A 55,640-nucleotide genomic window follows, 5' to 3' on the forward strand; every position below is an offset into this window, starting at 1 on the left:
TACCCAAGCACTGGTCGCACTAGCCCGCAAGCTTGCCCGGGTGGTATTTGCTCTGTTGAAAAACCAGAGCGAATACTCACCTAAAGCGGTTTAGGGGCTAGGCATGAACCATAGAATCTCCCACAGGGGGCGGTGTGGCTTTATTCGATGAAGGTTACAACGCCGTCCTTCAGCGATTTAACGCGAGCCAGCGACTCAACGCGATAGCCCTGCGAATCCAGCTCGGCACGGCCGCCCTGGAACGACTTCTCGATGACGATGCCCAGGCCGGCGACGGTGGCGCCTGCCTGCTTGATGATCGAGATCAGCGCTTGCGACGCCTTACCGTTGGCCAAAAAGTCGTCGATGATCAGCACGCGGTCGCTGCTGGTCAGGTGACGCGGGGAGATGGCCACGGTGCTTTCGGTCTTTTTGGTGAACGAGTAAACGGTCGCCGACAGCAGGTTTTCGGTCAGGGTCAGGGACTGTTGCTTGCGGGCGAAGATCACCGGCACGCCGAGGTTCAGACCGGTCATGATCGCCGGGGCAATGCCCGAGGCTTCGATGGTGACGATTTTGGTGATGCCCGAATCCTTGAACAGCGTGGCGAACTCGTCGCCAATCAGCTTCATCAGGGCCGGGTCGATCTGGTGGTTCAGGAAGGCGTCGACCTTCAGGACCTGGTCGGAAAGCACGATGCCTTGTTCGCGGATTTTCTGGTGCAATGCTTCCATGAAGCTGTCCTCATTTGGCGTTTTGTGCGCCGAAGGTCTAGTAAAAAAAGTGGTCAATTCTAGCGCTTTAGCATCGCGCGTATATCGGCCAATGCGTTGTTGCCCCGCACGGCTTTGACTTCGGTCGGTGTGTCGTCGTTGCCTTCCCACGCCAGATCGTCCGGTGGCAGCTCATCGAGGAAGCGGCTGGGCGCACAATCGATGATTTCGCCGTACTGCTTGCGCTTGGCGGCGAAGGTGAAGGCCAGGGTCTGACGAGCACGAGTGATACCCACGTAGGCCAGACGGCGTTCTTCTTCGATGGTGTCGGCTTCGATGCTGGAGCGGTGCGGGAGGATTTCCTCTTCCATGCCCATGATGAACACGTAAGGGAATTCCAGACCCTTGGACGCATGCAGCGTCATCATCTGCACGCCTTCGGCGCCATCCTCCTCTTCCTGCTGACGTTCGAGCATGTCGCGCAGGACCAGTTTGCCGATGGCGTCCTCGACGGTCATTTCGCCTTCTTCGTCCTTCTCGAGGGTGTTTTTCAACGCCTCGATCAGGAACCAGACGTTGCCCATCCGGTAGTCGGCCGCCTTGTCGCTGGAGCTGTTGGTGCGCAGCCAGTTCTCGTAGTCGATGTCCATGACCATGCTGCGCAGGGCTGAGATCGGGTCTTCGCCGGCGCACTGCTCGCGCACCTTGTCCATGAAACGCTTGAAACGCGACAGGCGATCGGTGAAGCGGCTGTCGAGATGTTCGCCCAGACCGATTTCGTCGGTGGCCGCGTACATCGAGATCTTGCGTTCGGTGGCGTAGTTGCCGAGTTTTTCCAGGGTGGTCGAGCCGATTTCGCGGCGCGGCACGTTGATCACCCTCAGGAAGGCGTTGTCGTCATCCGGGTTCACGATCAGCCGGAAGTAGGCCATCAGGTCTTTCACTTCCTGGCGGCCGAAGAAGCTGTTGCCGCCGCTCAAGCGGTAAGGCACCTGATGGTGCTGCAACTTCAGTTCGATCAGTTTGGCCTGATAGTTACCGCGATAGAGGATCGCGAAATCGCTGTAGGGCCGGTCGGTGCGCAAGTGCAGGCTGAGGATTTCCATGGCCACGCGCTCGGCCTCGGCGTCCTCGTTGCGGCAGCGGATTACGCGGATCTCGTCGCCGTGGCCCATCTCACTCCACAGTTGTTTTTCGAATTCGTGCGGGTTGTTCGAGATCAGCACGTTGGCGCAACGCAGAATGCGGCTGGTGGAGCGGTAGTTCTGCTCCAGCATCACCACTTTCAGGGACGGATAGTCGTCCTTGAGCAGCATCAGGTTTTCCGGGCGCGCACCGCGCCAGGCGTAGATCGACTGGTCGTCGTCGCCCACCACGGTGAACTGGTTACGCTTGCCGATGAGCATTTTCACCAGCAGGTACTGGCTGGCGTTGGTGTCCTGGTATTCGTCGACCAGCAGGTAACGCACCTTGTTCTGCCACTTTTCGAGAATGTCGGCGTGCTCTTCGAAGAGCTTCACCGGCAGCAGAATCAGGTCGTCGAAGTCCACCGCGTTGAACGCCTTGAGCGTGCGCTGATAGTGGGTGTAGACGATGGCGGCGGTCTGCTCCTTGGGATTACGTGCGTTCTCCAGCGCCTGGGGCGGCAGGATCAGGTCGTTTTTCCAGGCGCCGATCATGTTCTTGATCTCGTCGACGCCGTCGTCGCCTGCGTATTCCTTCTGCATGATGTCGGTCATCAGGGCTTTGACGTCGGTCTCGTCGAAAATCGAGAAACCGGGTTTGTAGCCCAGCCGCGCATGTTCCTTGCGGATGATATTCAGGCCCAGGTTGTGGAAGGTGCAGACCGTCAGGCCGCGACCTTCACCGGCACGCAGCAGGGTGCCGACCCGTTCCTTCATCTCGCGCGCGGCCTTGTTGGTAAAGGTCATGGCGACGATGTACTGGGCGCGGATGCCGCAGTTCTGGATCAGGTGCGCAATTTTGCGCGTGATCACGCTGGTCTTGCCGGAGCCAGCACCGGCGAGCACCAATAGAGGGCCGCCGACGTAGTTCACGGCTTCTTGCTGCCGGGGATTGAGTCGGGACATACGAAAATTCGGGAGTCGTTGACGAAATGGGCCGGCATTTTAACAGGCTCAGCGATTTGTGCTGCTCTGTCCGACTTGTGACGCACCACGCGATTCGAATTTGCCGGTTTTGTTACTTTCACGCAGGATGCGCGGAGATTTTGCGGCTAATGTTCTCATTCGTGACAAAAAATAACGTTCTGATAACCGTTGTCATTTGGTCATTGAACGGCGCAACGGCATAATGCCCCGCCCACATCATTGCAGAGTCTAGGGAGCTAGCTTGTCTACGCCTGTCGAACCCTTGCGTTTGCTGCTACTGGCCGAAGAGCCAGCGTGGACAGCGTTATTGCGTGAGTGTCTGGCTCCGATGGGGAGCGCGGCGGTGCTGATCAGCGCGCCGAGCTGGGAGTCGGTCCGCCGTTTGTTCGAAGACAACCGCCACGCGGTGCTGTTGACCGTTCCCGCGTTGCAACCGCTCCCCGGTCGTTGCTGCCTGCCGACGGTATTGTTGCTGGACCAAGAGCCAGCCACCGCGCCCGTTGGCGTCAGCGACTGGCTGGTGTTCGATGCCCTTGACGCCGGCATGCTGCGTCGTTGCCTGCGCCATGTGCGCGAACGCGGCCTGCTGGAAAACACCCTGCAACGCCTCGCCGAACAGGATCCGCTGACCGGTATCGCCAATCGTCAGGGTTTTCAGACCTTGCTCGCGGCGCGCCTCGCGGAAAACGACGGCCGTGGTCTGGCGCTCGGGCATCTCGATCTCGACAACTTCCGCCACGCCAACGACGCCCTCGGCCATCAGGCCGGCGACCGCTTGATCCTGCAAGTGGTGTCGCGGCTGAAGAATCAGCTGGAGGCCGGCGATCAGTTGGCGCGGTTGGGCAGCGACGAATTTGCCTTATTGATCGACACCCGCCGGGCCCCGCAACGCGCCGAGTGGATGGCCGAACGGATCACCGAAGCCTTGGCCGAACCGTATTGGGTCGATGGCGAAAGCCTGCTGATCGGCTCCAGCCTTGGTATTGCACATGCCCGCGCCCAGGGCGGCGCCGATCCGCTAATGTGGCACGCGCACATCGCCATGCAGCAAGCCAAGAGTACCCAGGGCTGCACCTTTCATATCTTCAACGAGCGCATCAACCGCAACGCGCGAAGCATGGCTGACCTGGAAAGCGAGTTGCGCCGGGCTTTGCGCCGCGATGAACTGGAGCTGCATTACCAGCCACGTTTGAATCTTGCAGACGGGCAGATCGTCGGCCTCGAAGCTCTGGTGCGCTGGCGTCATGGCGAGCGTGGTCTGTTGCCGCCCAGCGAATTCGTGCCGCTGGCTGAGCAGAGCGGTCTGATCGTGCCGCTCGGTTACTGGGTGATTTCCCGGGCGCTGCGGGACATGCAGGCGCTGCGCGAGCGCGGACTGCCAGCGCTGCACATGGCGATCAATCTGTCGTTCCGGCAGTTTCAGGACAGTCAGTTGCTGCCGACCCTCAGCCGTTTGATCGCCGAACGTGGTGTCGAGGCGCAGTGGCTGGAATTCGAACTCACCGAAACGGCCGTCATGCGCCGCAGCGATCTGGTCAAACAGACCATGGACGCCCTCGGTCGCCTCGGCGTGCGCTTCTCGCTGGATGATTTCGGCACCGGTTTTTCGTCGTTTGTGCACCTCAACAGCCTGCCGATCACCTTGCTGAAGATCGATAAAAGTTTTGTCGGCGGCATGGAGCAGCGCGAAGAGAACCGCAAACTGGTGCACGCAATGATCAACCTCGCGCACAACCTGCATCTGGAAGTGGTGGCCGAAGGGGTGGAAACTCCGGAACAGCTGGAGTTGCTGCGCGGCTTTGCTTGCGATCAGGTGCAGGGTTATCTGATCAGCCGGCCGCTGCCGTTGGCGGAGTTGGTTGAGTACCTGACGTTCGGTTCCAGCCAACAGCCAGTAATGGAAATCGTGAGCTGAACACAAAACCCAATGTGGGAGCGAGCAAGCCCGCTCCCACAGGGGAATTTTATTCAGCCTGAGCGATATTGAAGCCTTGCGATTGAGGCTCGCGCCGAATCATCCGCTTCATCTTCCACTCAAACGCCAGTGTCAGGCTCACTGCCGCGCACGCCAAGCCCAGCGCCAGGCCCCACCAGACGCCCGTCGGTCCCCAATTCAGGTGAAACGCCATCCACCACGCGGCCGGCGCACCGATCAACCAATAGCAACCGAGCCCGACCAGAAATGTAGTCTTCGCGTCCTTCAAGCCGCGAATGCAGCCCATGGCAATCGTCTGGGTGCCGTCGAACAGCTCGAACCACGCCGCCACTGCCAGCAGGCTCACCGCCAGTCTGATCACCTCGGCGAACGCCGGATCATTGTGATCCAGGAACAGGCCCACCAACTGATTTGGCAGCAGCCAGAAGACCATCGCAAACCCGAGCATGGCCACCGCGCCGAACACGATCCCGACCCGCCCGGACATCCGCGCATCGTTCAGTTGCCCGGCGCCGTAATGCTGGCCGATGCGCATGGTGATCGCGTATGACAATCCCGCCGGCACCATGAACGCCACCGAAACGATCTGCAGGGCGATCTGATGCGCGCCCAATTGCGTACTGCCCATGGTGCCCATGCACAGCGCTGCGAAGGCGAACAACCCGACTTCCACCGCATAGGTGCCGCCAATCGGCAGGCCGAGGCGCCACAGCTCTTTGAGGTATTGGCGGTTAGGCCGCGACAGGCCGGCGCGCAACGGATAAGCGTCATAGGCCGGGTGCCGACGAATGTGCCAGGCCAGTGCCAGCGCCATGCAGTTGGCAACAATCGCCGTGACCAGACCGATGCCCATCAGCCCGAGTTTCGGCAGGCCGAACATGCCAGTGATCAGTGCGTAATTGAGCAGGAAGTTGGCCACAGTGCCGGCCAGACTGATGACCATGACCGGGGTCGCCCGGCCAATCGCGCTGGTGAAGCCGCGCAGGGCCATGAAACTCAAATAGCCGGGCAGGGCGAATGGCAGCGCAATCAGGAACTGGCCCGCAGCGTTGACGTTGGTTTCGGTCTGGCCGAACAGCAGCAGCACCGGTTTGAGGTTCCAGAGCAGCAGCCCGGCGCCCAGTGCCATCAGCCACGCCAGCCATAACCCGGCCTGGGTCAGGCGTGCGGCACCGATGATGTCGCCCGCGCCCTTGCGGATCGCCACCAGCGTACCGACCGCAGCGATAACGCCGATGCAGAAAATCGACACGAACGAGTAAGTCGCCGCGCCGAGACCGCCGCCAGCCAGAGCCTCGGGACTCAAGCGCGCCATCATCAAGGTGTCGGTCAGCACCATCAGCATGTGTGCCAACTGTGAAGCAATCAGCGGCCCTGCCAGCCGCAGGATGGCCCAGAGTTCGGTACGCACAGGATGCTGCATGGTCATCACCACTCGATTGACAGAGGGAACTGGAGACCGTCGATTCTCGGCGCATGCACGCGATTGCACAAAGGGATAAAAAGGATGGGTGGCATGATTAAAACTCATCCTGAGCGGATTCTGCTAAGTTGCTCTCGTCCCGCTATAGGAGCTTTCTGAATGTCTCGTCGTCTTCCTCCTTTGTATGCCCTGCGCGCATTTGAAGCGGCGGCGCGGCATAGCTCGTTTACGCGCGCCGCTGAAGAGCTGTCGATCACCCAAAGTGCAGTGAGTCGGCACATTCGCACGCTTGAGGATCATTTTGCCTGCCGCTTGTTTCACCGCAGCGGGCGCCACCTGCAACTCACCGAGTCGGCGCGCATGTTGTTGCCGGGCATCCGTGAAGGTTTTACCGCCCTTGAGCGGGCCTGCAACACCTTGCGCGCCGAGGACGACATCCTGCGCATGAAAGCCCCGTCAACACTGACCATGCGCTGGCTGCTGGCACGGCTCAGTCGCTTCCGCCATTTGCAACCGGGCAACGAGGTGCAACTGACCAGTGCCTGGATGGATGTGGATTCGGTGGATTTCAACGATGAGCCCTTTGACTGTGCCGTGCTGCTGAGCGACGGCCATTTCCCGCCGGACTGGGAAGCCAGCCTGCTGTTTCCCGAAGAGCTGATCCCGGTGGGCGCCCCCAATCTTCTCAACGACCAGCCGTGGGACGTCGCGCGACTGGCGTCCACCGAGTTATTGCACCCGACCCCGGATCGACGCGATTGGCGCAGTTGGCTGGAGTGCATGGGGCTGTCCGATCAGGTGTCGCTCAAGGGCGGGCAGGTGTTCGATACGCTGGAGCTTGGCATGATCGCGGCGGCTCGGGGTTATGGCGTGTCGATGGGGGATCTGCTGATGGTCGCCGAAGATGTCGCGCAAGGTCGCTTGAGTTTGCCGTGGCCGACCGCGGTTGCCAGTGGACTCAACTATTACCTGGTCTGGCCCAAAACCCGTCCGGGAGGTGAACGTTTGCGCCGTCTGAGTGATTTTCTGCAAGGTGAAGTCCGCGCCATGGAATTGCCGACCGTCGTTCGCTTGAGCTGAAACGTTCGAGCCCTCACAATGCCGGCCTTGTGCCATAACCTTGCTAATTGCTCAAGTATTGGGTTTTTCCGCCGAATACGTGCTTGTGGAACCGTCGTGCCGGTGTCCGCGATTCACCCCATTCTTAGAATTTTCCGAGCAAGTGCTGCGATCAAGGAGGATCCGGTGGCTCGGCCAGGAGCTATCCATGTCTCAACCTCGCGCCCGGATCGCCTCACAACTGGGCCTCGCGCTCGCTGTGATATTGGCGATTGTCATCAGCGGCAGTACGGTTTTCGCCCTGCGTTCGCTGGATACCGCCAACCTCGCCACTCGTGAAGAGCATCTGGCCAGTGAGGCCCGCCTGCTGGCTGACCAACTGAGCACTTTCCACGGCACCTTGCGTGAAAGCACGCAGCGCCTGAGCGGGTTGTTCGAAAAGCGATTCAGCACAGGTTTGAGCATTCACCCGAGTGAGCCGGTGACCGTTGCCGGCACCCAGACGCCGGGCCTGCACCTGGGCGGCGAAGTGATGAACAACAACTTCAAGGAAGTTGACGAATTCCAGCAGATGACCGCCGGCGTCGCCACGCTGTTTGTGCGCAGCGGCGAAGATTTCGTGCGGGTCAGCACCTCGTTGACCAAACAGGACGGCACGCGCGCCATCGGTACTTTGCTTGATCACACTCACCCGGCCTATGCGAAGTTGATGGCAGGGCAGGGCTACGTGGGTCGTGCCGTGCTGTTCGATCGCTCCTATATGACCCAATACACCCCGGTGCGCGACGGCAGCGGCAAGGTGATTGCGGTGCTGTTCGTCGGTTTCGACTACACCGACGCGCAAAACGCCCAATTTGAAAACCTCAAGCGCTTCCGCATCGGTCAGACGGGCTCGCTGGCATTGCTGGATGAGCATAACAAATGGCTGGTTCCGCCAGCCGGCGTGCAGGCGCAGGATCAAGCGATTGCAGTGATCAGCGGTTTGGCCAAGACGCCGGGCAAGGGCCAGTTCTGGAGCGACAAGGCTGAAGACTTCTACAGCGTATCGGTGCCGTTCGACGGCGGGCCGTGGTCGGTGGTGGCAAGCATGCCGAAAGCCGAGATTCGCGCGGTGACCTGGAGCGTCGGCACCCAACTGGCAATCGGCAGCCTGCTGGCGATGTTGTTGGCGGTCGGTTCCGTGGTCTGGTTGCTGCGCAGCAAACTCGCGCCATTGAGCGACCTGGTACATCAGGCTGAAGCCCTGGGCGCCGGTGATCTGAGCGTGCGTTTGAATGTGTCCAGCAATGATGAAATCGGTCAGCTGTCTCGCGCGTTCAACCAGATGAGCCAGGCGCTGTCGACCATGGTCGAGCACATCCGCCGTGCCTCGGAAGAGGTCAACAGCCGTGCGCAGGCACTTTCCGGCCTGTCCGGTGGCGCATACGACGGCATGGAACAGCAGTCCGGCGAAATCACCAGCATGGCCGGCGCGGTTGAAGAGTTCAGCGCAACCTCGCTGGACATCGCCGACAACATGGGTGCCACTCAGCGTCTGGCTCAGGAAAATGCCCAGCAAACGCAGATTGGTCGCAGCTCGATGGAAGAGGCTTCGTCGTCGCTTGAGCAAATCGCGGGCGCCCTGAACAGCACCGCCACGGTGATCAACACCCTCGGCCAGCGCTCCCAGGAAATCGGTGGCATTGTCGGCGTGATTACCTCGATTGCCGAACAGACCAACCTGCTGGCGCTCAACGCGGCGATTGAAGCTGCCCGCGCCGGTGAACAAGGTCGCGGCTTTGCCGTGGTGGCTGATGAAGTGCGTAGCCTGGCCTCGCGCACGCGTCAGGCCACCGATGAAATTTCCAGCATGATCCACAGCATTCAGCAGGAAACCGGTAATGCGATCAGCACGATGGAACAAGGCAATGTGCTGATGCAGGAAGGTTTGTCGCGCAACGCCAATGTCGCTTCGGCACTGGCGCGGATCGATGAGCAGAGTCGCTCGGCCGGGCAACAGTTTGCCGCGATTACCACCGCAACCCAGGAGCAGAGCAGCACGGCGACCTTGCTGAGCAGCAACTTGCAGAGCATCGCGTTGGCCAACAGTGAACAGCGTGAGGTTGTTTCCAACCTTGCGGTGACGGCTAAAGAGCTTGAGAAATTGGCGGCGGACTTGCGTTCCGAGGTTGATCGTTTTCGTTGATGCGGCTTTGAAACAGCCATCGCGGGCAAGCCCGCTCCCACAGGTATATCGGTTGTGCGCAAAAATTGCGCTCGCCGTTGAACCGTGCGGGAGCGGGCTTGCCCGCAATTGCTTGCGCGGATCAATCGCAGCTCTACTTCCGTCATTACACTTGCTGAATCGTTTCCGCAGCGCTATAAAAATGGCACAACTCCAATAAAGGCTGCTGCCATGACCCTGCTCAAACTCGTTGCCGCACTCGGCGCGCTGTCCGCTGCTTCCCACGCCATGGCTTGGGATTACGTGCTCCTCGATACCAATAAGCCCGCGCAAAACTGGAGCATCACCAGTGAACAGCTCGGTGTGAAAACCGACAAACCCTTCTCCGTCAGCTTGCGTACCCTCCATGGCGGGCGGCAGGAAGGTGTCAGCATCGTTGATATCGACAATGGCACGATGAAACTCTCGGTGGTGCCGACCCGTGGCATGAATGTCCTGCACGCCTCCGTTGGCAACGTGCGCATGGGGTGGGACTCGCCGGTCAAGGAGGTGGTCAACCCGGCATTCATCGAACTCAATGGCCGCGGCGGATTGGGCTGGCTGGAAGGTTTCAATGAACTGGTGACCCGCTGCGGCTACGAATGGGTCGGCCATCCCGGCATGGACAAGGGTGAGTTGCTGACCCTGCACGGACGCGCTGCCAACATTCCGGCCAGTACCGTTACGCTGCACATCGACGAAAAACCGCCTTACGCCATCAGCCTGCGTGGCGAGTTGAAAGAGCAGGCGTTCAAGAAAGTCGATTTCTCTGTAGCCACCGAACTGGTCACCGAGCCCGGCAGCGTGCGTTTCGCACTCAACGATACGCTGACCAACAACGGCGATTATCCGAAGGAATACCAGGCGCTGTATCACAGCAACTTCAGCACGCCGTTCCTCGAACAGGGCGCACGTTTTGCTGCGCCGGTAAAACAGGTGTCGCCGTTCAACGACAAGGCCAAGGATGAATTGGCGAGTTGGCAGACGTATCGCGCACCAACCAAGGACTACGACGAAACCGTCTACAATGTCGTGCCCTATGCCGACGCCAAAGGCGAGACCCTGGCCGTTTTGCACAACAAGGCCGGCAGCCTTGGTGTCTCCGTCGGCTTCAATACCCAGCAATTGCCGGTGTTTTCCCTGTGGAAAAACACTGACACCCAAGGGCAGGGCTATGTCACGGGGCTGGAGCCAGGCACCAGTTTCTCCTACAACCGCCGCTATCAGCGCCCGCTGAGTCTGGTGCCGACCATTGCGCCGAAGGAACACAAACAGTTCCAGATCAGCTACAGCCTGCTGGCGGACAAAGGGGCTGTGGATAGCGCCTTGAAACGCGTGACCGAGATTCAGGCCGGGCGTGCAACCGAAGTACGGCAGACACCGCTGGTTGATCTGACCGAGCATTAAGGCGTCGCCGGCCGGTATTGCAGCGCTTCGGCGAGGTGTTCACGCCTGATTGCATCGACTTGCTCAAGGTCAGCCAGGGTTCTGGCGACCTTGAGTAACCGATGGGCCGAGCGCAGCGATAGCGTCAGCCGTTCACAAGCTGATTCCAGCCAGGATTCGTCGGCTGTGGATAACGTGCAGTGCCTCTTCAGGCCCGGAAGATCAAGAAATGCATTGGCGCAGCCTTGACGCTTTTGCTGTCGTTCACGCGCCTCGGCCACCAACGCCGCTGCGCTGGCACTGTCCTCTCCCGGCTTCACCTGTGGGTTCAGCGCCGTTGCTTCCCGCGCCACCGTCAGGTGCAAATCGATCCGATCCAGCAACGGCCCCGACAGTTTATTGCGATAACGCTGCACCATGTCCGGTGTGCACGAACACTTGCCGCTCGGCTCGCCAAGATATCCACAGGGGCACGGATTCATCGCCGCCACCAACTGAAACCGCGCCGGGAAACGCACGCGATCCTTGGCCCGCGCAATCACGATATGCCCGGACTCCAATGGCTCGCGCAGTACCTCCAGTACCTTTCGGTCGAACTCGGGCAACTCATCGAGGAACAGCACGCCATGGTGGGCGAGGGTGATTTCGCCGGGCTGCGGTTTGGAGCTGCCACCGACCAGTGCCGGGCCGGACGCTGAGTGATGGGGTTGGCGAAACGGCCGCTGTGGCCAATGGGTCAACGGGATGCCGCTGGCCACCGACTGAATCGCTGCCACTTCCAGCGCTTCGCATTCAGACAGCGGCGGCAGCAGCCCCGGCAAGCGACTCGCCAGCAAGGTCTTGCCCGTCCCCGGTGGCCCGCTGAACAACAGGTTGTGCGCGCCCGCCGCTGCAATCAGCAGGGCGCGTTTGGCCGACAATTGTCCCTGCACTTCATTGAGGTCGGGGTAGGGTTTGGTGGCATGGATCAAACCGTCAGAAACGTAAGGCTCGACCGGTGTATGCCCATTGAAATGGGCGACTGCCTCCAGCAAATGATCCACCGCAAACACCTTCAACCCTGAAGCGAGACACGCCTCCTCGGCATTTGCCCGTGGCACCACCAGCGCCCGCCCGGCCTTGCGCGCCGCCAGCGCTGCCGGCAACACTCCTCGCACTGGCCGCACGGCGCCGGACAATGCCAGCTCACCGAGACACTCCACATCGTCCAGCGTGAGACACGGCACCTGCACACTCGCTGACAGAATCCCCAAGGCAATCGCCAGATCAAACCGCCCGCCATCCTTGGGCAGATCCGCCGGCGCCAGATTCAAAGTGATCCGCCGCGCCGGAAACTGCAGTCCAGAATTGATGATCGCGCTGCGCACGCGATCCTTGCTCTCCTTCACCGCCGCCTCGGGCAGGCCGACCATGGTCAGCGACGGCAGACCGTTGGCCAGATGGACTTCGACGGTAACGGCGGGAGCATCCACGCCAATTTGGGCGCGACTGTGGACGATGGAGAGGGACATGGTCGTTCCTTGAGCTGAATCGGGAGCCGCTTCCTGCGGGCTTTTTTAAGGGTAGTAGGGGGCGGGAGAGTTGGAGGGGTGGGGGCGTGGGTAAACTTTCACGGGATGTTGCGAACGTATGGCTCTGGTCGCAACCGGGAAATGACTATTGGATGTCGTCTTGTGGCCGCCAGCCTTGAACCTGCGGTGGTTACACTGGCCTGTGTCGAAATCGTGAAGAGTTGAAACGTGACAACGGCCGTGAAACAGATAGAGCAAATCCAAGTGCTAATCGAGGCGGATCCAGTGCGTATGCGGATATTGCGTCTGGTGCAGAGCCTTGGATTACCTGATTGCTGGATAGGGGCGGGATTTCTGCGCAGCGCCGTATGGGATCGATTACACCAGCGCGTTTATTCGCCATTGCCATCGGACATTGATGTCATCTGGTTCGATCAAGAGCGGGCCACTGTTGAATCAGACACTGAACTGGAGGCTTGCTTACGGAATATTGACGCCTCATACAACTGGTCAGTGAAGAACCAGGCGCGTATGCATCTGCGAAATGCTGATGCGCCTTATGCGAGCGCAATTGATGCCATCAGGTTCTGGCCGGAAACAGCGACGGCAATTGCCATAAGGCTCGGTACGCAGGGCGTTCTGGAGGTCGCAGCACCGCTTGGTCTGGATGACCTCTTCGATCTTGTTGTTCGGCCTACTGCGAGGTTCCAAACCGAGAAGCATGCAGTTTACCTGGATCGTTTACGTACCAAGGATTGGCTGGGTGTATGGCCAAACCTGAAGGTTATCGACTACTGACAATTGTTTGCAGGCCTCAACCATCAGGGCGGGTGAAGCTGTAAGGCGTTAGGTAAGTGTCATCTTGATTCATCGAACAGCTCCTCTTGCTTTAGGGCTGCCCTCGATCGTCGCCAAACGATCGGGTGGCAGTTGTACGCGGGTTGGCGAGCCGGAGCAAAAGGAACCCGGCAGACCCGAAGATCTCCCACGCACAACCGCCATAACTCGATGAGGCGTTACATCTAGCCGCCATCAGATGGTGGTCGTGCGCCTTAAGCTTTCCAGGTCGCCAAACTCAGTGCTGAATATTCAGCATAGGGTGAGCTTAGGAACCGGGGCTTTTCGGCGCAATCGGACGGCGGTCACTCAGGTTGTAGGACGTTGCCGAGATCATTGAAGGGCTGAAGATCAAAAGATCGCAGCCTTCGGCAGCTCCTACAGGGGGAGCAGGGTTACTCGGCTGGCGGATTCAGCTTCGCTTCCATCTCGGCCACCTTCGCTTCGAGGCTCTCAAGGCGAGCGCGAGTGCGCGCCAGCACAACCATCTGGCTATCGAACTCTTCACGGCTGACCAGATCGAGTTTGCTGAAGGCACTTTGCAACAGCATCTTGAACTGGCTTTCGATTTCGGCTTTCGGCAGCGGGGTGTCGCCGCTGAACAGGCGAGAAGCGGTGCCGCTCAGGGCGTCGAGGAAGTCTTTGGGCGCGAGCATGGGAAGTGTCCTGGAAACAATGGCCGGCAGTGTATCACGCAGTGTCTATAGTCAATCTCGCAGGCCGGGATGCACGCTTTTCGCGCAAGAGCATGGGCGGCAGCGCACCGTTGTTGTGCGTAACCGGATGGCCTTTTGCACGAAGGTGCTTGCGACAGCGGCCAAGCGATTGAAATCAGTGGGTTTTGGCGAGATGGCAAGGTTTCTGCTTAGTGACCTGTGACCCATGCACTGATGCAGTCGCTGTGACGAATGCAGTGCGGCAGGCGGAACGGGGAGTTTCGTCTGATGCGGTTAGCTGGCGTCAGTCGGGCAGTCAAGGCCGACGATGCGTTACAAAGCCAGGCACTGCGCTTAGACTTGAGTCGGGTTTGTTTTCCTGGGGCAAGTCCACCAATTCGGGAGAAAGTTTCATGAAGCTAGTCACTGCCATCATCAAGCCGTTCAAGTTGGACGACGTGCGCGAGTCGCTGTCCGAAATCGGCGTGCAGGGCATTACCGTTACTGAAGTCAAAGGCTTCGGCCGGCAGAAGGGTCACACCGAGCTGTATCGCGGCGCGGAATATGTGGTCGATTTTCTGCCCAAGGTGAAAATCGACGTGGCCATCGACGACAAGGATCTGGATCGCGTTATCGAGGCGATAACCAAGGCGGCCAACACCGGCAAGATCGGTGACGGCAAGATCTTCGTGGTCAATCTGGAACAGGCGATTCGTATCCGTACCGGCGAAACCGATACCGACGCGATTTAAGCCGCCACAAACCCCAACGCCCCAGGAGAAAACAATATGACTCTGCGTAAATTCGCAGGGCTAGGAGCCCTGTTGTCCATCGTAATGCCAAGCCTTGCAATGGCGGCAGACGAAGTGGCGGCCCCAGTCCTCAATTCCGGCGACACGGCCTGGATGCTCACCTCGACAGCCCTCGTGCTGTTCATGACCATCCCGGGCCTGGCGCTGTTCTACGGCGGCATGGTTCGCTCCAAAAACATTCTTTCCGTGATGATGCAGTGCTTCGCCATTACCGGTCTGATCAGCATCCTGTGGGTCATTTATGGCTACAGCATTGCGTTCGACACCACCGGCATGGAGCAGGGCGTCGTCAACTTCAACTCGTTCTTCGGCGGCATGGGCAAAGCGTTCCTCGCTGGCGTTACACCTGACAGCCTGACCGGCCCGGCCGCGCTGTTCCCTGAGGCGGTGTTCATCACCTTCCAGATGACCTTCGCAATCATCACCCCGGCGCTGATCGTCGGTGCGTTCGCCGAGCGGATGAAGTTCTCCGCGATGCTGATCTTCATGGGCGTGTGGTTCACCCTCGTTTATGCGCCGATCGCACATATGGTCTGGTCCGGTAACGGCGGCCTGCTGTGGGACTGGGGCGTACTCGACTTCGCTGGCGGCACCGTTGTGCATATCAACGCCGGTATCGCAGGTCTCGTGGCGTGCCTGGTGCTGGGCAAGCGCAAAGGCTTCCCGACCACTCCAATGGCTCCGCACAACCTCGGTTACACCCTGATGGGCGCGGCGATGCTGTGGTTCGGCTGGTTCGGCTTCAACGCCGGTTCCGCTGCGGCGGCCAACGGCACCGCCGGTATGGCGATGCTGGTCACTCAGATCGCTACCGCTGCGGCGGCGCTGGGCTGGATGTTCGCCGAGTGGATCACCCACGGCAAACCTAGCGCACTGGGCATTGCCTCGGGTGTGGTGGCCGGTCTGGTTGCGATCACTCCGGCTGCCGGCACCGTGGGCCCGATGGGCGCACTGGTCATTGGTCTGGCGGCGGGTGTGGTGTGCTTCTTCTGCGCCACCACCCTGAAACGCAAACTCGGTTATGACGACTCCCTGGATGCGTTCGGCGTACACGGTATCGGCGGTATTCTCGGCGCGATCCTCACCGGTGTGTTCGCTGCACCGTCGCTGGGTGGCTTCGGCACTGTCACCGACATCGCCGCTCAAGTATGGATTCAGTGCAAAGGCGTCGGCTTCACGGTGATCTACACCGCGATCGTCACTTACATCATCCTCAAGGTACTGGACGCCGTGATGGGGCTGCGTGTGACTGACGAAGAAGAGTCGGTGGGCCTGGATCTGGCACAACACAACGAACGCGGCTACAACCTGTAAGTACGCGCACTCAAGAATTTGCCCGGTTCGCCGGGCATTTTTTTGTCTGGGATTTGTCATTGAAGGACAAGCTGAAAGGATTTTTCGTACGGCTTTTGTCGTGTTTATGAAGGGTGTTTTTCTGCGGGCAATGGCTTACACCATTGCAGGAATATTAGGGCCTTTGTTTTTTCCCAGAGCGCGCTAGAATGCGCCCCGAACGTGCGGAGAACTGTATGTGGCAGCAGACTCTGATAACCCTGCGGGCGCGACCCCGGGGCTTTCATCTGGTGACGGACGAGTTGATCAATGGCCTGCCTGAACTCAAGGCGTGCCGGGTCGGTCTTTTGCATCTGTGGCTGCAACATACCTCGGCGTCGTTGACCATCAACGAGAACGCCGATCCGGCGGTCCGTCGCGACTTCGAACGATTTTTCAATCGTCTGATCCCACAAGGAACAGACGGCTATGAGCATAACGACGAAGGCCTGGACGACCTCCCGGCGCACTTCAAGGCCAGCGTGCTGGGTTGCCAGATCTGTCTGCCGGTTTCGGCAGGTCGACTGGCACTGGGCACCTGGCAAGGCGTTTATCTGGGCGAGCACCGTGATCATGGCGGTGCCCGTAAAGTCCTTGCCACCTTGCACGGTGAAGGGGCATAGCCGCTGATCAGCAGCGGCGAATGATTTTTTAACGGCGACTTTCGACAGTTGCCAAAGCTGGTCTATAACTAATCTGCTTTTCGCAAGTCATGAGGTAGAACATGAGCGACGATGATCTGGAAAACGACGACCTCGAAGTAGGCGACGAAGACGAGGCCGAGGAAGGCCTGGAAGCAGCAGCGGAAGACGTTGCTGACGACGATGGCGGTGACGATACGCCGGCCCCGGCTGCCAAAGGCAAAGCCAAGGCTGCGGTGTCGGTTGACGAGTTGCCGAGCATTGAAGCCAAGAACAAGGAGCGCGACGCCCTGGCCAAGGCCATGGAAGAGTTCCTGTCGCGAGGCGGAAAAGTGCAGGAAGTGGAGGCCAATGTGGTCGCCGATCCGCCCAAGAAGCCGGACAACAAGTACGGCAGCCGCCCTATCTGAGGCGTGCCGCTTGCTTGCTGAAAAAGCCCGCCGTCGCTGCGGGCTTTTTCATGTCTGAAATAAAGTTTTTTGGGTGCGCCGCTATCCCTCGCGGGAGCGGGCTTGCTCGCGAATGCGGTGTGTCAATTTGAGGAAGCATTCCAGCGTGCGAGCACCGCCGGCAAATCAGTCAGGCTGCGAATTTCGGCATCCGGCAAATGCTCCGCTTCCCAGACTTTGCCCGCCGGGTTGAACCATACCGCGCGTAATCCCGCTTGCTGCGCCCCGGCGATGTCGTCGCCTGGATGATCGCCAATGTGTACGGCCACCTCAGCGCTCACGCCACCACGCTGCAAGGCTTCGTGAAACAGCCGCGCATCTGGTTTGGCAATGCCGATGTCCTCGGCGCACAGCGCGAACTTGAAGTAATCCGCCAGCCCTAAACGACGCACATCGGCATTGCCGTTGGTGACCACGCCGAGGGCGTAATGGTTGGCGAGAATCTCCAGCACCGGCTCGACCTCGGGAAACACTTCGATCTGATGCCGTGCATGCAGAAACACTTCAAAACTCTTGTCCGCCAGAACCGAGGCTTCGCCGTGGGTGTATCCCGCTTCTTCCAGGGCATGGAACAGCACTCGCCGACGCAGCGCGCTGATGCGGTGTTTGAGGCCCGGTTCATTGGCCAGCACCCGCTCGCGGATCGACCACAAGTGTTCCACCGGCAGCGCGCCCAGATTCGGTGCGTGTTCGCTCAACCATTCGCGTAAAACCGCTTCGGCGCTGGCGATCACCGGAGCGGTATCCCACAGGGTGTCGTCGAGGTCGAAGGTGATCAACTGAATGCTCATGAATCATCGCCTTTCATGCGTTTGGCCCGTGGATGGGCGCTGTCGTAGACCGCCGCCAGGTGCTGGAAGTCCAGATGGGTGTAGATCTGCGTGGTCTTGATGTCCGAGTGGCCGAGCAGTTCCTGCACCGCGCGCAGATCCTGCGAGGATTCCAGCAAGTGGCTGGCGAAGGAGTGCCGCAGCATGTGCGGATGCAGGTTCTGCCCCAGTTCGCGTTCGCCGGCGAGTTTGACCCGCACCTGAATCGCTCGCGGGCCAAGGCGCCGGCCTTGCTGGCTGACGAACACGGCGTCGTCAGCGGGGTTGGTCATCGCCCGCAACGGCAGCCAGTGCTCCAGTGCTTCGCGGGCCTTTTTACCCACCGGCAGCAAACGGGTTTTGCTGCCCTTGCCTCGCACTTGGACCATGCCGTCGGCGAGGTCGAGCTGATCGAGATTGAGCCCGGTCAGCTCGGAAAGGCGCAGGCCGGAGGAATAGAACAACTCCAGAATCGCCTGATCACGCCGTGCCAGAAAATCATCCTCAACGGCGCCTTCAAGCAGTTGCAGTGCGCGGTCGGTGTCGAGGGTTTTCGGCAGGCGGCGTTCGCCTTTCGGGGGCGCCAGACCGGTGGCCGGGTCGTGGTCGCAAAGGCCTTCGCGATTGAGATAGTGATAGAGCCCGCGCACTGCCGACAACAAGCGGGCGAGACTGCGCGAAGACTGGCCCTGTGAATGCAGGCGAGCGACCAGGCTGCGCAGGCGCTGGATGTCCAGCGCGCTCCAACTGGCGATGTTCTGCTTGATGCACCAGTCGAGCACTTTATCGAGGTCGCGGCGGTAGGCCGACAGCGTGTGCGGCGACACCTGTCGCTCACTGCGCAGGTGTTCGCAGTAAGCGTCCAGTTGCCGTTCCATGCTCAGCGTACCGAGCGCAGGGAGCTGTTGACCCGTGGCAGCACGCGGCCCATGACTTCGGCGATGTAGCTTAAGAACAGCGTGCCGACCGAACTCTTGTAATGCTGCGGGTCGCGGCTGGCGATGGCCAGAATCCCGTGGATACCTTGATGGCTGACGGCGACCACGGCGGTGGAGCCGATCTGCTTGCGCTGTTCTTCGCCAAACAGGAAGTCCAGCTCATGTTCACGCAGGGTGCCGCTGACACTTTTGCCTTCGGTGAGCAAGCCGCCGATGGCGGTTTGCGCGTCGGCGTGGCTGACCCAGCGGCCGACCGGGGCCGGGTTGTCGCCAAGCAGGATGAGGCTGACAAAAGGCACCTGAAAGTCCTGGCGCAGGCTATCTTCGACGCAGATGACCACGTCTTCGAGGCTGCTGGCGTCCATCAGGGCGAGGATCAGGCGGCGGGTCTTGTCAAACAGCCGGTCGTTGTCGCGGGCGACGTCCATCAACTGCGAAAGGCGATGACGCATCTCGATGTTGCGGTCGCGCAGAATGGTCATCTGGCGTTCGACCAGCGACACGGTGTCACCGCGTTGGTGGGGAATGCGCATCGCCGGCAGCAGTTCCTGGTGTTCGACGAAGAAGTCCGGATGAGCCTCAAGGTATGCGGCAACCGCTGCCGCCTCCAGGCTCTCGGACGCTGATTCGTCGGACTGTCGGGCGGGTACCTGAGGCTTATCGGTCATGGCTTCTGCTCACTCAAAGACGCACTTGTCCTTCGTATACACGTACTGCCGGACCGGTCATCAGCACCGGTTGGCCAGGGCCTGCCCATTCAATGGACAGACGCCCGCCGGGCAAGTCGATCAACAGCGGCGAATCCATCCACCCCTGACTGATTGCAGCAACCGCCGCGGCACAAGCGCCGGTGCCGCAGGCCTGGGTTTCCCCGGCGCCACGTTCCCAGACGCGCAACTGCGCGCGGTGGCGGTCGATGACCTGGAGGAAACCGACATTGACCCGCGCCGGGAAGCGCGGGTGGTGTTCGATTTTCGGCCCCAGTTCATGCACCGGTGCATTGTTGATGTCCTGCACACGCAGCACGGCGTGTGGGTTACCCATCGACACGGCGGCCAGTTCGACCGTGGTGCCGTCGACTTCGAGCTGATAGCTGATAGCCTGCGCCGGTGCTTCGAACGGAATGTCCGCCGGCACCAGGCGTGGAGCGCCCATGTTCACACCGATCTGGCCGTCGTTACGCACGTCCAGTTCGATGATGCCGCCCTTGGTCTCGACGCGGATCTGGCGTTTGGCGGTCAGGCGCTTGTCGAGCACGAAGCGGGCGAAGCAGCGCGCACCGTTGCCGCACTGCTCAACTTCGGAGCCATCGGAATTGAAGATCCGGTAGCGGAAATCCACGTCCGGATTGCTCGGTGCTTCGACGATCAGCAACTGGTCGAAACCGATGCCGGTGTGCCTGTCGCCCCACTGCTTGGCGTGTTTGGGCTGAATGTGCGCGTGCTGGCTGACCAGGTCGAGAACCATGAAGTCATTGCCCAGGCCGTGCATTTTGGTAAAACGCAGCAGCATGGGTTACTCCGGCAGCAGGCTTTCGCCGGCAAACAGCTCGGCCACGGTTTCGCGGCGGCGCACTTCAAATACTTTGTCACCGTCTACCAACACTTCGGCGGCACGGCCACGGGTGTTGTAGTTGGAGCTCATCACGAAGCCGTAGGCACCGGCCGAATGCACGGTCAGCAAGTCGCCTTCTTCCAGCGCGAGCTCACGGTCCTTGGCGAGGAAGTCGCCGGTTTCGCAAATCGGGCCGACGATGTCGTACTTGCGCGCGGCCGTGTCGCGTGGTTTGACGGCGGTGACGTCCATCCAGGCCTGATACAGCGCCGGGCGGATCAGGTCGTTCATGGCCGCGTCGACGATGGCGAAGTCTTTGTGTTCGGTATGCTTGAGGTATTCGACCTGCGTCAGCAGCACGCCAGCGTTGGCGACGATGAAACGGCCCGGCTCGAACACCAGCGCCAGATCGCGACCGTCCAGGCGCTCGCGCACGGCTTTGATGTAGTCAGCGGCCAATGGCGGCTCTTCATCGCGATAACGCACACCCAAACCACCACCGAGATCGATGTGGCGCAGGTGAATGCCGCAATCGCCGAGACGGTCGACCAGAGCCAGCAAGCGATCGAGCGCGTCGATGAAGGGCGGCAGCGTCGTCAGTTGCGAGCCGATGTGGCAATCGACACCGATCACTTCCAGGTTCGGCAGATGCGCGGCGCGCACGTACACGTCTTCGGCGTCGGCAATGGCGATGCCGAACTTGTTCTCTTTGAGACCGGTGGAAATGTACGGGTGGGTGCCGGCGTCGACGTCCGGGTTCACACGCAACGAAACCGGGGCGCGAACGCCCAGCTCGGCGGCGACGACTTGCAGGCGTTCGAGTTCGTCAGTGGATTCGACGTTGAAGCAGTGCACGCCGACTTCCAGGGCACGACGCATGTCGTCACGGGTTTTGCCAACGCCGGAGAACACGATCTTGTCGGGGCTGCCGCCAGCGGCGAGTACGCGCTCCAGTTCCCCACGCGAAACGATGTCGAAACCGGCGCCGAGGCGGGCCAGGACATTCAGAACGCCGAGGTTGGAGTTGGCTTTGACGGCAAAGCAGACCAGGTGCGGCATGCCGGCCAGCGCATCGGCGAAGGCCAGATACTGGGCTTCGATGTGTGCGCGCGAATAAACGTAGGTGGGCGTACCGAAACGGTCGGCGATGGCGGACAGCGCCACACCTTCCGCGAACAGCTCCCCGCCACGGTAGTTAAAAGCGTCCATGGCGATCCCTTATTGGTAAACGTCGTGCTTGTGTGCTTTGGACGGCTGCTTTTGCGAAGACTGGGCTTGCTCGGCCGGGTCCTGATCGTCATCCGGCAGGTACAGCGGGCCTTTTTGACCACAGGCCGAAACGAGGCAGGCAACCGCGACGAGCGCAGCAAGGGAAGAGATCAGGCGCTTCATGGCGAAATCCTTGAAAATGCGTTAATTGCGCCGGAGTATACCGGCCACCCGGCAGCTTGCCTATGCGACGGGGTTCCCGTCCGGCGGGGGCACGGATACGCATCATGCCCTGTGGGAGTGGGCTCGCTCGCAAAAGCGGTGTGTCAGGCCGAGAACAGGTTGAACTTGCCGGCCTCTTCGCGAGCAAGCCCGCTCCCGCCGGTAGTGCGTTTGGTCCTTGGTCGTTATCCTTTGCAATCGGCCGGCGGCGTCCGTATCTTTCGGCGCTTGAGCCTGATCAGACATTTTTTGAGGTTGCCGCAATGAGTTTGTCCGAAGCCCGTTTCCACGATCTGGTCGATGAAACCCAGGAAAAACTGGAAGACATCTTTGATGAAAGTGACCTGGATATCGATCTGGAAAGTTCGGCCGGCGTGCTGAGCGTCAAGTTCGAAAACGGCTCGCAGCTGATCTTCAGTCGTCAGGAGCCATTGCGTCAGCTATGGCTGGCGGCCGTGTCCGGTGGTTTCCACTTCGACTACGACGAAGAGAGCGAGCGCTGGATGTGCGACAAGAGCGAAGAGCAGTTGGGCGAAATGCTCGAGCGCATCGTCAAGCAGCAGGCCGGTGCCGAATTCGACTTCGAAGGTCTGTGATTCCGTGACTGACACCGCTCCCGTTCGTCCGCCCAAGCCGCTCTACAGCAACATCAGTCCGGCGGTGCCTTCGCCGTGTAGCGGGGTGTGCCGGCTGGACGAACAAAAGGTCTGCCTCGGCTGTTTCCGGCATGTCGAAGATATTCGCGAGTGGCGTTCGGCAGACGATGAGCGGCGGCGGGTGATTTGCGCGCAGGCACAGCAACGTCGCGCCACAAGGGCGTGACTTGTATATTTTTTGAGCTGTGATAGTGTCCGAACACGCCTCAACCCATCGAGGCCTGATGAAAACCCCGTCTTTTTTTGGCGGGGTTTTGCTTTTTTTGTGTGCAGAAGAAAGGAGTCTGCTCGGATCATGACCGCACCTTCCATCACCCTTACTCGTCTGGACGTGCAGCGTCTGGAGCGCCTGATCGACAGCCTGGACGACACGCTGCCGGGCGTTATCGCGCTGCAAACCGAACTGGATCGCGCCGATACCCTGGTCAGCCACGAAGAAGTGCCTGCCGATGTCGTCACGATGAACTCCCGCGTGCATTGCCGCGAAGAAAGCAGCGGCAAGGATTATCACCTGACGTTGGTCTATCCCAAGGATGCCAACGCCGATGAAGGCAAGATCTCGATTCTGGCGCCGGTTGGCAGTGCGCTGCTGGGCCTGAAGGTCGGTCAGCACATCGACTGGCCGGCACCCGGTGGCAAGACCCTGAAACTGACCTTGCTGGAAGTCGAATCGCAGCCGGCCAACGGCGGCGATTTCCGCGAATAAGCCTGCCTCAGACCTGTTCGAGCGCCTCGTTCAGGGCGCGCTCCAGATCCGCCTTGTAGCGTAGATACAGATTGCTTGAACTTTGCCCATCACCGAGCAGGCCCGACAGGTCCAGGTCGGTGATGTAGCAGCGATAGCGCTCGGTCTCGCGGCGCTGTTCGACGATTTCCCGGGCGACCACGCTGAACAGTTGGTCGCCATGTTCCAGCTCGCTGAATTCCCGTTGATTGCAATACAGCGTGACCTGCACTTGCCCCGGTGCGGCTTTGCCGACAATTGCCTGCACGTCGTAGAACGGTTTGTTGACCGGTGTCTGCGGTGCTGGCCGCGCTTCGACCCGCCGCGCCCGTCCCGGGCCAGACGGCAATAACTGGTAATACAACGTCTCGAAGCTGGCAGCCGAGCCGGCATCCATCGGCAGCACCGCTTCACGCCGGAACTGGATCGATTGCAGGAATCGTTGCAGCGGCACCAGCAGACTCTGTTCGTCGTGATACGGCAAATGTTGTTGCCACAATGCGTTGAACTCATCCAGCACGTACAACTCGGCCTGTTGCTCGGTGATCCGGTAGAACACCTGAATGGACTCGGGCTGACCCATCGGCAGGATCAGCGCCAGGTCATGTTCATCGAGCGCCATCGGGTCCAGATGCAACGGACTGTAGCTCGGCTGTTCTTCGCCGAGGTAGTCGAGCAAGGCGGGCAGGGTGGCAAGGGCGACATGGTTGACCTGGCCGGGCACCAACTCCAGAACGTGATAGTGCTGCTGCACCTGAATCAGGTAGCGGTGATTCAACTCGCTGAGCAACAGATGCTGTGCCGTGTCGACGATTTCTTCAACACGGCGGGCGATGAACTGCGCGCGGTTGTGGCAGAAACAACGCACCTTCAGCGACGGTTGCATCGGCCCGCGAGGCAGGTTGTTGAGATAGTCGCGCAGGCAATCAAGCAAAGCATGAGGGCCGTCGAAGCGGTTGACCAGCACTTCGTTCCAGCTATTGAGCGTGACCTGATCGAGGGTCAGCACGAGGTTTTCGCGTACCCCGGCGTAGCTCAGCGAGTCGGTGCGTTCGGTGGTCATCACGATATTCAGGTCACGGTGATGCTTGAGCGGGTCGACGCCGACATTGACCAGAATCAGCACTTCGCCGGGCACGGCGGCGCGCAGCAAGGGCTCTTCCGCCACCGTGGGCAAGGGCAGGGCGATGCTCTGTTGCAGGCTGCCGAGCAGGTTGAACAGCTCGAACTCGCTCAGGTCACTCGTGCCCGGGTGCAGGGCCAGTCGGGTACTGCTGTCAATCACGCCGTTGCGGTGGCACCAGGTCAGCAGTTCGAGTAGCTGGCGACTGCGCTTGATCGGCGCGAAGTGTTCCCACTCAAGTGCCGTGAGGCTGCCGTTGTACAACCCCCACTGGGTTTGCCCCGGCTCTTTTTTGTTCGGCGACTGCACCAGCGTCAGGGTGTCTTCGGCCAGATCGGGGGCGATGCCGGGGTTGATGAACTCGACCTTGTCAGCCTTGCGCTCGAAGGCTGCATATAGACGACGACCGAGAACGTTGAGGTCGCGTTTGTTGATCAGGCTGACGGTCTGTTCGGTACGGGCGAACTGGGTCAGGAAGCGATAGCTGTAATTCAACTCGTTGACCAGCGCCCGGCGTTCGGCGCTGACCTGACGGACTTTCCACTGGCTACGGCTATCGAGCAGCGCCAGTTGCCGTTGATCCCAATGCCACTCGCTGGCCAGACGTTCGAGCAAGGCGCGCTGCCAGCTCTGAGTGCGGCTATTGCCAGTGAGTTTGCGGTTGACCTTCAGGTACAGCGCTCGGCGCACCAGTTCCAGGCGCTCTGGCTCGTTGCGGGCGGTAAGGTATTCCTCGATGCGCCGGTACACGACCATGTACGGGTCCAGTTCATCCAGATCCAGCCGGTTGGCGAACACCGCTTGCTTGAAGCGCAGGCTCAGGCAATGCACCTTGGGGTGTTCGCTGGCGTAGACCTCGGTCAGCAGCAGTTTGAGCACCGACTTGTAGGGTGACTCGATGCCCTTGAACAGCTGCCACAACCCGGCGCCGATGAACTCCCCCGGCGGAATCGTCGCCAGATGTCCGAGGTCGAGGGTCTCGTCGGCGCGGATGAAGCGCTTGGAAATCAGCGTGTGAGTGTAAGTATCGTAGGCCGTTTCTTGGTAAACCGGCACCAGCCACCAGATTGGCGTGCGCCCGGCCAGCCAGATTGCGGTGCGGTAGAACTCGTCCAGCAGCAGATAGTGCTGAGTGGTGCCGCAGTCTTCGGAACTGAGCTGGGTGTCGCGCTCACCTTTGACGAAGCGGACCGGATCGATCAGGAAAAAATGCGCCTCGGCGCCCTGGGTAGCCGCCCAGGTTTCCAGCAACTGACATTTTTTGCGCAACTCGGCGAGTTCGCTTTCGTTCAGGTCCGGCGCGTGGCAGACCCACACGTCCATGTCGCTCTGATCGGCCTGGGCCAGCGTGCCGAGGCTGCCCATCAGGAACAGGCCGTGAATCGGGCGCGGTGGATTACTGCCGTGGCGCGGCTTGTAGGAGAACGATCGGGTCAGGCGTTGGGCTTCGGCGAGGGCGTTGGCGTCTGGCTCGTAATTGGACAGGCCCGCCGGCGTGCTGCCTGAAACGTAGCCCGGCAGCAGCGGATGATTGACATGAAAGAACAGCGGCAACAGCGTCAGCACGCTTTGCTGGCGCGTCGACAGACCTTCCAGTGCGCGGCCCAGACGACCTTCATTGAGTTTGAGAAAACGCGCACGCAGTTGGCTGAGGACCTTGCGGTCAATTCCCTCGTCCAGGTCGGGGCGGATTTCGTGGGTGCGCGTCATATCAGCTCAAACCGGCTCGCGGGCTCGGACGTTAAGGGGCTCGGAATGTGGGGCAGTTTAGCCTTTGCGCAGAGGGACTTTTAAGCTGAATTTGTTTTTTGACGTCAGATTTATATCGCGAGGTGACGGCTGGCGAACGGATGGGCCCGCGGAAATCCCGTGGCAGGAGTTCCCGTGGGCAAAGTCGGGGAGGGTCAGGCGGTTTCTTGCTCTCTCAGAATCGTCAGCACGGTTTGCACGTTTTGCGCAGCATCGCGACCCAGGCTGGTCAGATACCCGCCATCAGGCTGGTCGGTCAGTTCTTTTTCGAAGAGGCGTTTGGCAGCGGCGATGTGTTTCGGGGCAGCGGTCTGATGAATTTTCAAACCTTCCTGGGAACTGTCCAGGTTGAAGAGTGCGAGGACTTCCAGTTCGGCAACCAGCTCAGGGGTAAGCGACATAAGGACTCCAGACTTTCTAGGAATTGGACGACAGCGCCCCTAAGGTGAACCTGCCGGCGCGGACTGTCCAGTGTGCGCGTCAGGGTTTTTGTCTGGGGGCGAATTCCAGTGTAGTCAGGGGCTGGCAGAAGGCCGGATGGAGGGGTGAGAAATTGTGTGTGAGCGAGCCTGCTCGCGAATGCGGCGCGTCAGGCACCGCATATTTCCAATGGTTCGGCCTTTTCGCGAGCAGGCCCCCACAGGGCAAGCGGCGACTATTGCTTTTCGGGTGGCAACTCAGGCAGCGCACGCAACGCGGTCTCATACCATTCGGTATTGAAGGCGCGGTCGTCATCGAGCATGGCGTCGATTTCGTAGGCCAGAACGTGGGCCATCAAGTTGAGGATATCCTCACGCTCGTAACCGACCAGGGTCAACTTGTTGAAGGTTGCCTTGGCCGCAGGCGGGTTGTCGCTTTCGATCTGGTTTTCGATGGCTTCGATCAGCGTGGACTCGGTGAACTCTTCGTCGTCGTCAGTATTGATGTCTGTCGGCTCGCTCATGGCAGGCTCCTCAAGGAAAGTCGCCAGTTTACCCGCATTCAGTGGCGTGATGCTGCTGGCGGGAATCGCGTATGCGATCTATAAACAGGCACTGCCCACTCCCCCCGCACGGCCTGGAGGCTATGTGATGTTCAAGCTTTATGGATTCTCTGTCAGTAACTACTACAACATGGTCAAGCTGGCGTTGATGGAAAAAGGCCTGCCGTTCGAAGAGGTCACGTTTTACCCCGCGCAGACCCCGGATTCGCTGGCGATCAGCCCGCGCGGCAAAGTGCCGGTGCTGGGCGTCGACGGCGGGTTCATCAATGAAACAGCGATCATTCTCGAATACCTCGAACAGACGCACAAAGGCACGCCGCTGCTGCCAAGCGATCCATTCGAGCGCGCGCAGGTGCTGGCGATTGCCAAAGAGATCGAGTTGTATATCGAGCTGCCGGGACGCGCCTGTTATGGCGAAGCCTTCTTCGGCATGACGCTGCCGGAGGCGATCAAGGAAAAGACCAGGACCGAGTTGCTGCTGGGTTTTGCGGCGCTGGGCCGACATGGCAAATTCGCCCCGTATGTGGCCGGCGACAGCCTGAGCATCGCGGATTTGTACTTCCTCTACAGCGTGCCGTTGGCCTGCGCAGTAGGGCAGAAGTTGTTCGGCATTGATTTGCTGGCAGAGATGCCGCAGGCGAAAGCGCTACTGGAGCGGCTTGAGCAGAATCCGCATGTGCAGAAAATTGCGGCGGATAAAGAGGCGGCGATGCCGGCGTTTTTGGCGATGATCGCGGCTGAGAAGTAGGGTTTGTAGCGTTTTCAGGTCACTTTCGCGAGCAACTCCGCTCCCGCACAGGCACTTTGGTGAACACCATAAGTACCTTGTGGGAGCGGGCTTGCTCGCGAAGCTTTAGGCTTTTTGGCGGCTGGCGATCAGTGCCTGTCCGCGCGCAACCGCTGCCTTGACCTGCGCTGGCGCAGTGCCGCCGATGTGGTCACGGGCATTCACCGAGCCTTCCAGGGTCAGCACGGCAAACACGTCCTGCTCGATCTGATCGCTGAACTGACGCAGTTCTTCCAGGCTCATCTCGGCCAGATCCTTGCCGGTGTCGACGCCGTACTTCACGGCGTGGCCGACGATTTCGTGGCAATCACGGAACGGCAGGCCACGGCGTACGAGGTAGTCGGCCAGATCGGTTGCGGTGGAGAAACCGCGCAGCGCCGCTTCACGCATGATCGCGTGTTTCGGCTTGATCGCCGGGATCATGTCGGCGAACGCACGCAGCGAATCGCGCAGCGTGTCGGCGGCGTCGAACAGCGGCTCTTTGTCTTCCTGATTGTCCTTGTTGTAGGCCAGCGGCTGGCCTTTCATCAAGGTCAGCAAGCCCATCAGCGCACCGAACACACGGCCGGTCTTGCCGCGCACCAGTTCTGGCACGTCGGGGTTTTTCTTTTGCGGCATGATCGAACTGCCGGTGCAGAAACGATCCGGCAAATCGATGAACTGGAATTGCGCGCTGGTCCACAGCACCAGCTCTTCGGAGAAACGCGACAGGTGCATCATCGCGATGCTCGCGGCCGAACAGAATTCGATGGCGAAATCACGATCGGATACGTTGTCCAGCGAGTTGCCGCCCACGGCGTCGAAGCCCAGCAGTTGCGCGGTGTATTCGCGGTCGATCGGGTAGGTGGTGCCAGCGAGTGCTGCGCTGCCCAGGGGCATGCGGTTGGTGCGCTTGCGGCAGTCGACCAGACGTTCGTAGTCGCGGCTGAGCATTTCGAACCAGGCCAGCATGTGGTGCCCGAAGGTCACTGGCTGTGCAGTCTGCAAATGGGTGAAGCCCGGCATGATGCTCGCGGCTTCGCGCTCGGCTTGCTCCAGCAGGCCTTTTTGCAGGCGGGTGATTTCGGCGAGGATCAGGTCGATCTCGTCACGCAGCCACAGGCGGATGTCGGTGGCGACCTGGTCGTTGCGGCTGCGCCCGGTATGCAACTTCTTGCCAGTGATACCGATGCGATCAGTCAGGCGCGCTTCGATGTTCATGTGCACGTCTTCGAGTTTGATGCGCCACTCGAACTGGCCGGCTTCGATTTCGCCCTGAATGGTCTTCAGGCCGTCGATGATGCTCTCGCGCTCGGCATCTGTCAGCACACCGACCTTGGCCAGCATGGTGGCGTGGGCGATCGAGCCTATGATGTCGTGGCGATACAGGCGCTGGTCGAAAGTGACGGAGGCGGTGAAGCGGGCGACGAAGGCGTCGACGGGTTCACTGAAGCGGCCGCCCCAGGACTGATTGGTCTTGTCAGTGCTCATGAATTCGCTCGTATCGGCTTGAAGAAAAAGGCGTGAAACGCTGGCGCGGATAATAACAGGGTTGCCATTGCTGTCGCTGACACTGGTCGATACGTTTTTTTCTCATCTGCTCGTCCATAGTCGTCGCGGTCGCCGGGGGATTTGCGCAAGGATATTTTCCGATTGAGCAATATCGGCCCGACGAGCGTCTACAGTTGGACATAAGGGTCGGCGCGAGTGCAGATCGCGAAAGGGTCTGGCCGCCGACTGATAATAAGGGGGTGGGTGTATTGTCCTTGGACAAACGGCGTGAAAAACGCGGGAAACAGCGGGCTTTGAGCAGTACGACCCGGACACTGGCAAATATTGCTGGCCGACGTACGGCACTTTTTGGTGCTCGGACTAGTCTTAGCGTGGATCGCGGTGACGGACGTCACTCCACCTGTCTACGCTATCCTTGTGCGAGACTCACGCAGGAATCCAGCGCAATATGAATGTCCTGATCGTTGATGACGAACCACTGGCTCGCGAGCGCCTCAGCCGAATGGTGAGCGAGCTTGAGGGTTATACAGTCCTGGAGCCCAGCGCTACGAATGGCGAAGAGGCGTTGGCACTGATCGACAGCCACAAACCGGATATCGTGCTGATCGATATCCGCATGCCGGGCCTGGACGGCCTGCAGGTCGCTGCCCGTCTGTGCGAACGAGAAACGCCGCCGGCCGTGGTGTTTTGCACCAGTCCCGATGAATTTGCCGTGGAAGCCCTGCAGGCCAGCGCCGTGGGCTATGTGGTGAAACCTGTGCGAACCGAACACTTGCATGACGCCCTGAAACGGGCTGAGCGTCCCAGCCGGGCGCAACTCTCGGCCCTGACCCGTCCCGCTGCCGAAAGCGGCAACGGCCCGCGCAGTCACATCAGCGCTCGCACCCGCAAAGGTATCGAACTGATCCCGCTGGATCAGGTGGTCTACTTCATCGCCGACCATAAATACGTGACCTTGCGCCACGAGTCTGGCGAGGTGCTGCTGGACGAACCGCTCAAGGCCCTTGAAGACGAATTTGGTGAACGCTTTGTGCGCATCCACCGTAACGCGCTGGTCGCCCGCGACCGGATCGAACGTCTGCAACGCACGCCGCTGGGGCATTTCCAGCTCTTTCTGAAAGGGCTCAATGGCGACGCGTTGATTGTCAGCCGCCGGCATGTGGCGGGTGTGCGCAAAATGATGCAGGGCCTGTAACCTGGCCTTTCCGGGCGGTTCACATTTCTCTTTACCGGGCATCGCAGGCCAGGGAGGCCGCGCCGTTTCTGATTCAAGTCAAAGTGGATTTGACTGAGCTGTTATTATCCGCCGTATCTATTCAGTACGGATTGATCCATGTCTTCTCGCGAAATCCGCATCGCCACCCGAAAAAGTGCACTGGCCCTTTGGCAGGCCGAATACGTCAAAGCCCGTCTGGAAGCGGCCCATCCGGGTCTGCTGGTGACGCTGGTGCCCATGGTCAGTCGCGGCGACAAGCTGCTCGACTCGCCGCTGTCGAAGATCGGCGGCAAGGGCCTGTTCGTCAAGGAACTGGAAACCGCGCTGCTGGAAAACGAAGCCGACATCGCCGTCCATTCGATGAAAGACGTGCCGATGGACTTTCCTGAAGGTCTGGGACTGTTCTGTATCTGCGAGCGTGAAGATCCGCGCGACGCTTTCGTTTCCAATACCTATGCCAGTCTTGATGCCTTGCCAGCCGGTAGCATCGTCGGCACCTCCAGTCTGCGTCGTCAGGCGCAGTTGCTCACCCGCCGCCCGGATCTGGAAATCCGTTTCCTGCGCGGCAACGTCAACACTCGCCTGGCCAAGCTCGATGCCGGGGAGTATGACGCGATCATCCTCGCGGCGGCCGGGCTGATTCGCCTCGGTTTCGAAGACCGCATCACGTCGGCCATCAGTGTCGACGACAGCCTGCCGGCCGGTGGTCAGGGCGCGGTCGGCATCGAGTGCCGCAGCGCCGATACCGAAATTCACGCTTTGCTGGCGCCACTGCATCACGCCGATACCACTTCGCGTGTCACGGCCGAACGCGCACTCAACAAACATTTGAATGGCGGCTGCCAAGTGCCGATCGCCTGCTACGCCGTGCTCGAAGGCGAGCAATTGTGGTTGCGTGGTCTGGTGGGCGAACCGAGCGGCGGCAAGCTGCTCAGCGCCCAAGCCCGGGCACCGCGCGCGGATGCCGAAGCCTTGGGCGTGCGGGTCGCTGAAGACCTGCTCAGCCAGGGTGCCGCTGACATTCTCAAAGCGGTGTACGGCGAGGCAGGTCACGAGTGACCGGTTGGCGCCTGCTGCTGACGCGCCCTGCCGATGACTGTGCGGCGCTCGCCGAGACGTTGGCCGCGCAGGGGGTTTTCAGCAATTGCCTGCCGCTTTTGGAAATTGCACCGCTGCCGGTCTCTGACAAAATACGTCAGGCGATTACGCGGCTGCCCGGTTGCAGCGCGGTGATCGTGGTGAGCAAACCGGCGGCAAGAATTGCAGTGGATCTGCTCAAGGCCCATGGCATGCAGTCTCTGGCGATGCCGTGGTTTAGCGTCGGTGCGGCGACTGCGCAGATTCTCAAGGATCACGGCCTCGATGTGAGCTTCCCGGCAGAAGGCGATGACAGCGAAGCCTTGCTGCAATTGCCGCGTCTGGGTGAAGCTGTGGCCCGGCCCGGTTCGCAGGTTTTGATCCTGCGTGGGGAGGGCGGCCGCGAGCTGCTCGCCGAGCGCTTGCGCGAGCTTGGTGCTAGTGTCGAGTACTTGGAGTTGTATCGACGCGATCTGCCAGCGTATGCGCCGCGAGAGTTGCCGTGGCGTATCGAAGCGGAACGCTTGAATGGGCTGGTGGTCAGCAGTGGACAGGGTTTTGAGCATCTGCGCCGGATGGCCGGTGATGCATGGCCTGCGATTGCGCAGTTGCCGTTGTTTGTTCCAAGCCCAAGGGTCGCCGAGCTGGCAGTTGCCGCCGGGGCCCAAACAGTTGTGGATTGTCGCGGCGCGAGTGCCGCGGCTTTGCTGACGGCGCTACGGGAGCATCCCGTGCCCGTTTTCTAATGCAAAGGATGGATACGTGAGCGAAACAGCCTTGCCTAAAGATGACGTCCAGCCTGTGCTTGAAAAGCAGGTTGAAACCCCACCGCCGGCCAAAGAGCCGCGCCGAGGCAATGGACTGGCCATCGTCGCCCTGTTGCTCGGTGCTGCCGGTGTTGCGATCGGTGGTTGGGGTGTCTGGCAGGTGCGTCACCTGCAAACCAACACTGAGCAGCAGTCGGGTCAGGTCCAGGCGTTGAATGATCAAGCGCAGAGCCTGAAGCTCAGCGAGCAGCGGCTGAGCGAGCGTCTCGCGCAGTTGCCGGGCGCCGACGAACTTGCTGATCGCCAGCGGCTGGTGGCTCAGCTTCAGGGTGATCAGCAACGACTGAGTCAACGTCTGGAAACCGTCCTTGGCGCCAGTCGCAAGGATTGGCGTCTGGCCGAGGCCGAACACCTGCTGCGTCTGGCCAGCCTGCGTCTTTCGGCGTTGCAGGACATCAGCAGCGCTCAAGCCCTGGTGCAGGGCGCCGACGAAATTCTTCGCGAGCAAAACGACCCCGGCTCTTTCGCTGCTCGTGAACAAGTGGCCAAAACCCTCGTCGCATTGCGCAGCACCGAGCAGCCGGATCGCACCGGGTTGTTCCTGCGTCTGGGTGCGCTGCGTGATCAGGTCATCGGCCTTACCGAACTGGCCCCGGAGTACAAGGATCGCGGCGAGTCGCTGCTCGGTCTGACGGCCGATGGTGACGGCGCCAGTCGCTGGGCACAGTGGTGGGATGAGGTCTCTCGCTACATTCGTATTGATTTCAACGCTGACAAGAATGTGAAGCCACTGCTGGCCGGGCAGAGCCTGAGCCAGGTGCGCCTGGCGCTGAGCCTGGCGCTGGAACAGGCGCAGTGGGCGGCGCTCAATGGTCAGGCGCCGGTGTACAGCCAGGCGCTGACCGAGGCGCGGGACGTGTTACATGGCAACTTCAACCCGGACAATCCGCAAAGCAAAGTGATGCTTGAGCAGGTTGCCGAGCTGAGCAAGGAGCCGGTCACGGTCAACACCCCGGATCTGACCGGCACCCTGAGTGCGGTGCAAGCCTATCTGGAGCGGCGCACTGTCAACGCCGAGGAATCGGTGAAACCCTTCGCCAAACCTGCCGCCAACACCGCGCAGGAGGCCACACCATGAAACGTCTGTATGTGATCGTGTTTCTGGTGATCGCCGCGACGGCAGCATTGGGCCTGGCGATTGCCGAGCATTCCGGTTACGTGCTGGTGGCCTACAAGTCCTTCCGCTACGAGTCGAGTCTGTGGGCGACGTTGGCGCTGATCGCGGTGTTGTGGTTGCTGGTCTGGGGCATCAAGGCGTTGGTCGAGTTGGTCATGACGTCCAGTGGCGTGGTCAATCCATGGTCGCGGCGCAACCGCAGTCGGCGGGTACAGGTGGCAATCGAGCATGGCCAACTGGATCTGGCAGAAGGTCGCTGGGCCAGTGCTCAGCGTCATTTGTATCGTGCTGCCGAAGCCGAGCGCCAGCCTCTCCTTTACTATCTCGGTGCTGCCCGCGCGGCCAACGAACAAGGCAATTACGAGGATTGTGATGGCCTGCTGGAGCGCGCTCTGGAGCGTCAGCCACAAGCTGAGCTGGCGATTGCTCTGAGTCATGCACAGTTGCAGACCGACCGCGGCGATACCGACGGCGCGCTGGTGACATTGCAAGCGATGCACGAGCGTCATCCACACAATGTGCAGACGCTGCGCCAGTTGCAGCGCCTGTATCAACAGCGCGGCGAATGGTCCGCGGTGATTCGATTGCTGCCTGAACTGCGCAAGGACAAAGTCCTGCCACGCGCCGAGCTGGCTGAACTGGAACGCCGTGCCTGGGGTGAGAACCTGTCGTTGGCTGCACAGCGCGAAGAGGATGGCTCCGTGGGCCTGCAGTCCCTCAATCGCGCCTGGCAGCAACTGACTTCGGCGCAGCGCCAGGAGTCGCCGCTGGTGTTGGCTTACGCCGAGCAATTGCGTCAGCTAGGTGCTCAGGTGGAGGCAGAAGAAGTGCTGCGTACGGCCCTCAAACGCAATTACGACAGCCATCTGGCACGTCTTTATGGCCTGGTTCGCGGCAGCGATCCGGCGCGTCAATTGCAAACCGCTGAAGGCTGGCTAAAGGATCATCCGAACGATCCAGGCCTGCTCTTGACGTTGGGGCGTCTGTGTCTGCAAACCAGTCTATGGGGCAAGGCGCGGGATTATCTGGAAAGCAGCCTGCGTGTGCAGCGCAATCCGGAAGCCTGTGCGGAACTGGCGCGCCTGCTTGCGCAACTGGGCGACACTGATCGCAGCAATCAGTTGTTTCAGGAAGGACTGGGGCTGCTGGACGAGCGCCTGCTGGCCGCGCCTCTGCCGGTCCCGGCGCACGTCTGAAGTCACGAGGGAGGTCGCTCCCTCGTTCCCGTTTGGCGACCGAAAATTTAACTTCAAGGCGCGTCAGGGGCAAAGTCCTACAGTGGACTACACCTATTCCTCTCGAACCTGTCGGGTTTTCCCTACACATCTGGTGAACTGTCGGCAGGGCGTTGCCTTGAAAGGCTGACACGCTTTCCTCTACCGTAACCGTCTGTCTCTACTGTTACGGAAAAGCCATGTCGTTGGCCTGCTCACGCTCCTTGTTCTTCATGGCTTTCACTGCGGGGGCCTTTGCTCTGGGAGCTTCCTATTATCTTGAATACGCGGTCGGCCTGACGCCGTGCAGCCTATGCCTGGTGCAGCGCCTGTTCCTCACGCTGCTGTGCGCCTCTTGTGGTCTGGCGGCGGTGCACGGTCCCAAACGTGTCGGTCTGTGGCTCTACTGGCTGTTTGCGCTGGGCGCGAGTCTGGGGGGCACCACAGCGGCCTGGCGGCAAGTATTGATTCAAAGTGATCCTGTGCTGCAAATGCTCAATTGTGCCCCGCCGCCGGAAACGATGTTCAGCGCTTTGCCGTGGATCTGCGCGTTGCAAAAGATGTTTAACGGCGGTGCCGATTGCGCCGAAATCTCCTGGACCCTGTTCGATCTGAGTATCCCGGAGTGGAGTTTGTTGTTCTTTGTAGCGGTGTCGATTCTTGCCGTTTATCAATTGTTGCGGCTGGTCTGGAGTGCTCTGCAACGACCGCCCGGCGGCGAAGCGTCGCACCGGAAGCTGATCAGGGATTAAACACTTGTATGAACTTTATCTCCTGCGTACCTTGAAGCCACAGGCGTGCGGGCATAATCTGGCCCCCACGTGTCATTGGATTTATGTTGCTCGATGACGCTCTGCCCGGCCGTCCCCCAAGCCAAAACCAAAAGCGGGACGCGGGTGTAGAGCAGCATGACCCACAAGGGAAGAGAGATCGCCATGCTCGAAAGTTGTCAGAATGCTCAGGAACGTTGGGGTGGAGTTCATCTGCTGATCGACCGCTGGTTGCAAGAGCGTGAGGAGCTGATTGGCGCCTACGACAAGCTCGGTGCGGAGCCTCAGGCGTTGTCCGAGAATCGCAAACCCTTGCAGGAGTTCTGCGGCGTGCTGGTCGACTACGTATCGGCTGGACACTTCGAAATCTACGAACAGTTGACCGGTGAGGCCAAGGCATTCGGCGACACTCGCGGTCTTGAACTCGCCGAAAGGATCTATCCGCGCATTGATGTCATCACTGAAAAACTCCTCGCGTTCAACGATCTTTGCGATGACGGTAAATGCGTTGCAGAGAAGTTCAAGGAGCTCGGTGGACTGCTTCACGAACGCTTCGAGCTGGAAGACTGCCTGATTGAAGTGCTGCATACCGCACACAAAACAGAGGATCCGGTTCAGGCCTGATTGGCTTTTTCAATAAAAAACGGTGCGCCCAAAGCGCACCGTTTTTTTATGCCTGATCAACTCGTCGCACCGCGCAATTCGACTTCAAACACCAGTGGTGTGAATGGCGCGATCAAGTCGCCAGCACCATCGGCGCCATAGGCTTGATCCGATGGAATCACCAGTCGCCATTTGGCACCCACCGGCATGTTCTGCAAAGCGGTGCGCCAACCGGCAATCACGCTGTCGAGGTTGAACCATTGCGGCTGAGTGTTCTGATCGAACACCGTGCCGTCTGGCAAACGACCGATATACAACACCTGCACTTTTCCATCGGGACCAGCCTTGGCGCCGGTGCCGTGCGCAAGCTCGGTGAGCAGGATGCCGTCGGCGAGTTCCTTCACCCCCGGTTTGGCTTTTTCGGCGGTCAGAAAGCGCTGCTCGTTTTCCATCGCGGCGTCGCTCGTAGGCATCGCGGCGTGCTCGGCATTCTGCGATTCATGATCGGCCAGAATCTGTTCGATCCGCGCTTCACTCAACGCCAGCGGCTTGCCTTGATAGGCCTGTTGCAAGCCGTCCACCAGCGCCTGGATCTGCAACTGTGGGACTTCCTGGCGCAAGCGTTCGCCCAGGCTGGCACCGAGGCTGTAGGCCAGATCATGAGCGTCGTTCGCGGTGGTTTTTTCGTCGGCGTGGGCCGCTGAAAAAATCATGCAGAGGGATAAAAAAAGGTAGCGCGACATAGGCACTCTCCGACCTGAGATGCGGTGGATTATGCCAGCGCGAACGTCTGCAACGGTGAACTGCTTTTGACTTAACGCAGAACATTTTCACTTCGGTGCAACGCAGCGCTTTCCTTACTGTCAAGATGACCTAGCGGCGGTAGCAGCAGAGGTCTAGTATGAGCCGCACTCACGTCAGCCAGGAGGTAAACCATGTCGGCCACCAAGAAGCCTGTAAACACTCCGTTGCACTTACTCCAACAACTCTCGGGCAGCTTGCTCGAGCATCTGGAAAACGCTTGCTCCCAAGCCTTGGCTGATGCTGAAAAACTGCTCGCCAAACTGGAAAAGCAACGCGGCAAGGCGCAAGAAAAACTGCACAAGTCGCGCACCAAATTGCAGGACGCTGCTGCCGCCGGTAAAGCCAAGGCACAGACCAAAGCCAAAGGCGCAGTGAAAGAACTCGAAGAACTGCTCGATGCTCTGAAAGAACGTCAGTCCGACACTCGCAACTACATTCTGCAACTCAAGCGCGATGCTCAGGAAAGCCTGAAACTGGCCCAGGGTGTTGGCCGTGTGCAAGAAGCAGTGGCCAAGGTTCTGTCTTCCCGTGAAGCGAAGCCTGCTGCAGCACCTGCGAAGAAAGCAGCAGCCAAACCTGTCGCTGCCAAAGCACCGGCGAAAACGGCTGCAGCCAAACCCGCTGCAAAGCCGCTAGCTAAGCCGGTTGCAAAAGCACCTGTGAAAGCGGCTGCGAAACCTGCGGCGAAAAAACCGGCTGCGGCAAGCGCTGCAAAAACGACTGCTGCAAAACCAGTTGCGGCCAAAACCGTTGCTGCGAAAGCCGCTGTAAAACCAGCCGCTGCCAAAGCTGCTCCAGCTAAACCCACAGCAGCAAAACCAACCGCTAAACCGGCTGCCAAAGCTGCGGTAAAACCGGCTGCTAAACCGGCAGCTGCAAAACCTGCTGCCAGGACTGCCGCTAAACCGGTAGCAGCCAAACCAGTTGCCAAAGCTGCGGCGAAACCCGCCGCCAAGTCAGCTGCAAAACCAGCAGTTAAACCCGCCGCCAAACCGGCTACTGCTGCCGTCAAGCCAGCAGCCAAACCGGCTGCCAAGCCTGCCGTGAAAAAACCAGTTGCTGCCAAACCAGTCGCTGCAAAACCGGCAACCGCTGCGGCTGCCAAGCCTGCTGCGCCGACAGCCCCGGCCTCGTCGGCCGCCAGTGCTTCGACCACCACGACCGCACCAACGCCAGCCGCTGCGTCGAGCAGCACCAGCAACCCGACCAGCGCTTCCTAAGTGCCGGCTGCCGCGACGCGCAGCCTTTGCAGCGCGTCGCGGTTCAGCCTGGCGGCGGTTGTCGCCAGGCTCTCCAGCCATTCTCCCGCCCCTGGGGCGTCATGCAACGGCCAGTCCAGCGCCGTTTGCTCCAACTGCCACAGCAGATGCCGTTCGGCTTCCAGCTCCAGCGCCTTCATTTGATCGCGCAGCCCCTTGAGCACCGGATCTTCCTTCGCCAGGCTTTTCCATTGAGTGCGCAATGCACGCAGTGGCTGCACCACCTCCGCGTCCCAAGGCTCCACCACCATTTGCAGTTGCCGCACGCGTTGCTCACTGCAGGTCACCCCGCGTTGTTCCAGCCATAGGCCGCAAAGCAGCAAGCAGACATTGGTGCCCGCCGCTTGCATGTGCAGGCAGGTGTTTTCCACGCCCGGGCGGGCGTAGGTGGCAAGGGAAAAGCTCCACAGGTCAGAGGACATCGTGCTACTCGCGCCAGTTGTGAGCGAAGCTGGTAGACTCCGCCGCCATTATGATCCGACTTCAGAACCTGACTTTACAGCGTGGCCCGCAACGTCTGCTAGAAGACGCCGAGCTGACCCTGCACGCCGGCCACAAAGCCGGCCTCATCGGCGCCAACGGCGCCGGCAAATCCAGCCTGTTCGCCTTGCTGCGCGGCGAGTTGCACCCGGACTCGGGCGATTGCCTGCTGCCGGCCGACTGGCGGATCGCGCACATGCGTCAGGAGGTCGACACGCTCGAACGCCTGGCGGTCGACTATGTGCTCGATGGCGACCTGCGTCTACGCGAAGTGCAGCGAGACCTCGCCGCGGCCGAAGCGGCCCATGACGGCGTGGCGCTGGCCCGCCTGCACGCCGAGCTCGACAGCGCCGACGGCTACACCGCCGATGCCCGAGCCCGCAAGCTGCTGGCTGGCCTGGGGTTTACCAACGAACAGATGGATCGCCAGGTAGGCGATTTCTCCGGTGGCTGGCGGATGCGTCTGAATCTGGCGCAGGCTTTGATGTGTCCGTCGGATTTGCTGCTGCTCGACGAACCGACCAACCACTTGGACCTCGACGCCATCATTTGGCTCGAAGAGTGGCTGAAAAGTTACCCGGGCACCTTGCTGCTGATTTCCCACGACCGCGATTTCCTCGACGAAGTCGTCGACCATGTGGCTCACGTCGATCAGCGCAAACTGACCCTCTACCGTGGCGGCTACACCGCGTTCGAACGCGCCCGTGCCGAGCGTCTGGCCCAGCAGCAACAGGCCTACGAGAAGCAGCAGGCGCAACGTGCGCACATGGAAAGCTACATCGCCCGCTTCAAGGCCCAGGCCACCAAGGCCCGTCAGGCCCAGAGCCGGATCAAGGCGCTGGAGCGCATGGAAGAACTGTCGGCGGCCCACGTCGATTCGCCGTTCGATTTCGTGTTCCGCGAGTCGACGAAGATTTCCAGTCCGCTGATCGATCTGTCCGATGCGCGTCTGGGTTACGGCGACAAAGCCATCCTGGAGAAGGTCAAGCTGCAACTGACCCCGGGTGCGCGCATCGGCCTGCTTGGCCCGAACGGCGCCGGTAAATCGACCCTGATCAAGAACCTCGCCGGCGAGCTCGAACCGCTGGCCGGGCGTCTGACTCGTGGCGAGAACACCGTGGTTGGTTATTTCGCCCAGCACCAGCTCGACTCGCTCGATTCCAAGGCCAGCCCGTTGCTGCACTTGCAGCGTCTGGCGCCAACCGAGCGCGAGCAGACCCTGCGCGACTTCCTCGGTGGTTTCGACTTCCGTGGTGCGCGGATCGATGAGCCGGTGCTGAATTTCTCCGGTGGCGAAAAGGCCCGTCTGGCCCTGGCGTTGATCGCCTGGGAACGCCCGAACCTGTTGCTGCTCGACGAACCGACCAACCACCTCGACCTGGAAATGCGCCTGGCGCTGACCATGGCGTTGCAGGAATTCAGTGGCGCGGTACTGGTGGTGTCTCACGATCGGCATTTGCTCAAGAGCACCACCGATAACTTCTATCTGGTCGCGGACGGCAAGGTCGAGGAGTTCGATGGCGACCTCGAAGACTACGCCCGTTGGCTGGTCGAATACCGTCAGCGCAACGCGCCGGTCAGCAACAACCCGGTCAACCCGGACAAAACCGACAAGAAGGCCCAGCGCCAGGCCGCTGCTGCGTTGCGTCAGCAACTGGCACCGCACAAGCGTGAAGCCGACAAGCTTGAAGCCGAACTGGGCAAGCTCCACGAGAAACTGGCCAAGGTCGATGCCAGCCTCGGCGACAGCGACATCTACGAGCCCGCGCGCAAGAACGAATTGCGTGATCTGCTGGCCGAGCAGGCCAAACTGAAAGTGCGCGAAGCCGAGCTGGAAGAGGCGTGGATGCAAGCCCTGGAGACGCTGGAAAGCATGCAGGCGGAGCTGGAGGCGCTGTCCTGATGGACGCGTTCAGGCTGTCGCTTCCGGCCATGTGGGTCGAGCCGATCTGGCTCGGCGTGCAGATTCTGCTGATCCTGCTGGCCGGCTACCTCGCCCAGCGCTTTGTCGCCAAATGCCTGACCCGTCTGGGTGAGCGCTATCCGTTTCCGCCGCAGTTGCTGATGCCGCTGCGCGGTGGCTTGCGCTGGCTGATCATGGGCAGTGCGCTGATCTTCGTGCTTGAGCGCCTTGGCGTATCGGCCACGGTGTTGTGGACGGCGCTGTCGGGATTCGTCGCGGTGGCGGCGGTGGCGTTCTTCGCAATGTGGAGTGTGCTGTCGAATCTGCTCTGCGCGATTCTGATCTTTACCGTCGGGCCGTTTCGGCTCGGTGATGTGGTCGAGTTGGTGGACACCACCGACAAGCCCGGTGTCAAAGGCCGGGTGGTGGCGATCAATCTGCTCTACACCACGCTGATCGAGGCTGAGGAATTGGGCACGGGTAGCGCGATGGTGCAGGTGCCGAACAGTCTGTTCTTCCAGCGTTCCGTGCGGCGCTGGCGCGGCAGTGATGTGTTTGCTTCGAGCAGTTTCGAGAAGTAGCCCGCCAATACGGGGTTGCGTCCGTAACCTCCTACAAAAAAACGATAGTCATCCGCCTGAAACCACATTAATTTGCACGTTTGGTACGAGTCCGAGTCGAGGTGTGCGATGGAGCTTCAAACATGGCTGGCATTCTTTGCCGCCTGCTGGGTGATCAGTCTGTCCCCGGGCGCCGGCGCCATTGCGTCGATGTCCAGCGGTCTGCAATACGGTTTCTGGCGTGGTTACTGGAATGCCCTCGGCCTGCAAATCGGCCTCGCGGTGCAGATTGCGATTGTCGGCGCCGGTGTCGGCGCAGTCCTCACCGCCTCGGCTACGGCGTTCCATGCGATCAAATGGTTTGGTGTGGCCTACCTGGTTTATCTGGCGATCAAGCAATGGCGCGCGCTGCCCATGGACATGAGTGATGACGCGGCGGTGCGGCCGATCGGCAAGCCGCTGGCACTGGTGTTCCGTGGTTTTCTGGTGAACATCAGCAACCCCAAGGCACTGATTTTCATGCTGGCGGTGCTGCCGCAGTTCATCAATCCCCACGCACCGCTGCTGATCCAGTATCTGGTGATCGGCGCGACCATGATCTGCGTCGATCTGATCGTCATGGCCGGCTACACCGGTCTGGCGTCGAAAGTGCTGCGGTTGCTGCGCACGCCCAAACAGCAGAAACGCATGAACCGCACGTTTGCCGGGCTGTTCATCGGTGCGGCGGCGTTTATGGCGACGTTGCGCAAAGCAGCGGTTTAAAAACCCGCAGGCATAAAAAAGGCGACCTATTGAGGTCGCCTTTTTCATTTGTGGCAGGGGGTTTTAGCGCAAAATCACCGGCGCGGTATCACGCGGCAGATTGTTGCGCGGCTGCGGCTCGCGCGGCTGCTCGTAACCGCCACCGCCGAGCTGTTGGCTCAGTTGCCCGGCCACGTCCTCACCCAGCGCCTTCGACACCTCACGCACCACCCGTGGGCGGTTCAGCGAGATCTTGATGTCGCGGTGGTTCACCAGTTTGGTGTCCTGCGCTTCACCCATCGCCGTGAAGGCCGACGTGATCTCAAAGGTCTTGGTGTTGATCAGGCTGAAGTCCGCCACCAACGTCAGGCCCAGCACTGCCGAATAGCTGTCGGTGTGCGCCAGCTCGTTCATGTCCTGGGTGAAGTCGATGTCCGACACGGTACCGAACAGAACATAGTCGGCGCCCTTGAAGTTACCGGCCTTGATCCGCTTGATCACGTCGTAGATGTCACCCTTGGACGACGCGGTGTACGGCGTGCCTTGCACCAGCTGGAACATGCCGGTGCGCAGGATTTCACCTTTGATGTCGCCAGTGAATTTACGCAGTTCGGTTTGTTCGATGTAGCTGGTGGTCGCTTCGAGCTCGTTGTAGTTCGAAGAACCGCTGGAGCTGTAGTAACCCTCGCGGTAATTGCTCTGCGCCGAAACGATGTGGATGTATTGCTCCACACGTTCCTGGTACGCCAGATCCGTCACCGCGACTTTCGGGGCCGCTTGCACACTGAGCGCGCAAGCCAGGGCCATCATGCCAATCCATGTGCGCATCGATTAACGCTCCGTGGTTTTGCGGATCTCTTTTTCGTCCATCCACTCGGCCAGACCGCTTTCAACGTCGATCAATTGCAGGCTGAATTTGTAGAAGACGTCCTTGTAATCGCTGCTGCGCTTGACGATCGAGCTGATCGAGCCTTCGATGCGGTACTTGGCGGCGATCATGTTACCGGTCTTGGCCACGGTGCTCTTCTTGTACAGGCCGCTCTGGTTTTGCAGCTTGAGCTGGTCAACCTGGCTCTGCATCGCGTTGTTGTCGCTGGCAAAGCGCGCAACGCCAGTCTTCATCAGTTGGGTCTTGATGCTGGTGGTGATTTCGCGGGTGTCGATGTACTCGCTGGTCTTGTTCTTCACGTCGTAGACCTGAACCACCGGACGGCCCTGCAGAATGCCGGACTGGGCCAGGGAGCGGGTCATCGACTCGGCGATCATTTGCAGGTCGGTCGAACCGAATTCGTTGGTCACGGTTTCAACCGCTTTGGTGTCGCCGTAGCTGATGTTCTTGCTGCCCAGGGTCGGCGAAGTATTGGCGCAACCGGAGGCCAGCAGGGCGATGACGGCGATGCAGGAAAAGCGTGCAAACATGGGAATGCTCTCTAAAACAGGAAGAGTGGGTCGGGCTTAAGGCGTCTTGAGTTCCAGACGGAAGTCCACGGCTTTCGGGGTCGGGGCGATGCCCTGGATGAAGCTGGTCTGCGCGCCGTACATCATCTGGCTTTTCCAGACTTCTTCCTCGGCAATCGGGAAACCTTCCGGGCCGAGCCAGGCGAAGCGGTAGTAGAACGTCTTGTTGCTGTTGAGGGTGTTGCTCAACTGCACGTTGACGGTCATGAAGCCGTTTTCGCGCGCGACGCGCATGGCGCCGACGACGATGTGTTTCTGCGGCCCCATGGCCACGACCTTGCTCGCGGCGCTGCCCGGCTCCGGTGGCGGCGGGGTAGCGCAGCCGGTGGCCAACAAGGCGAGGGCGGCAACGGCGATGAGTTTGAAGTGCATGCAAAGACTCCGTTCTTAAGGTTGTTTGATGCTGGCGACGTTGGTCGCGCCGGCGCTCGGGATCACGTGGGCGGCGAGACCGCCGGCGAACACCTGATTGCCCACGGCGCGCAGGCTGATCACCTGATAACGCTGATCAACAGTGACCTTGACCACTGAACCGCCTACGGCACTCGGCAGGGTGACTTGGTGTTCACCTTTCTTCAAGCGCAGACGCACCACTTGGGTGTTGTCCGGCAAGGTGCGCCACGTACGGGTATCGGCACCTTCGAGCACCGCTGAAGAGATACCGACGGCCAGACCGGCCAGCGGGTTGGTTTCGTTGATTTTCTTCTGCGCCACACCTTTGGTGATCGCACGCACGGTGGTGCGCAGGATGATCCCCGGCATGTCATCGCGCAGAGCACGGCGGGACATGGCGGTGGTGCTGTTGAGGGCCGTCAGGTTGACCTGCTGGCCGTCGACACCGATCTGTGCGAACGGCGCGGTGGAGGTGTCAGGTTTGATGATCGGGAACGACAAAGGCGTGATCACCACGTTGTTGGAAATTGGCAGTGGCAGCGGCACGCGGATGGAGTCGCGCGATGGCGCCAGACCGCTTTGCACCACGATCAGGATGTCGCTGTCGTCGCTCTTGGTCGGCTTGTCGAGGTTGACCAGCGCCTGTTCCAGCAGCGGGGTGTTCGGGCGCAGTTCGGCCGCTTTGCGGTAGCCCGGCGCAGCCAGGTCTTTTTCACCCAGGGCTTCGTAGACGAAACCGGCCAGGTAATGGCTGAACGCACTCTGGTAGCTGTTCTTCAGGCTGACCACTTCCGGTGCGTCGAGGCTGGCGACCGGGTAGCCTTGCAGGTCTTTGTACTGAGTCTTGATGCCTTCTTTCTCGGCCTCTTCCTCGCTCTTGAGGTATTCCTTGTCACGCAGGTCGGCGATCACCGCTTCACGTTCGTGGGTCCTCTTGATTGCAGTGCGTGCGCCGTCGAAGTCATTGACCGCCAGCAGGTTCAGGGCCATCTGCGTGGTCAGCATGACTTTTTCGTAGTCGTAGCCTTCGTAGCGGCGCACTTTGTCATTGACGATGAAGCTGCCGAACTGGGCCAGATATTTGCCAGTGTCGAGCTTGACCGAGTCTTCCCACTGACCAACCACCTGGTCGGCGCTGGTCCAGGCATTCTGGCTGCCGGACAGGTCGCCCTTGGCGCGCAGCAATTCACCTTTTTCGAAGTAATAGAGCAGGTCTTTGTCTGGGCCGGCGTTGTTCTTTTCCAGCAGGGTCAGCGCGGCATCGACGTTGCCGGAAGCTAGTTGCTGGTTGGTCTGGGCCAGTTCGGAGTCGTAGTTGCGAAACGCCGAACAGCCGGACAGCAGAGTGATAGCGCTGAGCGCGATCAGAGTAGGGGCGCGGAATGCCATGGGGGTACTTCTTCCCTGGAGTAGCTACAGCCGCGGATGCTGGTCGGGCTGGTGTGACCCATCGACAGTGGCGTTGGCCTCCTGCCAATTCCTCATAACCAGAGGAGCTTTAATGCCGCATCGCGATAGCGCGGGCGCGGCATTATAGGCGTGTGGTGCTGGCTATGTAATAGCTTTTTAATTTCACTGGTTAGTTAGGTGCCATTACTGCCCGGCGCTGCCAACGTTCGTAGGTGCTGGTGCTTCGGGTAGCACCAGCGTAGACCCCACGTAGTAGTTCTTGCCCATGAATACCCGCAGATTGAGCACTTGATGGTGCTGATCGACGCGCACGGTGAACCCGTCCTCTGCACGGAAGTACGGAAAGCGAACGCGATGCAGGCCTTTTTTCAGACGTAGCCGGGCGACCAGGGTTTTGTCCGGCAGTGTGCGCCAGGTCCGCGTGTCAGCCTCTTCGAAAGGATCATGCTCGGTGACTACCAGCGAAGCCTTGGCCGGATTGCGTTCGTTCTCTTGAGCCTGGCTGATGGCGGCCATGTTGGCGCGGAACATAGCGCGAGAAATGATCGCCGGCATGTCATCGCGCAAGGTACGCATGGCCATGTCAGTAACGCTGTTGATCATCGTCAACGGGTATTGTTGTCCGTCGACGAGCACGCTCGGTACAGGAGGTGTGATGGTATCGGGCAGCATCACCGGAAACGAGATCGGCGCGACAATCGTCAGGTTTTCGTTCAACCGCACCGGGATCGGCACTTGCACCGAACTGCGCGCCGGAGCAAACCCGGCCTGGACAACGACCAGAACCTCGCTTTCATCTGCTGCCGGCGGGGGCTTGTCCAGATTACGCAAGGCTTTTTCGAGAAACGGCACACCCGGACGCAATTCGATAGCCTGCCGATAACCGGGTGCCGCGAGGCCGCGTTCACCCAAGGCTTCATACGTGAAACCCGCCAGGTAATGGCTGAACGCACTCTGGTAGCCGTTCTTCAGTTCAACCACTTGCGGGGCGTCGAGGACGGCAACCGGATAGCCTTGCAGATCCTTGTAATGCAACGTGATTCCCTGGCTCTTGGCCTGCTCTTCAGCTTCTTCGTATTGCCGTTCCCGCTGACGCGCAATCAGGGTTTCGCGCTCGTGGGTTTTCTTGATGTCGGCACGCGCACCGTCGAAATCGTTTTCCGCCAGTTGGTTGAGGGCCATCTCTGTGGTCAGCATGACTTTTTCGTAGTCGTAGCCTTCGTAGCGCAGCAACTTGTCATTGACCAGCATCGTGCCCATTTCGTTGCCGAACCGGGTCAGCAGCTTCATGGCGCCGGATGGGTTGGCCTCTTCGCGCTGGAAAATCATCCGGTCAGCCGTGCGCCAGGCTTCCTGACTTTGCGGCAAGGCCGTGCCGGCGCTGAGAATGGCGCCTCTTTCCAGGTAATACAGCAGATCCTTGTCTTCCCAGGGATTGTGCAGCTCCAACAGGTAGAGCGCTTCGTTGAGTTCGCCCTTGGCCATCTCATCGATGGTCTGCTGCATCTCCGAATCGTAATCGCGGTAAGCGGCGCAACCGCTCAGGTGCACGATGGCGCTGAACAACAGAAAAAACGGCAGGCAATGGCGCATCAAGACAGCATCTTCCTTGAACGTCGGGGCGGCGAGGTGACGCATTATAGTGGCGGTTTGCAGAGGCCGGGGCATATGACCAGCGACACTATTGCCCGCGGTATCCTCAAGCCCGGCATGTCGCGCTCGAAGTGCAGGTGGTTACGTTAAAAAACGACCGTAGCGCCGACAAAGCTTGAGTGAATCTCATTGGGAGTGAACAATGTGTTACTTCGTATTACCAATTGAGATTCGTTCATGACTGCGCCGTCCCGTTTTCTGGCCTGGCTGTTGTTCCCGTTGTGCGCTCTGAGTTGCTCCAACCTGCTGGCCGATACGGTGGAAGGCGCGCCGCAAGCCCTGCACATGCTCGATTACATCAGTGCCGACTATCCGCCGACGGTGGACGCGGGCAAGGTCATCGACGACGCCGAGTATCGCGAGCAGCTGGAATTCATTCAGGTGTTGCAGGGGCTGATCGCAGAGTTGCCTGGCAAACCGGAGAAGGCAGGACTGGAACAAGGCGTGATTGCCTTGCGTGCAGCCGTCACCGCACGGCAGAACGGCGCGGACGTTGCCCGTCAGGCGCGGCAGTTGGGTGCGAAGCTGGCCGCGGCCTATGAAGTCAGCCAGGCACCGGTCATCACCCCCGATCCGGCGCGTGCAGCACCGCTCTTCGCCCAGCATTGCTCGGTGTGCCACGGTGAAACCGGTGCCGGCGATGGTCCGGCCGGTGTTGGTCTGGTGCCGCCCCCGGCTAACCTGCGCGATGCCGCACGTCTGGACCACCTGAGTCTGTACGCGATCTACAGCACCCTCGGTCAAGGCGTCGAAGGCACCGACATGCCGTCCTTTGCCGATCAATTGGACGACCGCCAGCGTTGGGACATGGCGACCTATGTCGCCGGGCTCAGCGCCGATGCCTTGGCCGCCAAAGCCGAGAAAACCTATAACATCGCCGACCTGGCCCGCCAGACTCCGGCCGAAGTGCAGATCGCTGAAGGCCCGCAAGCCGCCGCGACGTTCCGCGCCCAGCGTGCGCAGCCGCCGCAGGTCAAGCGTGGCCCGGCGCAGTTGCTCGACTACACCGCAGCGACGCTGGACAAGAGCCTCGCGGCCTACCGCGCCGGCGAACACGATCAGGCCTACGATCTGTCGGTGGCGGCGTATCTGGAAGGTTTCGAACTGGTCGAGAGTTCGCTGGATAACGTCGATGCCAACGTGCGCAAGGACACTGAAAAATCCCTGATGGCTTATCGGCAGTCGTTGCAGGACGGTTTGCCGGTGGCACAGGCCGAACAGCGTCTCGACGCGGCCAAGGCCAAGCTCAAGGAGTCTGCCGGCCTGTTGGGTAACGATGGCCTGAGCTGGTCGCTGAGTTTCATTTCCGGCCTGCTGATCCTGCTGCGTGAAGGCCTGGAAGCGATTCTGGTGCTGGCGGCGATTCTCGCGTTCCTGCGCAATACCGGCCAGCAATCGGCGGTGCGTAGCGTCAATGTCGGTTGGGGCCTGGCATTGCTGGCCGGCCTCGGTACCTGGGCGTTAGCGGCGTATGTGATTGATGTCAGCGGCTCGCAACGCGAATTGCTTGAGGGCGCTACGGCGCTGTTCGCCAGCGTGATGGTGTTGTGGCTCGGCGTGTGGATGCACGATCGCCGCCACGCAGCGGCCTGGCAGGATTACATCAAGAGCAGTCTGGTCGGTGGGGGCGGGCGTTTCGGCTTTGCGATCCTGGCGTTCTTCTCGGTGTATCGCGAGCTGTTCGAAGTGATCCTGTTTTACGAAACCCTGTGGCTGCAAGCCGGCCCGGCCGGACACAACGCGGTACTGGCCGGTGGCGCGACAGCGTTGGTGCTGCTGGTCGGTCTGGCGTGGGTAATCCTGCGTGGTTCGGCGAAGTTGCCGTTGGCGTTGTTCTTCAGCATCAATGCTGCGCTGCTGTGCGCTCTGTCGGTGGTGTTTGCCGGGCATGGCGTCAAGGCGTTGCAGGAGGCTGGGATCTTCGGTACGCGGCCGGTGGCGTTCTTTGATTTCGACTGGCTGGGCATTCATGCCGATGCGTATTCGCTGACCGCGCAGGCGGTGGCGATGGTCGCGATTGTTGTGCTGTACAGCCGCAGTCGCAGGGCTGAGAGCAAGCGTGTAGCCGCTTAACAGCATTCGCTGCGCTCACACTCGCGGGATGAGGAATAGATGATGCGTGTTTGGATCGATGCCGACGCCTGTCCACGGGCGGCGAAGGATCTGGTGGTGAAGTTCGCGCTCAAGCGCCAGTTCGAAGTGGTGCTGGTGGCCGGGCAGCCGCAGATTAAACCGGGGTTGGCCATCGTCAAATTGATCGTGGTGCCGAGCGGCCCGGACGCGGCGGACGATTATCTGGTCGAGCACGCCGTGCCCGGTGAGCTGGTGATCTGCAGCGACATTCCGCTGGCCGATCGGCTGGTGAAAAAGGGCGTGGCGGCGCTGGACCCGCGGGGCAAGGAGTTCGATGCACAGAACATGGGCGAGCGGTTGGCGGTGCGCAACCTGTTCACCGATCTGCGTGAACAGGGCCAGATGAGCGGCGGCCCGGCGCCATTTGGTGATCGCGAGAAGCAGGCGTTTGCCAATGCATTGGACCGGATTCTGACCCGGCTCACCCGCAAAACCTGAGTCCTGCACTGACCCGGTGGGAGCGGGCTCGCTCGCGAAAGCGCTGAGTCATTCAACTCAAAGTTGGCTGATACGACACCTTCGCGAGCAAGCCCGCTCCCACACAGGTTTTGTTTGCAGTCAGGCTCAGACGTCGTTTTCGTGGGTCAACTCAAGTACGCGGTCAACGAGTTTGTTGATCCCGGACGCCGCTTCACTGATGTTCTGCGCCAGCATGTAAGCCGGGGTGGTCACCAGTTTGCGCGCCTTGTCTTCGATGATGTCGCCCACCGCGCACTCTTCGTGGCTGGCGCCCATCTTGTTCATCGCTGTGGCGGTGTCGGCATCGTTGCCGATGGTGCAGGTCACGCCAGGGCCATAGATTTTTGCGGCCAGTGCCGGCGAGATGCAGATCAGCCCTACCGGTTTGCCCGCTTCGGCAAATGCCTCGGCCAGGGCCAGCACGTCTGGCTGCACGGTGCAGCCGGCGCCTTCGATGGCGAAGTTAGACAGGTTTTTCGCCGCACCAAAACCACCCGGCACGATCAGGGCATCGAAGTCTTCAACGTCGGCCTGGCGGATGTCCTTGATGTTGCCGCGGGCGATGCGCGCCGATTCGACCAGCACATTGCGCGACTCGGGCATTTCTTCGCCGGTCAGGTGATTGATCACATGCAATTGCGCAATGTCGGGGGCGAAGCACTGCACCTGCGCGCCGCGTTGATCGAGGCGCAGCAGGGTGATGACGCTTTCATGGATTTCGGCGCCGTCGTACACGCCGCTGCCGGACAGGATCACTGCAACTTTTTTGCTCATGGGTTTCTCTCCAGATTCATGGCGCTAAATGTCCACTAATTTGTCGCGCGTTGCCATAGGGTTAATGGGCGGCCAAGCCTAGGATCTGTCCTAAGGTTTCCCGTCAGGACGCGTCATGGACTTCATTCTCTATGCGGTGCCGTTTTTCTTCGTGTTGATCGTGGTTGAACTCATCGCTGACCGTTGGCGTGGGGTCAGCCACTATCGCCTGGCCGATGCGGTAAACAGCATCAGCACCGGCGTGCTGTCCACCACCACCGGCCTGCTGACCAAGGGCGTGGGGCTGTTGACCTATGCTTTTGCCCTGGAACATCTGGCGCTGCTCAGGCTGCCGGCGGACAGCGTTTGGGTCTGGGTGCTGGCCTTCGTCCTTTACGACTTTTGCTATTACTGGCTGCACCGCATGGGCCATGAGCGAAACATCCTCTGGGCCGCGCATTCGGTGCATCACCAGAGCGAGGAGTACAACCTCTCGACGGCGTTGCGCCAGACCAGCACCGGTTTTCTGCTGAGCTGGATCTTCTACCTGCCGATGGCCGTGTTCGGCGTGCCGCTGCTGGTGTTCGTCAGCGTTGCGGCGCTGAATCTGCTTTATCAATTCTGGGTGCACACCCGGCACATCCCCAAGCTCGGATGGTTCGAGTGGTTCTTCGTCACGCCGTCCAATCATCGGGCTCACCATGCACAGAATGCTCTCTACATGGATCGCAACTACGGTGGGGTGTTCATTCTTTGGGATCGGTTGTTCGGCACGTTTCAGGAAGAGGACGACAACGAACCGGTGATTTTTGGCGTGACCACGCCGCTGGCGAGCTGGAATCCGCTGTGGGCCAATCTGCAGTTTTATGCGCAGTTGTGGAACGACGCGCGCCGTGCCGAGCGCAAATGGGACAAGCTGCGGATCTGGTTCATGCGCACTGGGTGGCGGCCAGCGGATGTCGCGGCCAGGTACCCGATGAACAAGCCGGACTTGAGCCAGTTCCGCAAGTTTGAAGTGTCGATCGACAGCCGCCAGCAGTGGTATGTGGTGGCTCAGTTTGGCGTCTATATCGCGCTGGGCAGTTATTTGATGAATCTGGAACGCAGCTTGCCGGTCGCCGCGTTGATACTCGGCTGGGGGGCTGTGGCGTTCGGTGTGTTTGCGTTGGGCGTGGCCCTGGAGAATCGGCCGTGGGCGCTGAAGGTCGAGCTGCTGCGGCTGGCATCGAACCTGGCGTTGGTGTGGCTGGCGCCGTTGGTTGGGCTTTGGCCGGCCAGCCCGGTGGCGTGGGCTGGCGTGCTCAGTTACAGCCTGCTCAGTGGCATCGGGCTGTACGTGTGTCGCCTGCGACTTACTCGGCTGGCGTCTTAGGCTCCGCTGATTTGGCCAATTGAGCTTTCTGGAGTTGCTCGTCTTCGTAGATCTTCTTCGCCAGACGAGCATTCTTGAAGCGGCGACGCAGCCACAGGCCAACGCCCAGTATCAGCAATGCACCCAGTACCCACAGCTCGTACTTCTTGATGCTGCCGAGCATGCCTTCCAGTACCGCTCCGAAGTGGTAAGCCGCCGCGGCCAGCGCAGTGGCCCAGATCGCCGCGCCAATGCCGTTGAGCAGCAAGTAACGGCCCGGCGGATACCCCGACAGGCCGATCGCCACCGGCATCACTGTGCGCAAGCCGTAAACAAAGCGGAAGCTCAGGACCCAGATATCAGGATGCTTGCGAATGTGCTCCAGCGCGCGGTCACCCATCAGTTGCCAGCGCGGTTTGCGCGCCAGTAATTTGCGCCCATGCTTGCGGCCGAGGAAGTACCACAGCTGATCGCCGGCATAGCTGCCCAGGAACGCCACGACCACCACGATGTTGATGTCCATGTAACCGCGGAACGCGAGGAAGCCTGCGAGCACCAGGATGGTTTCGCCTTCGAAGAACGTGCCTAGAAAAAGGGCAAAGTAGCCGAAGTCATGCAGAAATTGTTGGAGCATTGTCTGGGTGCTGGCGAAATGAACGCGCAGCCTACCCCTTCGGACACATTCAGGAAAGTATCGAGATGTGTCTCGACGTGAACAATTCCTACACTGAGAATGGAATACGCCTACCTGTCACAGGTCTCACACAACTGTCATCTGTTGGTCATAATGGCCGTCTATAACTGTCACGCTCGCCCGTTTGCGCGGGCTCAGGAGTCTGCCGTGAGCTTTACCCCTGCCAACCGTTTGTTCCCCGCCACCCGCCTGCGTCGCAATCGCCGCGATGATTTTTCGCGTCGGCTGGTGCGGGAAAATGTGCTGACGGTCGATGATCTGATCCTGCCAGTCTTTGTGCTTGACGGTGAAAATCGTCGCGAAGCAGTGGCCTCGATGCCGGGTGTAGAGCGCTTGACCATCGACCTGTTGCTTGAAGAAGCCGCCCAATGGGTCGAACTGGGCATTCCGGCAGTGGCGTTATTCCCGGTTACACCCGCAGAACTCAAATCCCTCGACGCCGCCCAAGCCTGGAACCCTGAAGGTATCGCCCAGCGCGCCACTCGCGCTCTGCGTGCTCGTTTCCCGGAACTGGGCGTGATCACCGACGTGGCGCTCGATCCGTTCACCACCCACGGTCAGGACGGCATTCTCGACGAAGAAGGCTACGTGCAGAACGACATCACCGTCGACGCACTGGTGCGCCAGGCCTTGTCGCACGCCGAGGCCGGCGCTCAGGTAGTCGCGCCATCGGACATGATGGACGGGCGCATTCAGGCGATACGCGAAGCGCTGGAAATCGCCGGCCACGTCAACGTGCGGATCATGGCCTACTCGGCCAAGTACGCCAGCGCCTATTACGGCCCGTTCCGCGATGCCGTGGGTTCGGCCTCGAACCTGGGCAAGGCGAACAAAGCCTCTTATCAGATGGACCCGGCCAACAGCGACGAAGCGCTGCACGAAGTCGGTGCGGACTTGTCTGAAGGCGCGGACATGGTCATGGTCAAACCCGGCATGCCGTACCTGGACATTCTTTTGCGGGTAAAAGATGCCTTCAAAGTGCCGACCTTCGTCTATCAGGTTAGCGGCGAATACGCCATGCACATGGCGGCGATCCAGAATGGCTGGTTGAGCGAGGCGGTGATTCTCGAATCACTGACCGCCTTTAAACGTGCCGGCGCTGATGGCATCCTGACTTACTTTGCTGTCCGCGCCGCTCAATTGTTACGAGAGCAGAAATAGCCCTCCCAGGAACATTCAATGAATACCGAAGGACTCACTGAAGTTGCAGTAAAAGAAGCTCAGCCGGTGGTGGAGCAGATCACCGAAACCCCACCGGAACTCGAGCCTGCGCCACCCGCGCCGGTCGCCGAACCCGCTGCGGCAGCGCCGGTGATCGCTATTCCGGGCCTGGATGACAGCAGCCTGTACATCCACCGCGAGCTCTCGCAATTGCAGTTCAACATCCGCGTGCTGGAGCAGGCGCTGGACGAGTCCTACCCGTTGCTGGAGCGATTGAAGTTCCTGCTGATCTTCTCCAGCAACCTCGACGAATTCTTCGAAATTCGCGTCGCTGGCCTCAAGAAGCAAATCACCTTCGCCCGTGAACAGGCCGGCGCCGATGGTCTGCAACCGCATCAGGCGCTGGCGCGGATCAGTGAGCTGGTACACGGTCACGTTGACCGTCAGTACGCGATCCTCAATGACATCCTGTTGCCTGAGCTGGAAAAGCACCAGGTGCGCTTCATCCGTCGCCGCCACTGGACGACCAAGATCAAAACCTGGGTGCGCCGTTATTTCCGCGACGAGATCGCGCCGATCATCACCCCGATCGGCCTCGACCCGACGCACCCGTTTCCGTTGCTGGTGAACAAGAGCCTGAACTTCATCGTCGAGCTCGAAGGCATTGACGCCTTCGGTCGTGACTCCGGTCTGGCGATTATCCCGGCGCCGCGTTTGCTGCCGCGAATCATCAAGGTGCCGGAAGAAGTCGGCGGCGCGGGCGACAACTATGTGTTCCTGTCGTCGATGATCCATGCTCACGCCGATGACCTGTTCCAGGGCATGAAGGTCAAGGGCTGCTACCAGTTCCGCCTGACCCGGAACGCCGACCTGGCGCTCGATTCCGAAGACGTCGAAGACCTTGCCCGCGCCCTGCGTGGCGAGCTGTTCTCGCGGCGTTACGGCGATGCGGTGCGTCTGGAAGTTGCCGATACTTGCCCGAAACACCTGTCGGACTACCTGCTCAAGCAATTCAACCTGAGCGAGACCGAGCTGTACCAGGTCAACGGCCCGGTCAACCTGACGCGTCTGTTCAGCATCACCGGTCTGGACAGCCATCCGGAGCTGCAATACACGCCGTTTACGCCGCAGATCCCGAAACTGCTGCAAAACAGCGAGAACATTTTCAGCGTGGTCAGCAAGCAGGATATTTTGCTGCTGCACCCGTTCGAGTCGTTCACCCCGGTGGTCGACCTGCTGCGCCAAGCGGCGAAAGACCCGCACGTTCTGGCCGTGCGCCAAACGTTGTACCGCTCCGGCGCCAACTCCGAGATTGTTGATGCGCTGGTGGATGCCGCGCGTAACGGCAAGGAAGTGACGGCGGTCATCGAGTTGCGAGCGCGCTTTGACGAAGAGTCCAACCTGCAACTGGCCAGTCGTCTGCAAGCGGCCGGTGCGGTGGTGATCTACGGCGTGGTCGGCTTCAAGACCCACGCCAAGATGATGCTCATTCTGCGGCGCGAGGCCGGCGAGATCGTGCGTTACGCGCACCTCGGCACCGGTAACTACCATGCCGGTAACGCCCGCCTGTACACCGACTACAGCCTGCTGACTTCCGATGACGCCTTGTGCGAAGACGTTGGCAAACTGTTCAGCCAGTTGATCGGCATGGGTAAAACGCTGCGCATGAAAAAACTGCTGCACGCGCCGTTCACCCTCAAGAAGGGCATGCTCGACATGATCGCCCGCGAGACGCAGTTTGCGCTCGACGGCAAACCGGCGCACATCATCGCCAAGTTCAACTCGCTGACCGATCCGAAGATCATCCGCGCGCTGTACAAGGCCAGCCAGTCAGGCGTGCGCATCGACCTGGTGGTGCGCGGCATGTGCTGCCTGCGTCCGGGCATCGCCGGGGTTTCGCACAACATTCATGTGCGCTCGATCATTGGTCGCTTCCTTGAGCACACCCGCGTGTTCTACTTCCTCAACGGTGGCGAGGAGCAGATGTACCTTTCCAGCGCCGACTGGATGGAGCGCAACCTCGACAAGCGTGTCGAGACTTGCTTCCCGGTGGAAGGCAAGAAGCTGCTGACTCGCGTGAAGAAAGAGCTGGAGCTGTACCTGACCGACAACACCCACAGCTGGAGCCTGCAGTCGGATGGCCGCTACATCCGCAACACGCCAACCGGCAACCAAAACCCGCGCAGTGCGCAGGCGACGTTGCTGGATCGGTTGGGCAGCCCGATTTTGCCGGTGAGCAGCTAAGCGTCGGCTCAAGCGCAATAAAAAAGGCGATCCCTCGGGATCGCCTTTTTTGTATCTGCTCAATGTGT

54 protein-coding genes and 1 pseudogene (1 of these 55 running past the window's edge) are annotated in these 55,640 nt (G+C 60.3%); 30 read left to right on the top strand and 25 right to left on the bottom strand.

From position 1 onward, the window contains the following. Nucleotides 1-140 precede the first annotated feature (140 nt). Together AACY18_RS07750 and rep are read right to left on the bottom strand one after the other, a co-directional pair. Nucleotides 141-713, bottom strand: coding sequence for a xanthine phosphoribosyltransferase (locus AACY18_RS07750; RefSeq protein ID WP_003229440.1), 573 nt, complete (start codon nt 711-713; stop codon nt 141-143). A gap of 59 nt (nt 714-772) precedes the next feature. Beyond that, nucleotides 773-2,782, bottom strand: coding sequence for a DNA helicase Rep (gene rep / locus AACY18_RS07755; protein WP_339433769.1), 2,010 nt, complete (start codon nt 2,780-2,782; stop codon nt 773-775). A 262-nt stretch (nt 2,783-3,044) separates the two neighbouring features. Between rep and AACY18_RS07760 the strand changes: the two genes are divergently transcribed. After that, nucleotides 3,045-4,718 carry a putative bifunctional diguanylate cyclase/phosphodiesterase gene (locus tag AACY18_RS07760; RefSeq protein ID WP_339433768.1) on the top strand — a complete coding sequence of 558 codons (1,674 nt, stop codon included), beginning with the start codon at nt 3,045-3,047 and terminating at the stop codon, nt 4,716-4,718. Nucleotides 4,719-4,767: 49 nt separating this feature from the next. Here AACY18_RS07760 and AACY18_RS07765 read toward each other — a convergent pair whose 3' ends face one another. Continuing rightward, nucleotides 4,768-6,162 (bottom strand): NorM family multidrug efflux MATE transporter, encoded by a 1,395-nt coding sequence (locus tag AACY18_RS07765; RefSeq protein WP_339464694.1) that lies wholly within the window; start codon nt 6,160-6,162, stop codon nt 4,768-4,770. A 159-nt stretch (nt 6,163-6,321) separates the two neighbouring features. Here AACY18_RS07765 and AACY18_RS07770 point away from each other — a divergent pair, with 159 nt between their 5' ends. The 3 genes from AACY18_RS07770 to AACY18_RS07780 all read left to right on the top strand — a co-directional run bounded on the left by AACY18_RS07770 (nt 6,322) and on the right by AACY18_RS07780 (nt 10,831). Further along, nucleotides 6,322-7,242 (top strand): LysR substrate-binding domain-containing protein, encoded by a 921-nt coding sequence (locus AACY18_RS07770; protein WP_339434281.1) that lies wholly within the window; start codon nt 6,322-6,324, stop codon nt 7,240-7,242. Nucleotides 7,243-7,429: 187 nt separating this feature from the next. Beyond that, nucleotides 7,430-9,406 carry a methyl-accepting chemotaxis protein gene (locus tag AACY18_RS07775; protein ID WP_339464636.1) on the top strand — a complete coding sequence of 659 codons (1,977 nt, stop codon included), beginning with the start codon at nt 7,430-7,432 and terminating at the stop codon, nt 9,404-9,406. Nucleotides 9,407-9,616: 210 nt separating this feature from the next. Then, nucleotides 9,617-10,831: an aldose 1-epimerase family protein gene (locus AACY18_RS07780; RefSeq protein ID WP_339464637.1), complete on the top strand. Its 1,215-nt coding sequence runs from the start codon at nt 9,617-9,619 to the stop codon at nt 10,829-10,831. On the opposite strand, the gene AACY18_RS07785 is transcribed toward AACY18_RS07780, so the two are convergent. Continuing rightward, nucleotides 10,828-12,321, bottom strand: a complete 1,494-nt coding sequence (locus AACY18_RS07785; RefSeq protein WP_339464638.1) for a YifB family Mg chelatase-like AAA ATPase — start codon at nt 12,319-12,321, stop codon at nt 10,828-10,830. The two genes, AACY18_RS07780 and AACY18_RS07785, sit on opposite strands and share 4 nt — an antisense overlap. A 291-nt stretch (nt 12,322-12,612) precedes the next feature. Here AACY18_RS07785 and AACY18_RS07790 point away from each other — a divergent pair, with 291 nt between their 5' ends. Further along, complete coding sequence (locus tag AACY18_RS07790) at nt 12,613-13,119, top strand: nucleotidyltransferase family protein (protein WP_339464696.1); 507 nt, start codon at nt 12,613-12,615, stop codon at nt 13,117-13,119. A 434-nt stretch (nt 13,120-13,553) separates the two neighbouring features. Here AACY18_RS07790 and AACY18_RS07795 read toward each other — a convergent pair whose 3' ends face one another. Continuing rightward, the gene (locus tag AACY18_RS07795; RefSeq protein WP_016772581.1) at nt 13,554-13,814 is read right to left on the bottom strand and encodes an accessory factor UbiK family protein; all 261 of its coding nucleotides are present in this window, start codon (nt 13,812-13,814) and stop codon (nt 13,554-13,556) included. A gap of 413 nt (nt 13,815-14,227) precedes the next feature. On the opposite strand from AACY18_RS07795, the gene glnK reads away from it, so the two are divergent. The 4 genes from glnK (at nt 14,228) to sutA (ending at nt 17,009) form a co-directional block, all read left to right on the top strand. After that, nucleotides 14,228-14,566, top strand: a complete 339-nt coding sequence (gene glnK / locus AACY18_RS07800; protein WP_002555808.1) for a P-II family nitrogen regulator — start codon at nt 14,228-14,230, stop codon at nt 14,564-14,566. A gap of 36 nt (nt 14,567-14,602) precedes the next feature. Next, nucleotides 14,603-15,940, top strand: a complete 1,338-nt coding sequence (locus AACY18_RS07805) for an ammonium transporter (protein ID WP_221730843.1) — start codon at nt 14,603-14,605, stop codon at nt 15,938-15,940. A 215-nt stretch (nt 15,941-16,155) separates the two neighbouring features. Next, nucleotides 16,156-16,581 (top strand): secondary thiamine-phosphate synthase enzyme YjbQ, encoded by a 426-nt coding sequence (locus tag AACY18_RS07810; RefSeq protein WP_339464640.1) that lies wholly within the window; start codon nt 16,156-16,158, stop codon nt 16,579-16,581. Between the two features lie 101 nt (nt 16,582-16,682). Beyond that, complete coding sequence (sutA, locus tag AACY18_RS07815; protein WP_007920420.1) at nt 16,683-17,009, top strand: transcriptional regulator SutA; 327 nt, start codon at nt 16,683-16,685, stop codon at nt 17,007-17,009. A 122-nt stretch (nt 17,010-17,131) separates the two neighbouring features. On the opposite strand, the gene AACY18_RS07820 is transcribed toward sutA, so the two are convergent. The 6 genes from AACY18_RS07820 to lptM are packed head-to-tail and all read right to left on the bottom strand — an operon-like array spanning nt 17,132 to nt 21,741. Continuing rightward, the gene (locus AACY18_RS07820; RefSeq protein WP_339430482.1) at nt 17,132-17,839 is read right to left on the bottom strand and encodes an HAD family hydrolase; all 708 of its coding nucleotides are present in this window, start codon (nt 17,837-17,839) and stop codon (nt 17,132-17,134) included. Then, a complete protein-coding gene (gene xerC, locus AACY18_RS07825; protein WP_339464641.1) occupies nt 17,836-18,735 on the bottom strand; it encodes a tyrosine recombinase XerC in 900 nt (299 codons plus the stop codon). Before xerC ends, AACY18_RS07820 begins: the two co-directional genes overlap by 4 nt. Before the next feature lie 2 nt (nt 18,736-18,737). Next, on the bottom strand, nt 18,738-19,463 hold the full coding sequence (locus AACY18_RS07830; RefSeq protein WP_221730839.1) for a DUF484 family protein: 726 nt from the start codon (nt 19,461-19,463) through the stop codon (nt 18,738-18,740). Nucleotides 19,464-19,476: 13 nt separating this feature from the next. Continuing rightward, the gene (gene dapF / locus AACY18_RS07835) at nt 19,477-20,307 is read right to left on the bottom strand and encodes a diaminopimelate epimerase (protein ID WP_339430480.1); all 831 of its coding nucleotides are present in this window, start codon (nt 20,305-20,307) and stop codon (nt 19,477-19,479) included. A gap of 3 nt (nt 20,308-20,310) precedes the next feature. After that, nucleotides 20,311-21,558, bottom strand: coding sequence for a diaminopimelate decarboxylase (gene lysA / locus AACY18_RS07840; protein WP_339430479.1), 1,248 nt, complete (start codon nt 21,556-21,558; stop codon nt 20,311-20,313). 9 nt (nt 21,559-21,567) lie between these two features. Further along, nucleotides 21,568-21,741: an LPS translocon maturation chaperone LptM gene (gene lptM, locus AACY18_RS07845; RefSeq protein ID WP_007911098.1), complete on the bottom strand. Its 174-nt coding sequence runs from the start codon at nt 21,739-21,741 to the stop codon at nt 21,568-21,570. 302 nt (nt 21,742-22,043) lie between these two features. On the opposite strand from lptM, the gene cyaY reads away from it, so the two are divergent. The 3 genes from cyaY (at nt 22,044) to rnk (ending at nt 23,142) form a co-directional block, all read left to right on the top strand. Continuing rightward, nucleotides 22,044-22,376 carry an iron donor protein CyaY gene (gene cyaY / locus AACY18_RS07850; protein WP_339430478.1) on the top strand — a complete coding sequence of 111 codons (333 nt, stop codon included), beginning with the start codon at nt 22,044-22,046 and terminating at the stop codon, nt 22,374-22,376. A gap of 4 nt (nt 22,377-22,380) precedes the next feature. Further along, the gene (locus AACY18_RS07855) at nt 22,381-22,602 is read left to right on the top strand and encodes a DUF1289 domain-containing protein (RefSeq protein WP_339430477.1); all 222 of its coding nucleotides are present in this window, start codon (nt 22,381-22,383) and stop codon (nt 22,600-22,602) included. Between the two features lie 129 nt (nt 22,603-22,731). Continuing rightward, a complete protein-coding gene (gene rnk / locus AACY18_RS07860; protein ID WP_221730835.1) occupies nt 22,732-23,142 on the top strand; it encodes a nucleoside diphosphate kinase regulator in 411 nt (136 codons plus the stop codon). Nucleotides 23,143-23,149: 7 nt separating this feature from the next. Here the strand turns inward: rnk and AACY18_RS07865 are convergent, their stop codons facing one another. The 3 genes from AACY18_RS07865 to AACY18_RS07875 all read right to left on the bottom strand — a co-directional run bounded on the left by AACY18_RS07865 (nt 23,150) and on the right by AACY18_RS07875 (nt 26,975). After that, nucleotides 23,150-25,993, bottom strand: a complete 2,844-nt coding sequence (locus AACY18_RS07865; protein WP_339464642.1) for a class I adenylate cyclase — start codon at nt 25,991-25,993, stop codon at nt 23,150-23,152. Nucleotides 25,994-26,187: 194 nt separating this feature from the next. Then, a complete protein-coding gene (locus AACY18_RS07870) occupies nt 26,188-26,433 on the bottom strand; it encodes a TIGR02647 family protein (protein ID WP_003229392.1) in 246 nt (81 codons plus the stop codon). Nucleotides 26,434-26,687: 254 nt separating this feature from the next. After that, nucleotides 26,688-26,975 carry a hypothetical protein gene (locus AACY18_RS07875; RefSeq protein ID WP_339430475.1) on the bottom strand — a complete coding sequence of 96 codons (288 nt, stop codon included), beginning with the start codon at nt 26,973-26,975 and terminating at the stop codon, nt 26,688-26,690. Between the two features lie 127 nt (nt 26,976-27,102). On the opposite strand from AACY18_RS07875, the gene AACY18_RS07880 reads away from it, so the two are divergent. Beyond that, entirely contained in the window at nt 27,103-27,762 is a 660-nt protein-coding gene (locus AACY18_RS07880; protein ID WP_339430474.1) for a glutathione S-transferase family protein, read from the top strand. Nucleotides 27,763-27,867: 105 nt separating this feature from the next. Here the strand turns inward: AACY18_RS07880 and argH are convergent, their stop codons facing one another. Beyond that, nucleotides 27,868-29,271, bottom strand: a complete 1,404-nt coding sequence (argH, locus tag AACY18_RS07885; RefSeq protein WP_339430473.1) for an argininosuccinate lyase — start codon at nt 29,269-29,271, stop codon at nt 27,868-27,870. A 332-nt stretch (nt 29,272-29,603) separates the two neighbouring features. Between argH and AACY18_RS28010 the strand changes: the two are divergent. From AACY18_RS28010 to rsd, 8 genes and pseudogenes are all read left to right on the top strand, one after another. After that, a pseudogene (locus AACY18_RS28010) lies at nt 29,604-29,744 on the top strand (sensor histidine kinase); the annotation flags it as partial. Next, nucleotides 29,741-30,487, top strand: a complete 747-nt coding sequence (locus AACY18_RS07890; RefSeq protein WP_339430472.1) for a LytR/AlgR family response regulator transcription factor — start codon at nt 29,741-29,743, stop codon at nt 30,485-30,487. The pseudogene AACY18_RS28010 and the gene AACY18_RS07890, both read left to right, overlap by 4 nt. A 138-nt stretch (nt 30,488-30,625) precedes the next feature. Beyond that, nucleotides 30,626-31,567, top strand: coding sequence for a hydroxymethylbilane synthase (gene hemC / locus AACY18_RS07895; RefSeq protein ID WP_339430471.1), 942 nt, complete (start codon nt 30,626-30,628; stop codon nt 31,565-31,567). After that, nucleotides 31,564-32,331, top strand: coding sequence for a uroporphyrinogen-III synthase (locus AACY18_RS07900; RefSeq protein ID WP_339430470.1), 768 nt, complete (start codon nt 31,564-31,566; stop codon nt 32,329-32,331). The genes hemC and AACY18_RS07900 overlap by 4 nt, the downstream gene beginning before the upstream one ends. Before the next feature lie 16 nt (nt 32,332-32,347). Next, nucleotides 32,348-33,490 (top strand): uroporphyrinogen-III C-methyltransferase, encoded by a 1,143-nt coding sequence (locus AACY18_RS07905; protein WP_339430469.1) that lies wholly within the window; start codon nt 32,348-32,350, stop codon nt 33,488-33,490. Next, on the top strand, nt 33,487-34,725 hold the full coding sequence (locus AACY18_RS07910) for a heme biosynthesis protein HemY (protein WP_339430468.1): 1,239 nt from the start codon (nt 33,487-33,489) through the stop codon (nt 34,723-34,725). The genes AACY18_RS07905 and AACY18_RS07910 overlap by 4 nt, the downstream gene beginning before the upstream one ends. Before the next feature lie 218 nt (nt 34,726-34,943). Continuing rightward, nucleotides 34,944-35,495 (top strand): disulfide bond formation protein B, encoded by a 552-nt coding sequence (locus tag AACY18_RS07915; protein WP_339430467.1) that lies wholly within the window; start codon nt 34,944-34,946, stop codon nt 35,493-35,495. Between the two features lie 183 nt (nt 35,496-35,678). After that, nucleotides 35,679-36,137, top strand: a complete 459-nt coding sequence (rsd, locus tag AACY18_RS07920) for a sigma D regulator (protein WP_339430466.1) — start codon at nt 35,679-35,681, stop codon at nt 36,135-36,137. A 56-nt stretch (nt 36,138-36,193) separates the two neighbouring features. Here the strand turns inward: rsd and AACY18_RS07925 are convergent, their stop codons facing one another. Further along, nucleotides 36,194-36,859 (bottom strand): FKBP-type peptidyl-prolyl cis-trans isomerase, encoded by a 666-nt coding sequence (locus tag AACY18_RS07925; protein WP_339430465.1) that lies wholly within the window; start codon nt 36,857-36,859, stop codon nt 36,194-36,196. A 192-nt stretch (nt 36,860-37,051) separates the two neighbouring features. Between AACY18_RS07925 and AACY18_RS07930 the strand changes: the two genes are divergently transcribed. Continuing rightward, nucleotides 37,052-38,140: an AlgP family protein gene (locus tag AACY18_RS07930; RefSeq protein WP_339464643.1), complete on the top strand. Its 1,089-nt coding sequence runs from the start codon at nt 37,052-37,054 to the stop codon at nt 38,138-38,140. On the opposite strand, the gene AACY18_RS07935 is transcribed toward AACY18_RS07930, so the two are convergent. Next, on the bottom strand, nt 38,137-38,601 hold the full coding sequence (locus tag AACY18_RS07935) for a TIGR02444 family protein (RefSeq protein WP_339464644.1): 465 nt from the start codon (nt 38,599-38,601) through the stop codon (nt 38,137-38,139). The two genes, AACY18_RS07930 and AACY18_RS07935, sit on opposite strands and share 4 nt — an antisense overlap. Before the next feature lie 50 nt (nt 38,602-38,651). On the opposite strand from AACY18_RS07935, the gene AACY18_RS07940 reads away from it, so the two are divergent. The 3 genes from AACY18_RS07940 to AACY18_RS07950 all read left to right on the top strand — a co-directional run bounded on the left by AACY18_RS07940 (nt 38,652) and on the right by AACY18_RS07950 (nt 41,884). Further along, a complete protein-coding gene (locus AACY18_RS07940) occupies nt 38,652-40,562 on the top strand; it encodes an ATP-binding cassette domain-containing protein (protein WP_339430462.1) in 1,911 nt (636 codons plus the stop codon). Further along, on the top strand, nt 40,562-41,143 hold the full coding sequence (locus tag AACY18_RS07945) for a mechanosensitive ion channel family protein (RefSeq protein ID WP_339430461.1): 582 nt from the start codon (nt 40,562-40,564) through the stop codon (nt 41,141-41,143). The genes AACY18_RS07940 and AACY18_RS07945 overlap by 1 nt, the downstream gene beginning before the upstream one ends. Nucleotides 41,144-41,251: 108 nt before the next feature. Continuing rightward, nucleotides 41,252-41,884 carry a LysE family transporter gene (locus AACY18_RS07950; RefSeq protein WP_221730819.1) on the top strand — a complete coding sequence of 211 codons (633 nt, stop codon included), beginning with the start codon at nt 41,252-41,254 and terminating at the stop codon, nt 41,882-41,884. 63 nt (nt 41,885-41,947) lie between these two features. Here the strand turns inward: AACY18_RS07950 and AACY18_RS07955 are convergent, their stop codons facing one another. The 5 genes from AACY18_RS07955 to AACY18_RS07975 all read right to left on the bottom strand — a co-directional run bounded on the left by AACY18_RS07955 (nt 41,948) and on the right by AACY18_RS07975 (nt 46,717). Beyond that, on the bottom strand, nt 41,948-42,691 hold the full coding sequence (locus AACY18_RS07955) for a penicillin-binding protein activator LpoB (protein WP_339464645.1): 744 nt from the start codon (nt 42,689-42,691) through the stop codon (nt 41,948-41,950). A 3-nt stretch (nt 42,692-42,694) separates the two neighbouring features. Beyond that, nucleotides 42,695-43,282, bottom strand: coding sequence for a penicillin-binding protein activator LpoB (lpoB, locus tag AACY18_RS07960; RefSeq protein WP_039757415.1), 588 nt, complete (start codon nt 43,280-43,282; stop codon nt 42,695-42,697). Nucleotides 43,283-43,318: 36 nt separating this feature from the next. Next, nucleotides 43,319-43,693, bottom strand: a complete 375-nt coding sequence (locus AACY18_RS07965) for a YcfL family protein (protein ID WP_339430459.1) — start codon at nt 43,691-43,693, stop codon at nt 43,319-43,321. A gap of 15 nt (nt 43,694-43,708) precedes the next feature. Continuing rightward, nucleotides 43,709-45,103, bottom strand: a complete 1,395-nt coding sequence (locus tag AACY18_RS07970) for a COG3014 family protein (RefSeq protein ID WP_339430458.1) — start codon at nt 45,101-45,103, stop codon at nt 43,709-43,711. Between the two features lie 204 nt (nt 45,104-45,307). After that, a complete protein-coding gene (locus AACY18_RS07975) occupies nt 45,308-46,717 on the bottom strand; it encodes a COG3014 family protein (protein WP_339430503.1) in 1,410 nt (469 codons plus the stop codon). A gap of 237 nt (nt 46,718-46,954) precedes the next feature. Here AACY18_RS07975 and AACY18_RS07980 point away from each other — a divergent pair, with 237 nt between their 5' ends. Together AACY18_RS07980 and AACY18_RS07985 are read left to right on the top strand one after the other, a co-directional pair. Beyond that, entirely contained in the window at nt 46,955-48,850 is a 1,896-nt protein-coding gene (locus AACY18_RS07980; RefSeq protein ID WP_339464646.1) for a cytochrome c/FTR1 family iron permease, read from the top strand. Nucleotides 48,851-48,892: 42 nt separating this feature from the next. After that, the gene (locus AACY18_RS07985) at nt 48,893-49,348 is read left to right on the top strand and encodes a YaiI/YqxD family protein (RefSeq protein WP_221730814.1); all 456 of its coding nucleotides are present in this window, start codon (nt 48,893-48,895) and stop codon (nt 49,346-49,348) included. A gap of 126 nt (nt 49,349-49,474) precedes the next feature. Here AACY18_RS07985 and elbB read toward each other — a convergent pair whose 3' ends face one another. Beyond that, a complete protein-coding gene (gene elbB, locus AACY18_RS07990; protein ID WP_339430455.1) occupies nt 49,475-50,143 on the bottom strand; it encodes an isoprenoid biosynthesis glyoxalase ElbB in 669 nt (222 codons plus the stop codon). 115 nt (nt 50,144-50,258) lie between these two features. On the opposite strand from elbB, the gene AACY18_RS07995 reads away from it, so the two are divergent. Beyond that, nucleotides 50,259-51,494: a sterol desaturase family protein gene (locus AACY18_RS07995; RefSeq protein WP_339464648.1), complete on the top strand. Its 1,236-nt coding sequence runs from the start codon at nt 50,259-50,261 to the stop codon at nt 51,492-51,494. On the opposite strand, the gene AACY18_RS08000 is transcribed toward AACY18_RS07995, so the two are convergent. Continuing rightward, nucleotides 51,475-52,107 carry a DedA family protein gene (locus AACY18_RS08000; RefSeq protein ID WP_339430453.1) on the bottom strand — a complete coding sequence of 211 codons (633 nt, stop codon included), beginning with the start codon at nt 52,105-52,107 and terminating at the stop codon, nt 51,475-51,477. The genes AACY18_RS07995 and AACY18_RS08000 overlap by 20 nt on opposite strands. Nucleotides 52,108-52,314: 207 nt before the next feature. On the opposite strand from AACY18_RS08000, the gene hemB reads away from it, so the two are divergent. Both hemB and ppk1 read left to right on the top strand, forming a co-directional pair. Continuing rightward, entirely contained in the window at nt 52,315-53,328 is a 1,014-nt protein-coding gene (hemB, locus tag AACY18_RS08005; protein ID WP_339430452.1) for a porphobilinogen synthase, read from the top strand. Between the two features lie 18 nt (nt 53,329-53,346). After that, nucleotides 53,347-55,572 (top strand): polyphosphate kinase 1, encoded by a 2,226-nt coding sequence (ppk1, locus tag AACY18_RS08010; RefSeq protein WP_339430451.1) that lies wholly within the window; start codon nt 53,347-53,349, stop codon nt 55,570-55,572. Between the two features lie 67 nt (nt 55,573-55,639). Here the strand turns inward: ppk1 and ppx are convergent, their stop codons facing one another. Beyond that, nucleotide 55,640, bottom strand: partial view of an exopolyphosphatase gene (ppx, locus tag AACY18_RS08015; RefSeq protein WP_339430450.1) — a 1-nt sliver only. 1,502 nt of this gene lie beyond the right edge of the window; only 1 of the gene's 1,503 nt is visible here; its start codon lies beyond the right edge, outside the window — the gene reads right to left on this strand; the stop codon is cut by the window's right edge — 1 of its three bases falls inside, at nt 55,640.

Origin of the sequence: Pseudomonas sp. EA_65y_Pfl2_P74 (assembly GCF_963970575.1) — a bacterium.
Lineage (GTDB): Bacteria > Pseudomonadota > Gammaproteobacteria > Pseudomonadales > Pseudomonadaceae > Aquipseudomonas > Aquipseudomonas baetica_A.

Coding starts and splice junctions, on each gene's coding strand:
- AACY18_RS07805 (WP_221730843.1), top strand. CDS start 14,603: ATGACTCTGCGTAAATTCGCAGGGCTAGGAGCCCTGTTGTCCATCGTA.
- AACY18_RS07865 (WP_339464642.1), bottom strand. CDS start 25,993: ATGACGCGCACCCACGAAATCCGCCCCGACCTGGACGAGGGAATTGAC.
- rsd (WP_339430466.1), top strand. CDS start 35,679: ATGCTCGAAAGTTGTCAGAATGCTCAGGAACGTTGGGGTGGAGTTCAT.
- lysA (WP_339430479.1), bottom strand. CDS start 21,558: ATGGACGCTTTTAACTACCGTGGCGGGGAGCTGTTCGCGGAAGGTGTG.
- glnK (WP_002555808.1), top strand. CDS start 14,228: ATGAAGCTAGTCACTGCCATCATCAAGCCGTTCAAGTTGGACGACGTG.
- dapF (WP_339430480.1), bottom strand. CDS start 20,307: ATGCTGCTGCGTTTTACCAAAATGCACGGCCTGGGCAATGACTTCATG.
- rnk (WP_221730835.1), top strand. CDS start 22,732: ATGACCGCACCTTCCATCACCCTTACTCGTCTGGACGTGCAGCGTCTG.
- hemC (WP_339430471.1), top strand. CDS start 30,626: ATGTCTTCTCGCGAAATCCGCATCGCCACCCGAAAAAGTGCACTGGCC.
- AACY18_RS07955 (WP_339464645.1), bottom strand. CDS start 42,691: ATGCGCACATGGATTGGCATGATGGCCCTGGCTTGCGCGCTCAGTGTG.
- AACY18_RS07750 (WP_003229440.1), bottom strand. CDS start 713: ATGGAAGCATTGCACCAGAAAATCCGCGAACAAGGCATCGTGCTTTCC.
- AACY18_RS07770 (WP_339434281.1), top strand. CDS start 6,322: ATGTCTCGTCGTCTTCCTCCTTTGTATGCCCTGCGCGCATTTGAAGCG.
- AACY18_RS07795 (WP_016772581.1), bottom strand. CDS start 13,814: ATGCTCGCGCCCAAAGACTTCCTCGACGCCCTGAGCGGCACCGCTTCT.
- AACY18_RS07915 (WP_339430467.1), top strand. CDS start 34,944: ATGTCGTTGGCCTGCTCACGCTCCTTGTTCTTCATGGCTTTCACTGCG.
- AACY18_RS07790 (WP_339464696.1), top strand. CDS start 12,613: ATGCGGATATTGCGTCTGGTGCAGAGCCTTGGATTACCTGATTGCTGG.
- AACY18_RS07820 (WP_339430482.1), bottom strand. CDS start 17,839: ATGAGCATTCAGTTGATCACCTTCGACCTCGACGACACCCTGTGGGAT.
- AACY18_RS07765 (WP_339464694.1), bottom strand. CDS start 6,162: ATGCAGCATCCTGTGCGTACCGAACTCTGGGCCATCCTGCGGCTGGCA.
- AACY18_RS07880 (WP_339430474.1), top strand. CDS start 27,103: ATGTTCAAGCTTTATGGATTCTCTGTCAGTAACTACTACAACATGGTC.
- AACY18_RS07995 (WP_339464648.1), top strand. CDS start 50,259: ATGGACTTCATTCTCTATGCGGTGCCGTTTTTCTTCGTGTTGATCGTG.
- sutA (WP_007920420.1), top strand. CDS start 16,683: ATGAGCGACGATGATCTGGAAAACGACGACCTCGAAGTAGGCGACGAA.
- AACY18_RS07780 (WP_339464637.1), top strand. CDS start 9,617: ATGACCCTGCTCAAACTCGTTGCCGCACTCGGCGCGCTGTCCGCTGCT.
- AACY18_RS07875 (WP_339430475.1), bottom strand. CDS start 26,975: ATGAGCGAGCCGACAGACATCAATACTGACGACGACGAAGAGTTCACC.
- ppk1 (WP_339430451.1), top strand. CDS start 53,347: ATGAATACCGAAGGACTCACTGAAGTTGCAGTAAAAGAAGCTCAGCCG.
- AACY18_RS07940 (WP_339430462.1), top strand. CDS start 38,652: ATGATCCGACTTCAGAACCTGACTTTACAGCGTGGCCCGCAACGTCTG.
- AACY18_RS07830 (WP_221730839.1), bottom strand. CDS start 19,463: ATGACCGATAAGCCTCAGGTACCCGCCCGACAGTCCGACGAATCAGCG.
- lpoB (WP_039757415.1), bottom strand. CDS start 43,282: ATGTTTGCACGCTTTTCCTGCATCGCCGTCATCGCCCTGCTGGCCTCC.
- AACY18_RS07810 (WP_339464640.1), top strand. CDS start 16,156: ATGTGGCAGCAGACTCTGATAACCCTGCGGGCGCGACCCCGGGGCTTT.
- elbB (WP_339430455.1), bottom strand. CDS start 50,143: ATGAGCAAAAAAGTTGCAGTGATCCTGTCCGGCAGCGGCGTGTACGAC.
- xerC (WP_339464641.1), bottom strand. CDS start 18,735: ATGGAACGGCAACTGGACGCTTACTGCGAACACCTGCGCAGTGAGCGA.
- AACY18_RS07775 (WP_339464636.1), top strand. CDS start 7,430: ATGTCTCAACCTCGCGCCCGGATCGCCTCACAACTGGGCCTCGCGCTC.
- AACY18_RS07935 (WP_339464644.1), bottom strand. CDS start 38,601: ATGTCCTCTGACCTGTGGAGCTTTTCCCTTGCCACCTACGCCCGCCCG.
- cyaY (WP_339430478.1), top strand. CDS start 22,044: ATGAGTTTGTCCGAAGCCCGTTTCCACGATCTGGTCGATGAAACCCAG.
- AACY18_RS07965 (WP_339430459.1), bottom strand. CDS start 43,693: ATGCACTTCAAACTCATCGCCGTTGCCGCCCTCGCCTTGTTGGCCACC.
- lptM (WP_007911098.1), bottom strand. CDS start 21,741: ATGAAGCGCCTGATCTCTTCCCTTGCTGCGCTCGTCGCGGTTGCCTGC.
- AACY18_RS07950 (WP_221730819.1), top strand. CDS start 41,252: ATGGAGCTTCAAACATGGCTGGCATTCTTTGCCGCCTGCTGGGTGATC.
- AACY18_RS07930 (WP_339464643.1), top strand. CDS start 37,052: ATGTCGGCCACCAAGAAGCCTGTAAACACTCCGTTGCACTTACTCCAA.
- rep (WP_339433769.1), bottom strand. CDS start 2,782: ATGTCCCGACTCAATCCCCGGCAGCAAGAAGCCGTGAACTACGTCGGC.
- AACY18_RS07785 (WP_339464638.1), bottom strand. CDS start 12,321: ATGTCCCTCTCCATCGTCCACAGTCGCGCCCAAATTGGCGTGGATGCT.
- AACY18_RS07870 (WP_003229392.1), bottom strand. CDS start 26,433: ATGTCGCTTACCCCTGAGCTGGTTGCCGAACTGGAAGTCCTCGCACTC.
- AACY18_RS08000 (WP_339430453.1), bottom strand. CDS start 52,107: ATGCTCCAACAATTTCTGCATGACTTCGGCTACTTTGCCCTTTTTCTA.
- AACY18_RS07985 (WP_221730814.1), top strand. CDS start 48,893: ATGCGTGTTTGGATCGATGCCGACGCCTGTCCACGGGCGGCGAAGGAT.
- AACY18_RS07945 (WP_339430461.1), top strand. CDS start 40,562: ATGGACGCGTTCAGGCTGTCGCTTCCGGCCATGTGGGTCGAGCCGATC.
- AACY18_RS07890 (WP_339430472.1), top strand. CDS start 29,741: ATGAATGTCCTGATCGTTGATGACGAACCACTGGCTCGCGAGCGCCTC.
- AACY18_RS07970 (WP_339430458.1), bottom strand. CDS start 45,103: ATGGCATTCCGCGCCCCTACTCTGATCGCGCTCAGCGCTATCACTCTG.
- argH (WP_339430473.1), bottom strand. CDS start 29,271: ATGAGCACTGACAAGACCAATCAGTCCTGGGGCGGCCGCTTCAGTGAA.
- AACY18_RS07910 (WP_339430468.1), top strand. CDS start 33,487: ATGAAACGTCTGTATGTGATCGTGTTTCTGGTGATCGCCGCGACGGCA.
- AACY18_RS07925 (WP_339430465.1), bottom strand. CDS start 36,859: ATGTCGCGCTACCTTTTTTTATCCCTCTGCATGATTTTTTCAGCGGCC.
- AACY18_RS07975 (WP_339430503.1), bottom strand. CDS start 46,717: ATGCGCCATTGCCTGCCGTTTTTTCTGTTGTTCAGCGCCATCGTGCAC.
- AACY18_RS07980 (WP_339464646.1), top strand. CDS start 46,955: ATGACTGCGCCGTCCCGTTTTCTGGCCTGGCTGTTGTTCCCGTTGTGC.